This is a genomic window from Streptomyces sp. NPDC087215, from assembly GCF_044744885.1.
Taxonomy (GTDB): Bacteria; Actinomycetota; Actinomycetes; order Streptomycetales; family Streptomycetaceae; genus Streptomyces.
Map to the genome: position 1 here is coordinate 1 of NZ_JBIUZD010000002.1, position 57,671 is coordinate 57,671.

Annotated in this window: 42 protein-coding genes and 3 pseudogenes (1 of these 45 running past the window's edge); 28 read left to right on the plus strand and 17 right to left on the minus strand. The window is 70.2% G+C overall.

The genetic code is table 11. From position 1 onward, the window contains the following. Positions 1 to 187, plus strand: a 187-nt coding sequence (locus tag ACIO92_RS04730) for a potassium-transporting ATPase subunit C (protein WP_402282200.1), incomplete at its 5' end; no start/stop codon positions are given. A 22-nt stretch (positions 188 to 209) separates the two neighbouring features. On the opposite strand, the gene ACIO92_RS04735 is transcribed toward ACIO92_RS04730, so the two are convergent. After that, positions 210 to 1,358 (minus strand): winged helix DNA-binding domain-containing protein, encoded by a 1,149-nt coding sequence (locus ACIO92_RS04735; protein WP_402282202.1) that lies wholly within the window; start codon positions 1,356 to 1,358, stop codon positions 210 to 212. Positions 1,359 to 1,509: 151 nt separating this feature from the next. On the opposite strand from ACIO92_RS04735, the gene ACIO92_RS04740 reads away from it, so the two are divergent. From ACIO92_RS04740 to ACIO92_RS04765, 6 genes and pseudogenes are all read left to right on the plus strand, one after another. Continuing rightward, a complete protein-coding gene (locus ACIO92_RS04740) occupies positions 1,510 to 2,391 on the plus strand; it encodes a hypothetical protein (protein ID WP_366440658.1) in 882 nt (293 codons plus the stop codon). Between the two features lie 155 nt (positions 2,392 to 2,546). Continuing rightward, entirely contained in the window at positions 2,547 to 3,884 is a 1,338-nt protein-coding gene (locus tag ACIO92_RS04745; protein WP_402282204.1) for an esterase-like activity of phytase family protein, read from the plus strand. A gap of 230 nt (positions 3,885 to 4,114) precedes the next feature. Beyond that, positions 4,115 to 4,963 (plus strand): hypothetical protein, encoded by an 849-nt coding sequence (locus tag ACIO92_RS04750; protein ID WP_366440656.1) that lies wholly within the window; start codon positions 4,115 to 4,117, stop codon positions 4,961 to 4,963. 154 nt (positions 4,964 to 5,117) lie between these two features. Next, positions 5,118 to 5,909 (plus strand): annotated as a pseudogene (locus ACIO92_RS04755) (ABC transporter ATP-binding protein); the annotation flags it as partial. Between the two features lie 230 nt (positions 5,910 to 6,139). Further along, positions 6,140 to 8,671 carry an ABC transporter permease gene (locus ACIO92_RS04760; RefSeq protein WP_402282206.1) on the plus strand — a complete coding sequence of 844 codons (2,532 nt, stop codon included), beginning with the start codon at positions 6,140 to 6,142 and terminating at the stop codon, positions 8,669 to 8,671. A 704-nt stretch (positions 8,672 to 9,375) separates the two neighbouring features. Beyond that, positions 9,376 to 11,547, plus strand: a complete 2,172-nt coding sequence (locus tag ACIO92_RS04765; RefSeq protein ID WP_402282208.1) for an ATP-binding protein — start codon at positions 9,376 to 9,378, stop codon at positions 11,545 to 11,547. A gap of 108 nt (positions 11,548 to 11,655) precedes the next feature. On the opposite strand, the gene ACIO92_RS04770 is transcribed toward ACIO92_RS04765, so the two are convergent. Further along, positions 11,656 to 13,158, minus strand: a complete 1,503-nt coding sequence (locus tag ACIO92_RS04770; protein ID WP_402282210.1) for a hypothetical protein — start codon at positions 13,156 to 13,158, stop codon at positions 11,656 to 11,658. Between the two features lie 743 nt (positions 13,159 to 13,901). Between ACIO92_RS04770 and ACIO92_RS04775 the strand changes: the two genes are divergently transcribed. Next, a complete protein-coding gene (locus ACIO92_RS04775) occupies positions 13,902 to 14,594 on the plus strand; it encodes a DUF998 domain-containing protein (protein ID WP_402282212.1) in 693 nt (230 codons plus the stop codon). 51 nt (positions 14,595 to 14,645) lie between these two features. Beyond that, positions 14,646 to 14,858, plus strand: a complete 213-nt coding sequence (locus ACIO92_RS04780; RefSeq protein WP_366440651.1) for a DUF4287 domain-containing protein — start codon at positions 14,646 to 14,648, stop codon at positions 14,856 to 14,858. A 376-nt stretch (positions 14,859 to 15,234) separates the two neighbouring features. Here the strand turns inward: ACIO92_RS04780 and ACIO92_RS04785 are convergent, their stop codons facing one another. Beyond that, the gene (locus ACIO92_RS04785; protein WP_366440650.1) at positions 15,235 to 15,375 is read right to left on the minus strand and encodes a hypothetical protein; all 141 of its coding nucleotides are present in this window, start codon (positions 15,373 to 15,375) and stop codon (positions 15,235 to 15,237) included. Between the two features lie 10 nt (positions 15,376 to 15,385). Between ACIO92_RS04785 and ACIO92_RS04790 the strand changes: the two genes are divergently transcribed. The 14 genes and pseudogenes from ACIO92_RS04790 to ACIO92_RS04855 all read left to right on the plus strand — a co-directional run bounded on the left by ACIO92_RS04790 (position 15,386) and on the right by ACIO92_RS04855 (position 36,409). Next, on the plus strand, positions 15,386 to 16,300 hold the full coding sequence (locus ACIO92_RS04790) for an AIR synthase-related protein (RefSeq protein WP_402282215.1): 915 nt from the start codon (positions 15,386 to 15,388) through the stop codon (positions 16,298 to 16,300). 170 nt (positions 16,301 to 16,470) lie between these two features. Beyond that, on the plus strand, positions 16,471 to 17,370 hold the full coding sequence (locus ACIO92_RS04795) for a MazG nucleotide pyrophosphohydrolase domain-containing protein (protein WP_402282217.1): 900 nt from the start codon (positions 16,471 to 16,473) through the stop codon (positions 17,368 to 17,370). Continuing rightward, complete coding sequence (locus ACIO92_RS04800) at positions 17,364 to 18,023, plus strand: hypothetical protein (RefSeq protein WP_402282219.1); 660 nt, start codon at positions 17,364 to 17,366, stop codon at positions 18,021 to 18,023. The genes ACIO92_RS04795 and ACIO92_RS04800 overlap by 7 nt, the downstream gene beginning before the upstream one ends. Beyond that, the gene (locus ACIO92_RS04805) at positions 18,023 to 18,760 is read left to right on the plus strand and encodes a hypothetical protein (protein ID WP_366440646.1); all 738 of its coding nucleotides are present in this window, start codon (positions 18,023 to 18,025) and stop codon (positions 18,758 to 18,760) included. Before ACIO92_RS04800 ends, ACIO92_RS04805 begins: the two co-directional genes overlap by 1 nt. Positions 18,761 to 18,802: 42 nt before the next feature. Then, entirely contained in the window at positions 18,803 to 19,792 is a 990-nt protein-coding gene (locus ACIO92_RS04810; protein WP_402282221.1) for an aldo/keto reductase, read from the plus strand. A 256-nt stretch (positions 19,793 to 20,048) separates the two neighbouring features. Beyond that, positions 20,049 to 20,975, plus strand: a complete 927-nt coding sequence (locus ACIO92_RS04815) for a phosphotransferase (RefSeq protein ID WP_402282223.1) — start codon at positions 20,049 to 20,051, stop codon at positions 20,973 to 20,975. Between the two features lie 47 nt (positions 20,976 to 21,022). Beyond that, positions 21,023 to 21,661, plus strand: a complete 639-nt coding sequence (locus tag ACIO92_RS04820) for an HAD-IB family phosphatase (RefSeq protein WP_366440643.1) — start codon at positions 21,023 to 21,025, stop codon at positions 21,659 to 21,661. Between the two features lie 118 nt (positions 21,662 to 21,779). After that, on the plus strand, positions 21,780 to 22,961 hold the full coding sequence (locus tag ACIO92_RS04825) for a nucleotide pyrophosphatase/phosphodiesterase family protein (RefSeq protein WP_366440642.1): 1,182 nt from the start codon (positions 21,780 to 21,782) through the stop codon (positions 22,959 to 22,961). A gap of 421 nt (positions 22,962 to 23,382) precedes the next feature. Continuing rightward, positions 23,383 to 24,132 (plus strand): annotated as a pseudogene (locus ACIO92_RS04830) (DUF6928 family protein). 447 nt (positions 24,133 to 24,579) lie between these two features. Beyond that, on the plus strand, positions 24,580 to 25,119 hold the full coding sequence (locus ACIO92_RS04835; RefSeq protein WP_383780775.1) for a DUF4365 domain-containing protein: 540 nt from the start codon (positions 24,580 to 24,582) through the stop codon (positions 25,117 to 25,119). Next, positions 25,116 to 26,294, plus strand: a complete 1,179-nt coding sequence (locus ACIO92_RS04840; RefSeq protein ID WP_383780772.1) for a hypothetical protein — start codon at positions 25,116 to 25,118, stop codon at positions 26,292 to 26,294. The genes ACIO92_RS04835 and ACIO92_RS04840 overlap by 4 nt, the downstream gene beginning before the upstream one ends. Positions 26,295 to 26,386: 92 nt before the next feature. Then, positions 26,387 to 29,992 (plus strand): helicase-related protein, encoded by a 3,606-nt coding sequence (locus ACIO92_RS04845; RefSeq protein WP_402282226.1) that lies wholly within the window; start codon positions 26,387 to 26,389, stop codon positions 29,990 to 29,992. A gap of 150 nt (positions 29,993 to 30,142) precedes the next feature. Beyond that, on the plus strand, positions 30,143 to 32,920 hold the full coding sequence (locus ACIO92_RS04850; RefSeq protein WP_402282228.1) for a DUF1156 domain-containing protein: 2,778 nt from the start codon (positions 30,143 to 30,145) through the stop codon (positions 32,918 to 32,920). Positions 32,921 to 32,986: 66 nt separating this feature from the next. Next, the gene (locus ACIO92_RS04855; RefSeq protein ID WP_402282230.1) at positions 32,987 to 36,409 is read left to right on the plus strand and encodes a DUF499 domain-containing protein; all 3,423 of its coding nucleotides are present in this window, start codon (positions 32,987 to 32,989) and stop codon (positions 36,407 to 36,409) included. Between the two features lie 67 nt (positions 36,410 to 36,476). On the opposite strand, the gene ACIO92_RS04860 is transcribed toward ACIO92_RS04855, so the two are convergent. The 3 genes from ACIO92_RS04860 to ACIO92_RS04870 form a co-directional block, all read right to left on the minus strand. Next, on the minus strand, positions 36,477 to 37,022 hold the full coding sequence (locus ACIO92_RS04860) for a DUF1643 domain-containing protein (RefSeq protein WP_402282232.1): 546 nt from the start codon (positions 37,020 to 37,022) through the stop codon (positions 36,477 to 36,479). Positions 37,023 to 37,182: 160 nt separating this feature from the next. Beyond that, a complete protein-coding gene (locus ACIO92_RS04865; protein WP_402282234.1) occupies positions 37,183 to 38,133 on the minus strand; it encodes an NAD-dependent epimerase/dehydratase family protein in 951 nt (316 codons plus the stop codon). Between the two features lie 20 nt (positions 38,134 to 38,153). Beyond that, positions 38,154 to 39,449: a nucleotide sugar dehydrogenase gene (locus ACIO92_RS04870; protein ID WP_402282236.1), complete on the minus strand. Its 1,296-nt coding sequence runs from the start codon at positions 39,447 to 39,449 to the stop codon at positions 38,154 to 38,156. 349 nt (positions 39,450 to 39,798) lie between these two features. Here ACIO92_RS04870 and metG point away from each other — a divergent pair, with 349 nt between their 5' ends. Next, positions 39,799 to 41,523, plus strand: coding sequence for a methionine--tRNA ligase (gene metG, locus ACIO92_RS04875; RefSeq protein ID WP_402282238.1), 1,725 nt, complete (start codon positions 39,799 to 39,801; stop codon positions 41,521 to 41,523). A 32-nt stretch (positions 41,524 to 41,555) separates the two neighbouring features. Here the strand turns inward: metG and ACIO92_RS04880 are convergent, their stop codons facing one another. From ACIO92_RS04880 to ACIO92_RS04905, 6 genes are all read right to left on the minus strand, one after another. Continuing rightward, positions 41,556 to 42,194 (minus strand): histidine phosphatase family protein, encoded by a 639-nt coding sequence (locus tag ACIO92_RS04880; protein ID WP_402282239.1) that lies wholly within the window; start codon positions 42,192 to 42,194, stop codon positions 41,556 to 41,558. 23 nt (positions 42,195 to 42,217) lie between these two features. Then, entirely contained in the window at positions 42,218 to 42,772 is a 555-nt protein-coding gene (locus ACIO92_RS04885; protein WP_402282241.1) for an FkbM family methyltransferase, read from the minus strand. A gap of 5 nt (positions 42,773 to 42,777) precedes the next feature. Then, complete coding sequence (locus tag ACIO92_RS04890; protein ID WP_402282243.1) at positions 42,778 to 44,199, minus strand: hypothetical protein; 1,422 nt, start codon at positions 44,197 to 44,199, stop codon at positions 42,778 to 42,780. Between the two features lie 131 nt (positions 44,200 to 44,330). After that, positions 44,331 to 45,485 (minus strand): glycosyltransferase family protein, encoded by a 1,155-nt coding sequence (locus ACIO92_RS04895; protein ID WP_402282245.1) that lies wholly within the window; start codon positions 45,483 to 45,485, stop codon positions 44,331 to 44,333. A 19-nt stretch (positions 45,486 to 45,504) separates the two neighbouring features. Then, complete coding sequence (locus ACIO92_RS04900; protein WP_402282247.1) at positions 45,505 to 46,821, minus strand: N,N-dimethylformamidase beta subunit family domain-containing protein; 1,317 nt, start codon at positions 46,819 to 46,821, stop codon at positions 45,505 to 45,507. Further along, positions 46,818 to 47,495 carry a class I SAM-dependent methyltransferase gene (locus tag ACIO92_RS04905; RefSeq protein WP_402282249.1) on the minus strand — a complete coding sequence of 226 codons (678 nt, stop codon included), beginning with the start codon at positions 47,493 to 47,495 and terminating at the stop codon, positions 46,818 to 46,820. Before ACIO92_RS04905 ends, ACIO92_RS04900 begins: the two co-directional genes overlap by 4 nt. A gap of 270 nt (positions 47,496 to 47,765) precedes the next feature. Between ACIO92_RS04905 and ACIO92_RS04910 the strand changes: the two genes are divergently transcribed. From ACIO92_RS04910 to ACIO92_RS04925, 4 genes and pseudogenes are all read left to right on the plus strand, one after another. Next, positions 47,766 to 51,293, plus strand: a complete 3,528-nt coding sequence (locus tag ACIO92_RS04910) for an NB-ARC domain-containing protein (protein WP_402282251.1) — start codon at positions 47,766 to 47,768, stop codon at positions 51,291 to 51,293. Between the two features lie 25 nt (positions 51,294 to 51,318). Next, the gene (locus ACIO92_RS04915) at positions 51,319 to 52,524 is read left to right on the plus strand and encodes a damage-control phosphatase ARMT1 family protein (RefSeq protein ID WP_402282253.1); all 1,206 of its coding nucleotides are present in this window, start codon (positions 51,319 to 51,321) and stop codon (positions 52,522 to 52,524) included. Between the two features lie 3 nt (positions 52,525 to 52,527). Beyond that, positions 52,528 to 52,884 (plus strand): NUDIX domain-containing protein, encoded by a 357-nt coding sequence (locus ACIO92_RS04920; protein WP_402282493.1) that lies wholly within the window; start codon positions 52,528 to 52,530, stop codon positions 52,882 to 52,884. 14 nt (positions 52,885 to 52,898) lie between these two features. Further along, positions 52,899 to 53,865: pseudogene (locus ACIO92_RS04925) on the plus strand (FAD-dependent oxidoreductase). 206 nt (positions 53,866 to 54,071) lie between these two features. On the opposite strand, the gene ACIO92_RS04930 reads toward ACIO92_RS04925, so the two are convergent. The 5 genes from ACIO92_RS04930 to ACIO92_RS04950 form a co-directional block, all read right to left on the minus strand. Further along, positions 54,072 to 54,446: a hypothetical protein gene (locus tag ACIO92_RS04930; RefSeq protein ID WP_402282255.1), complete on the minus strand. Its 375-nt coding sequence runs from the start codon at positions 54,444 to 54,446 to the stop codon at positions 54,072 to 54,074. 110 nt (positions 54,447 to 54,556) lie between these two features. After that, positions 54,557 to 56,266 carry a relaxase/mobilization nuclease domain-containing protein gene (locus ACIO92_RS04935; RefSeq protein WP_402282257.1) on the minus strand — a complete coding sequence of 570 codons (1,710 nt, stop codon included), beginning with the start codon at positions 56,264 to 56,266 and terminating at the stop codon, positions 54,557 to 54,559. Continuing rightward, a complete protein-coding gene (locus ACIO92_RS04940; protein WP_402282260.1) occupies positions 56,263 to 56,388 on the minus strand; it encodes a hypothetical protein in 126 nt (41 codons plus the stop codon). Before ACIO92_RS04940 ends, ACIO92_RS04935 begins: the two co-directional genes overlap by 4 nt. A 24-nt stretch (positions 56,389 to 56,412) precedes the next feature. Continuing rightward, positions 56,413 to 56,916 carry a hypothetical protein gene (locus tag ACIO92_RS04945; RefSeq protein ID WP_402282262.1) on the minus strand — a complete coding sequence of 168 codons (504 nt, stop codon included), beginning with the start codon at positions 56,914 to 56,916 and terminating at the stop codon, positions 56,413 to 56,415. Positions 56,917 to 57,077: 161 nt separating this feature from the next. After that, positions 57,078 to 57,671, minus strand: the 3' portion of a protein-coding gene (locus ACIO92_RS04950; RefSeq protein ID WP_402282264.1) for a DUF2637 domain-containing protein. Its footprint extends 198 nt past the window's final position; the window shows 594 of its 792 coding nt (coding positions 199-792); its start codon lies off the right edge, out of view; its stop codon occupies positions 57,078 to 57,080.

Genomic DNA, 57,671 nt, shown 5'->3' on the forward strand with positions numbered 1-57,671 from the left:
CTCCCCCGCCTACGCCGCACTCCAGGTCCACCGCGTCGCCCAACGCAACCACCTGACCGTGGCCCAGGTCGAACAGCTCCTCGCCGACCACACCGGCGGCCGGATCCTCGGCTTCATCGGCGAACCCCGCGTCAACGTCCTCCAGCTCAACACCGCCCTGAAGAACCTCCTGGCGGCGAAGGGCTGAGAGTCGGCACCCCTCCCGCTCCTCAACGAGCCGGGAGCAGCCGGGTCTCGACGGCCGGGAGGCCCTTGACCCACCAGTGGTCGTAGCGGCCGTAGACCCGGGGGTCGCGGTCGGCCAGCAGGGCACCGAGCGCCTCGGCCTCGGCCGCGAGCCCGTCCCACACCCGGGCGGGCAGCGGTTCGAAGGCCGAGGCTTCGACGCCTCCGTCGACCGGGCGCCAGACCCCGGCCACGTACCCGTCGACGAGGAGGGTCGGCAGGGTGTCGCCGTTCACCCGGATCACGTGCTTGCGGTACGCGGGCGGGAGGACGCGGCTCCGGTCGACGTAGGCGAGCAGGACGCTGTCCCACATGGCCATCAGGCGGGGCGGCGCCGGGACGTCCTCGTCGGGCAGCGGCGCCCCCGGCACGTCGTACAGGACCGTCCCTCCGGGCCCTTCCCGCTGCTCCAGGGCGTCGCCGAGCAGCCGTACCGCCGTGAGCGCCTTGCCCCGGGAGGTCAGGGCGAACTGGGCCATGTCGGGGACGGACGCCGGGCCGAAGCCCTCCAGATAGCGGCGGACGAGGACGGCGAGCCCCGCCGCCGGGGCCTCCGGGTCGGCGATGTCCGGCCGGGTGCTCGCCGTCACGAACGACTGGGCCGTCCCGAACGACCACGGCGGGCCCGTCGGCGCGTGCCACAGCGGGGCGTACTGCCGGATCATCCGCCAGACCACGGCCTCCACGGGGCCGCCCCGGGCCTCCTCGATGCGGGAGCGCAGCTCGGCCCCGCTCCGGGCCGTGCCCGCGTACTCCAGGAGACCGGGCAGCAGGGCGTCGGCGTCCTCGGCGGTGAACCCGGCCGCCCGGTAGCGGGGATCGCGCAGCCGGGAGCCGCGCAAGGTCGGCTCCATGGCCTCCCGGAAGGCCCGGTAGTCCTCGGCGTGCACGATGTGCAGCGTGAGCCGCATGAGGGTCGTCCGGATCAACTCGTACTGTTCCAGGGCCTCGTCGAGCCGCTCCGGGGCGAAGCCCTCGACACGGTTCCACAGTGCCACGTACGGCGAACCCGGCTGCTGCGCCTGGAGCGCGACCACCCGCCGTACGGCCTCCGCGACCCCGATCTGTTCCCGTCCGAGCAGCAACTGCCGGGCGAGCGTGGACCGGTTGAGGGCGCGTGCGGTGATCGTCATGGCGTGATTGTCCCCGGTGGCGACCGGAAACCGCCACCGGTTCCCGGCCCGCCCCCGAGGTGCGGCGAACCCTCCAGCGGACGCCCGTGGTTCACACGGCCCACGGCCGGAAGTCACCTGGATCTCACCCTTCCTCATGAGCATCGTCCCCATGACCTCCACGCGCATGACCTCCACGCCCCGGGCCGCCCGCCCCGCCGCCGCCGTGTCCGCCGTCGCCCTCGCCTCGGCCGCCGCGCTCCTCGTCCCGTCGTCCCCCGCGTACGCCGCCGCCAACGCCGTCCCGTCCTACGAGGTGAAGATCAACCTCACCGCGTCGGCCCTGGACGCCTCCCACAACCCCGGCGCGGCGGTCAAGTCGGCCTTCGGCATCACCGGTTCGGCCAAGGCGCGCTCCTACGGCTACTACGACACCGACGGCCTGGCGCTCGACGCCCAGGGCTGGAGCGTCCGGCTCCGCCACAAGGACGGCTCGTCCTTCGAGGAGACGTACAAGAAGCGCTTCCCCGTCACGGACGGCGACATCGACGCCGCCCTGACCACCGCGAAGGCGGCCGGTTTCGACAGCGGTGACACCAACTACAAGGCCGAGGTCGACTGGGGCTACGCCAAGCAGACCCTCAGCTTCAGCACGGAGAAGAGCCGCAGCGCCAAGGGCTACTCCGGCACCGCCCTCCCGGCCGACGCGACCGGCCGCGACTGGCTCGTGAACGACGTCCCCGGCAAGCTCGCCGACTGGAACTCCACCGGCTGGGGCACCGGCACCCTCCGGACCTCCCGCGTCCACGGCGGAGTGACCGCGAAGGTGTACGGCGGTGCCTGGGGCGCCTCGGACGACGCGAGCATCGAGGTGCTGCCGGTCGTCGGCGCGAACGGCACGGGCACGGAGTACGTCGTCGAGCTGTCCTTCAAGACGGACTCGTACACCGATGCGGCGAAGCTCCGCGCCGACGCCCTGGCCGTCGCCGAGACCAACGGCTGGCTGTACCACGGCGACATCCTCAAGACGCGGCTCGTCCTCGACCGTTACTAGGACACCGCCCGGCCGGGCCGCCGGGCCCGCCGTCGCCGCCGGGCGTTCACCAGGAACTCCCTCTCCCTTCGCACCCGCGATACCCCTCGTTGTGGCCGGAATCGGACCATGAGGCGGGCCTCACGGGCCACCACCATGTGTTCAAGGGAGTTCAGATGAATCCGCGCCTCCTGCGCCGGCCCGCCCTCGTTGTCCTGCCGCTGTCCGCCGCGCTCGCGCTCACGGCGCTCACGGGGACGGCCGGGGCGGAGCCCGCGCGGCACGGTCACGCCGCCCAGGTCGTCTCCACCTCGACCCTGCCCGACATCCCGTTGGGCCGGTTCAGCAACGCCCTGCTCCCCGGCAGCGTCGGCGACGACCGGAACGTGGACCTCGGCGGCATCGGCAGCGACCTCTACCCGGCCGGACGGCCCGGCGAGTACTGGACCGTCACCGACCGGGGCCCCAACGGCCAGATAGCGGTCGGCAAGGACAAGCGGCGCACCTTCCCGGTCCCCGGCTTCGACCCGGCGATCGTCAAGGTCCGGACCGTCGGCGACCGCCTCCGGGTCGTCCGGGCCATCCCGCTCACCACCGCGTCCGGCGCCCCCGTCACCGGCCTGCCCAACCAGCCGGGCCGCGACGAGGCCCCGTACACCTACGACGCCTCGGCCCCGCTCCCGTACAACCCGAACGGCCTCGACACCGAGGGCGTCGTCCGCGACCGCGACGGCAGCTTCTGGCTCGTCGACGAGTACGGCCCCTCGCTCGTGCACGTCTCCGCCCGGGGCCGGGTCCTCGCCCGCCACGTCCCCAAGGGGCTGGGCCTGACCGGCGCCGACTACCCGGTGGTCGAGTCCCTGCCGTCCGTCTTCCTCAAGCGCAAGATCAACCGTGGCTTCGAGGGCCTCGCGCTGCTCCCCGACGGCGACCTCGTGATGGCGCTCCAGAGCCCGCTCCTCAACCCCGACAAGGCCACCGGCGAGGAGTCCCGCAACACGCGCCTGGTGCGCTTCTCGCCCCGGAAGAACCGTGTCACCGCCGAGTACGCCTACCGCTTCGACCCGGTCGGCGTCGTCGAGCCGGGTCAGACGAAGACCTCCGAGCTGAAGATCTCCTCCGTCGTCGCGCTCGGCGGCGACCGCCTCCTCGTCCAGGAGCGCACCGACAAGTCCGCCCGCGTGTACGAGGTGCGGCTCCGCCGGAGCTCCGACATCCTCGGCTCCGCCTGGGACACCACCGCCTCCCCGGCCCTGGAGCAGCTCGACGGCCCGGCGGCCGACCGGGGCCCCTTCCTCGCCAAGCGCCTGGTGCTCGACCTGAACACCGTCCCCGGCGTCCCCGGCAAGATCGAGGGCATCGCCGTCGAGGGCTCCTCGACGCTCGTCGTCGTCAACGACAACGACTTCGGCATGACGGACGGCCCGGAGGCCTTCGACACCAGGGGCCGGCTCGTGGACAGCGGTATCGAGACGAAGCTCGTCCGCGTACGGCTGGCGCACCCGATCCGCTGACCCGATCAGCTGACCGGTCCGCCGCCCCGGCCTCCCGGGGGCCGTGCGGGTGATCTCGGCGGCCGTACGGCGACCCGCGTCCCGTACGGCCGCCGTCCCGATCAGGTGGAAGATCGTTCCTGCTGCCGGGGGCACCGGTACGGCCCCGGGGTCGGTCGCCTTCCTCCAGGTGACCGTTGCGGGTCCGGCTCGTTGCCCGGTCGATATCGGTCACACGACGGAGGTGTGCAGTGAGCGGAGAAGTGAGCGGAGAACGGACGGGCACGGCGCGGAAGCCGGTCATGGGCGACGCCGAGGACGTACGCGGGGCGGCCGAGGCGCTGGGCCGGGGGTGCGCCGTCGCACACGGCTTCGGCAACCTCTACGCCCTCACCGCCCGCGCCGACCGCGAGGTCGTCGAACGGGTCAACCGGATGAAGGGCCGCCCGGCCACCCAGGTCGGCAGCGTCACCACCGTCCGCGACCGGGTCCGTTCCCTCTTCGACTGGCCCCGGCTGCCCGCCGAGATCCCCCGTCGGCAGATCCAGGACCTCGTCGACGAACTGTTCGCCCTCGGCCCCTTCGGCTTCCGGGGCCCCGCCGCCGCCCACGTACCGCCCCATCTGACCGCCGTCCAGGACGGCGTGCCGACGGTCCAGCTGATCGGCCCCGGCTACCGCTGCCCCTCCAACCGCTTCCTCGCCGAAGCCCTGGCGGGCACCGGCGCCGGATTCCTCTCCGTCACCTCGATGAACCTCTCCCGGCACCGGACCGGAGCGGACCACGAACCGGCGCACTGGCGCGCCGACGGGGTGGCGGCCGATTTCGGCCACGAGCCGGAGGTCCGCATCCTCGCCCACGAGGACGAGACCGCCGCCCGCCTCCGGCACCCGCACCACGCCACGACCTCGACCACGCTGCTGTCCTTCCACCACACGCCGGGCCACGGCCGCTCCGGGCTGCCCGCCCTCACCCTCGAACGGCACGGCTCCCTCTCCGCCGACCACACCCGCGCGGTCGCCGCCAACCACGGCTTCGCCCTCGTGGTCCCGCCCCGGGCCGCACCGCGCCTGACCGCCCGGAGCTACCCGTCGGGCTGAGACGGGCCCCGGACGCTCCCGTGCCCCGCCGTATCCATCCCCCGCACCTGCCGGGGGATACCCCCACCCGCAGGAGCCCGGCTGACTCCATTTCCGCTGGTCGACCCCCTGACTACGGTCGGAGACACAGTCGGTCGGCGAGGAAGGGAACATCATGGGGCGGCGTCGGGACAGCGGAGACACCGAACGGCACGGGGGCGCGACCCCCGCGATCGAGGTACGTTCCGTCACCCGCTCCCACGGGCGGGGAGCCGGGGCCGTACGCGCCCTCCACGGGGTGGACCTGACGCTGGAGCGGGGCAGCTTCACCGCCGTGATGGGCCCCTCGGGCTCCGGCAAGAGCACCCTCCTCCAGTGCGCGGCCGGTCTGGACCGGCCGACCTCCGGGCAGGTGCTGCTCGGCGGGGAGGACATCACCGGTCTCAGCGAGGACCGGCTGACGAAACTGCGGCGCACCCGCGTCGGGTTCGTCTTCCAGTCCTTCAACCTGCTGCCCTCCCTGACGGTCCTCCAGAACGTGCTGCTGCCCCAGCGGCTCGCGGGCGTACGGCAGGACCGGCGGCGGGCCCAGCAGCTCCTCACCGAGGTGGGGCTCGCGGACCACGGCGGCAGGCGCCCCGGTCAGCTGTCGGGCGGTCAGCAGCAGCGGGTGGCCATCGCCCGCGCGCTGATCACGGACCCGGAGGTGGTGTTCGCGGACGAGCCGACCGGCGCCCTGGACACCCGGTCCGCCCGGGAGGTCCTGGGGCTGCTGCGGCGCGCGGTCGACACGATGGGCGCCACGGTCGTCATGGTCACCCACGACCCGGTGGCCGCGTCCCACGCGGACCGGGTGCTCTTCCTGGCCGACGGGACCCTGGCGGGCACCCTGCGACAGCCGGACCCGCAGACGGTGGCCGATCGGATGAACAGGCTGACGGGCGGGGCGGGGGCGTCGGGAGAGGCGGGTGGGGTCGCTGGTGCGGCTGGTCTGGCTGGTCTGGCTGGTCTGGCTGGTCTGGGTGGTGTGGGTGGTGCGGGGGGCGCAGGTGGGGCGGCTGGCGCCTGGTCCACCACCGGTACCACAGACATCATGGGCACCACGGGCACCACAGGCACCACGGGCACCACGGGCACCACAAGTGTCACGGGCATCACCGGCACCGACGCTGCTCAGGGCCGTGCGGGGGCCGCCGCGTGACGAACGGTCTCGCACGGGCCTCCGTGCGCTTCAGACCGGCGTCCTTCGTGGGCAGCCTCGTCGCCCTGTTCCTCGCGGCGGTCGTCATCACCGCCTGCGGCACCCTGCTCCAGACCGGCGTCACCGCCCACGCGCCGACCGTGCGCTACACCGGGTCCCCCGTGGTCGTCTCCGGCGACCCCTACGTCCGGATCACCTTCCAGGAGGCCGGGGAACGGCAGTCGCAGCAGAGCCCGCTGCCCGAGCGCGCCCGGGTCGCCACGGCCCTCGCCGCCGAGATCGCCGCCCGGCCCGGCGTCGCCGGGGCCGTACCCGACCTGTCCTTCCCCCTCCTGACGGCGGGGGGACCGGACGCGCCGCCCGCCCTCACCGGACGGAACTTCTCGGCCACCGCCCTCATCGCGGGGAACCCGCCCCCGGGCCGCGCCCCCGGAGCCGGAGAGGTCGTCCTCGAAGAAGGTGCCGCACGGGCGGCGGGCCTCGCTCCCGGAGACAGGGTGTCGCTGAACGCCCCTGGAGGCGGCGGGAGTTACCTGGTGGCGGGGCTGCTTCCCGCACCGGCCGACGGCCCGAGCGCCTGGTTCGCGGACCCGGTGGCCGACAAGCTGTCCGGACACCCCGGGACGGCCGACGCCATCGCCGTGACCGCCCGGGACGGCGTGTCCACGGCCGCCCTCGCGGAGCGGGTGCGCCGGGCCGTGGACGGCCGCGCCGAGGTCGCCACCGGTGACGCGCGCGGCGCCGTGGAGGTCCCGGCGCTCGCCGGGGCCGAGGAGGTGCTGACCGGCCTCGGCGGCTCCTTCGGCGGCATCGCCGCCCTGACCGCCGTCTTCGTCGTCGTGGGCACGATCGCGCTGGCCACCGGACAGCGGGCCCGGGAGTTCGCCGTGCTGCGGGCGATCGGCGCGACGCCCCGGCAGATCCGCCGCACCATCGCCACCGAAGCGCTGTTCGTCGCCCCCGTCGCGGCGGCCCTGGGCGTCCTGCCCGGTGTGGCGCTGGCCCGCTGGTGGTTCGGCGAACTCGTCGACCGGGGTGCCGTACCGCCCCAGGTCTCCCTGGACACGGGCGTCCTGCCGATGGCGATCGCCGTGGGGATCTGCGCGCTCGCCGCGCTGACGGCCGGCTGGGTGGCCGCCCGCCGCCCCGCGCGGCTGCGCCCCGGGCAGGCGCTGGGGGAAGCGGCCGTGGAGCCCGCCCGGCCCGGCGCCGTCCGGATCGTCCTGGGGCTCGGGGCCCTCGCGGGCGGCACCGCGCTCGCCGTACTGGCCGCCCGGCTCGGCGGCGAGGACGCCGCCGACACCGCCCTCGGCGTCATCATGTGCTTCCTGCTCGGCGTCGCCCTGCTCGGCCCGCTCCTGGCCCGGCTGTGCGCGAGCGTCCTCGGACTGCCCCTGAAGGCGGGCGCCGCCGGGGCCCCCGGCTCCCTGGCCGCCGACAACACCCGGGCCCAGGCCCGCCGTCTGGCCTCGGCCATCACCCCGATCATCATGGTCACGGCCTTCTGCGGGACGCTGCTCCTCATCCAGAGCAGCGTCGGTCACGCCTCGGGGGAGAACGTCCGGCACGCGGTCGTCGCCGACCACGTGCTCGGCTCGACCGGCCCCGGTCTGCCCGCCGGAACCGCCGAACGGGCCGCCCGCACACCGGGCGTGGCCGCCGCGACCGGGGTGCTCCGCACCGGAGCGCTCCACCGGTCGGGCGACACGCTCGCCTCCGTGACGGTCCTGGGCGTCTCCGGCGACCCGCGCGCCCTGCCCGAGGTGCTCGACCTCGGGGTGCGGAGCGGTTCGCTGGGCGCCCTGCGGGCTGCCGACACCGTCGCCCTCGACGCCATGGTCGCCGAGGACCTGGGGGTACGGGCGGGGGACCGGGTCGCGCTCTGGCTGGGCGACGGCACCGAGGTCCGGCCCACCGTGGTCGCCACGTACGCGCGGGGACTCGGCGTGGGACAGGCCGTGATGCCCCGCGCCGCGCTCGCCGCGCATGTGACGACCGCCCTGGACAGCGAGGTGCTCGTCGCGGCGGCCCCCGGCACCGACCCGGAGGAGGCGGCCCGCCGACTCGGCGCGCTCGCCCGGGGGACGACCGTCACCGACGCGGCCGGATACGGGACCCAGGCCGACCGCGCGCGGGAACTCAACGCCTGGGCCAACACGGTCATGGCCGCCGTGCTCGGCGGGTTCGCCGCCGTGGCCGCCGCCAACACCCTGGTGATGACGGTCCTCGACCGCCGCCGCGAGATCGGCCTCCTGCGCCTCTCCGGCACCACCCGGCGCCAGGTGCGGGACATGATGCGCTGGGAGGCGCTCCTCGTCGCCGTGTCCGGCCTCCTCGTCGGCGCGGCCATCGCCTGGATCACCCTCGTCCCCATCACCCGGGGCATCACGGGAGCGGCCCCGTACGTCCCGCCGGGCACGGCGGCCCTCCTGGTCGGCGGCGCCCTCCTCCTCACCCTCACCGCCACGGGCCTGCCCACCCTGTCCCTGCTCCGCACCCGCCCGATCGAAGCGGGCAACGGCCGCTAGGACGCCCGCAGGGGCCGGGGGCCCGGCGGGGGAGCCCGTACGACCAGAGGCGGGGCCGGAGCCCGTACGACGGGAGAAGCCCGTACGGCGGGGGTGGCCGTACGGTCCGGTGGGTCGTACGGCGGGGCCGGTCAGCCGCCGCAGCAACCGGCCGGAGCCGCTGTCCCGGCCGCCACCCCCGCCCCACGACCCGCCCCACCCGCCGCGCCCTCGCATCCGTGCCGCGTCCTCGGGCCGATGACCCGTGCCGAAGGGCGGCGCGTCGCGGGGGCGGCCCTCTTCGTCAGCTTCCGCCACGTCGTCGGCTGGATCTCGCCCTGGCCGTCTGGCGGCTTGGCCGGATCGAGGAGAGACGGACCGCCGGACTCGCCCCCGGGGAGACCGCCGGACTCGCCCCGGACGAGGGGAAGACGTCGGCCCGGTGGAGTGCCGGGCGCTGAGCGGGAGCGTTCGTCATGCCGGGGGCGTACGGGGATGCGTGGGGGGTGTACGGGGAGGTGCCGGGGTGCCGGGGTGCCGGGGTTCGTGCGGGGCGAGGTGACGGAGTCGTCCCGCCCGGTTCACTCTTCCGGCTCCGGCGGGCCCGGGGGCCGCGTGTATCGCGCCGGACGGGGGAGTCGAAGAGGCGCGAACGCCCCCACGATCCGCTGACGCGGCGATACAGTCCGGCGGAACGGGTCCGGCGACCAGGGGGAGGGGCCGACGTGCTGGAGGTCGTGGCGCTCAGTGCGCTGACCACGTTCCTGCTGGGGGTGGGGAACGGAGCCGCGGGAGAGATCGGCAAGAACCTGACCCTGTCGGCGGGAGCCCTGGTCAGAAGGACCCTCGGGCGGGAGACCCCGCTCCCCGCCGACGCGGAGGAGCGCCGGGCGCTGGCCGGACGCGTGCACGCCCGCCTCGGGAACGATCCACGGCGGGCCGGTGAGTGGGCGCTGATGCTGGAGAGCGCCCCCGACGAGGCCCCGGAACCGTCCCGGGGCGCGATGCCCCCGGCGCCATGGGCGTTCACGGACCGCCAGAAGGTGCTCAAGCGGCTGATGAAGGAGGCCGACCGCCCCTGGGAGGGGCGGCCCCGGGTCGTACTCCTCTCGGGCCCCCCGGGCAGCGGCTCCACCTCGGTCGCGCTCCGGCTCGGGGCACAGGGCCGTGACCGGTTCCCCGACGGGCGGTACTACGTCGACCTGCGCGACACCGCCGGGGAGACCGGGCCGGAACCGTCGGCGGTCCTGCTGCGGCTGCTGCGCGAGATGGACGTGGCGGCCGACCGCGTCCCCGCCACCGAGGCGGGCCGCGAGCGGCTCTACCGGACGCTCACCGAGGGGCGCAGGGCCCTGGTGGTGATCGACCACACGACCTCGTCCGCGCAGGTCCGCGCCCTCGTACCGGCGACCCCCGGGGTCCTGCTCGTGGTCGTCGTGTCCGGGCCGCCCCCGCTCGTCGAGGCCGAGCGGATCGCCGTACCGCCGCTGAGCGACCGGTACGCGAAGCAGCTCGTACGGAAGGTGGCCGGGCCGGACCACGCCGCACGGGTCAAGGCCGGGCTGCCCGGAGTGCTCGACCGCTGCCGGGGCAACGCGTTCGCCCTTCACACGGAGGCCCGGCTCCTCACCCGGGACGAGCCGGGGCCGCTGCCCGCGCCCCCGGCGGGCCGGGCGCCCGGGGCCGCCCTCCCGGCCGTCACGGGGCCGGACCATCCGGTACGGACGGCGGCGCGTCTCGCCTCGCTCCGGCTCGGTCCCGAGGCGGTGCGCCTGTGCCGGCTGACCGCGCTCGGCGGCTGGCCGTCCGTCAGCGCCGTGATCGCCGCGTCCGCCGCCGGCACCGACGGGGCGACGGCCGCCCGGCTGCTCGACGAGGCGGTGGCCGTCGGCCTCCTGGAGCCCCTCCCGGACCTGCGGTACCGCTTCCGGCCCGAGACCAGGAGACAACTGGCCGAGACCGCCACCGCCGAGTACGGCCTCGGCGCCTGCGCGGACGCCGTGGACCGGATGCTCGAAGCGCTGCTCGGGCGCGTACTGCCCGCGTCCCGCGCCGCCCTGCCGGAGAGCTGGCGGACCGAACTCCCGCCCCGGTACCGGGGCGGGGCCGACGAGGTCCCGGACGGTATCGCCGTACTGGCGGCGGAGGTGGCCAACGTGGCCCGTGCGGTCGTCCTCGCCGAGGAGCACCGGCGGACCGGCACCGCCCTCTGGCTGGCCCGTGCCCTGTGGCCGCTCCAGCTGAAGGCCGGACACTGGGACGAGGTGCTCCCGGCGCTCCGGGACGCGGCGCGCCACGCCGAGGAGAGCCGGGCGGACGAACGGATGGCGGGCGCGCTCCACTTCCAACTGGCGCACTGCCTGGGGGAGATGGGCCGGACCGAGCAGGCGTGGCGGGCTGCTCGGGCGGCCGTGACGTACGAGCGGGCGGCCGGTCATCTGCGGGGCGAGGCCTCGGCCGTGGAACTGCTGGGCCTGTTGAGCCTGAACCGCTGGTCGTACGAGGAGGCCCACGAGAGGTTCACCGAGGCCGAGGCCGTCTACCGGAGGATCGGGGCGGGCGAGGAGGGCGCGGCCGACCTGCCGAGGGCCCTCGCGCTGGCCGAACGCCACCGGGGCCGGGCCCTGCGCGGGATGGGCAGGACGGAGGAGTCCCGCCGGTGCCTGGAGAACGCCGTGGACTTCTTCGCGGGCCGCACCGGGGCGCCCCCGGAGGCGTACAACCGGGCCCGTTCGCTCACGGACCTGGCGGAGACCCTGCACGAGAGCGGCGACGACACGGCGGCCCTGGCCAGGATCGCCGAGGCGGAGACGCTGCTGCCGTCCTCCGCGACCCCGCACCTCGCGTATCTCGCGGGCCTGCGACGGCGGTGCGTCGGCTCCGCGTCGGCGGGGTGAGCGGGCCGTCCCCCGGCGGGCCGGTGTGACGGCCCGGCGCGGCGCCGTCCGGTGCGGTGTCGTCCGGGCGGGGCGCCGCCGCGCTCGCACCCTGCGCCGCCCGCTGGCTCAGCCGGAGGCCTCCACGCGGAACGGATGCGCACCGCCGCCGGTGTGCGCCCGGAGCACGATCCCCCGCGCGGGGACCGTCCCGCCGTACGCCAGCCAGGCGTGCAGGGCCGAGGCGTACGCGGCCGGATCGGCGTCCGCTCCGGCGTCCGCTCCGGCGTCCGCCCCGGCCTCCGCTTCGGTGCCCGCCCCCGCTTCGGCGGCCAGCCGGTACGTGCCGTGTGCCCGGCTTCGTACGACACAGGTGCCGGGCCCCGTCACGTACACCGCCGTCGCGCAGTGCGGATGCAGCCGCAGCACCTCACCGGTCCACGTGCCGGGGCCGCCCAGACGCGGATCGTCGGCCCGCCCGTCGCGCGTGATCACGTCCGCCACGTCGAGGTCCTCCGCGCGCCGGGTCTCCTCGTGCACGGCGAGATGGGCGTCGCCGAAGGCGCCGGGGGGATGCCCGGCGGACCGCTCGACCACGATGTCCGTCCCCTCCGCCCGGGTCCGTACGTACAGCGGGGACGTCACCCTTCGCGGGGTGTACGGGGGGAGCGGGAGCGGTTCGAGGGACGCGGGGACGGTCGGCTCGGGCAGGTCCATCAGGGCGTAGAAGTGGCCGCGCAGCAGCCCGGCCGAGCGGCCCGGGGCCGAGGTGACGAACCCGGCGGGGGCGGGATCCGGCCGGTGCGCCTCGATCCCCCGTGCCACCTGGGGGAGCAGCGGGGCGTGCGGGTCGAGCCGGGGCGCGTGCCGGACGAAGTCCGCGAGGGGCGCCTCGGTGTCGAGCACGTCCGTTCCGTCGGCGGTCAGCAGGACGGGGGTGCCGAGGGCGGCGGCGTAGTACGACACCGCCCCGAAGTCCCCGAGGACGAGGTCGGCGGCGAGCAGGGCCTGCCGCCACGCGTGGACGGGGTCGATCAGGGCCAGTCCGTCGCGCCGCGCGCGGTCGAGCCAGGCCCGGATCTGGCCGGGACCGTGCCCGTACCAGATGTTCGGATGGAGGACGGCGGCCAAGTGGTAGTCGTCGAGCGGTAGTTCGGCGGCCAGCCGGGGGAGGAGGCCGGGCAGGACGTCCCGCCCGCCGCCGTTCCCGAAGAGCCCTTCGGGGTTCCACGTGGAGTTCAGGACGACGAGCCGTTGTCCCCGGCGGACTCCGAGCGCCCGCCGGAACCTGTCCCGGTACGGGCGCGCCGCGAGCATACGGTCGTAACAGGGGTCACCCGCGAGGACGGCCGAGGGGACCGCCTCCGCGCAGACGCGCGCGAGCCGCTCCAGCTGCTCGGGGTGGGAGAGGACGAGCCCGTCGACGAAGGGCCGTCCGTCGGGCAGCAGCCACTCCGGCGAAAGGCCGAAGGTGGGTTCCGGGCTCTCGGCTTCCGGGTCCGGGGCGTGTGTGGGTCCTGGGCTCCCGGCTCCCGGCTCCCGGCTCCCGGCTCCCGGCTCCCGGCTCCCGGCTCCCGGCTCCCGGCTCCCGGCTCCCGGCTCCCGGCTGGGCCAGTTTCTTAGTGTATCCAACACCGTGGGAGAGGACGGACAAGTTCCCCTGGATCAGGTCGAGTTCGCCGCCGAAGCTCGCCGAGATCGCCAGGTCCACGGGCGTGGACAGGGCCTGTTCCCAGGGCAGTTCGGGCAGTTGCAGTTCATGGAGGAGGTCGCGGACGCCGTCCTGGAAGGCGGACGACCCCGTGGAGGTGACCAGGAGCTGGACGCGGAAGTCGTCGTGGAACAGCGGCACCAGGTCCATCAGGCGGCCCGCCGAAGTGACGTTGTGGACCACGAGGAGCACCCGGCGCCGGGTGCTCCTGCTCGTCCACCGGTGGGATCCCTCCCCGACCGGTACGCGAATGGCCAGGGGTTCGGGCCCCACGGGTGACCTCCTGAACGAGCGTGACGTCGTCGCGCCACCCTATCCGCGACCGGTGCCGCGACCGGTGGTCCGGTGGCGTCGCCGGAGGCGGCTGACGCATCGCGCGGTTTTCCACCCATGAGGCGGTGCGGGTGGTGCGGCGCCGTGCCGGGGGTTCCGGCCGATGCCGGGGGGACTCCGTACGGGAGTGGGCGCCGCGCCCCGGACCCCTCGCCGCCCGGCAGGCGCGGGCCGTTCCGCCGGGCGCCGGAGAGGGCCATGGTCGAACGGTGGCCCCCGCCCGACCCCGTACGCCTCTGGCGGGTGACGCGGGTCACAGTCGTCCCGCCGATGACTTCACCGCTCGGCCTCGGTCATACGTACGACAGAAACCGAACGAGGAAGGCTCGACATGACGAGGACGCTCAGCGCCGGTTCCCGCGCGGTTCCCCGCTCCGGTGACGCGCGGTCGACGCTACGGGGGCCGGTGGCCGGTGCGGTCGTGGCGGGGCCGCTGTTCCTCGGGGCGGGTGTCGTCCAGGGGCTGACCCGTGACGGCTTCGACTTCGGCCGGAACGCGATCAGTCAGCTGGCCCTCGGTGAGGCGGGCTGGATCCAGACCGTCAACTTCCTGCTCGCCGGGGCCCTGTTGGTCACGGGCGCGGCCGGACTGCGCCGCACGCTGGGCGGGGGAGCGGGAGGGACATGGGGTCCCGCGCTGATCGGGATCTTCGGCGTGTCGTTCTGGGCGGCGGCGGTGTTCCCGGCGGACGCCGGGGCGGGGTTCCCGGCCGGAGCCCCGGACGCGACCACGATGAGCGGTCACGGAACCGCGCACATGGCCGCCGGGATGATCGGCTATCTCGCCCTGTGCGCCGCCTCGGTCGTCCTGGCCCGCCCGCTCGCCGCCCGGGGCCACCGTGGCTGGGCCGTCGCCTCCCGGCTCGTGCCCGTGGCGGTGCTCGCCGGATTCATGGCCTCGGCCGTCTCCGTCCCGGCCTTCACGGCGGGGGCGGGCCTGGGCCTGGTGTGGCTGGCCGCGGTGGCCGCCCGCCTGGCCGTCACCCGGCGGATCGCTGGACGGCCGCCGCTCCACCGCGCATGATCGAAAACATCGAGATCGACGAAAACCGATCGGACAGGAACGGGGCATCTCATGACTGACGCAGTAAAGGGTCCTGCCAGCTACTTCCCCTCCATCGAGAAGAAGCACGGCCGCCCGATCGCGGAGTGGAAGGACCTCATCCGCACCTCGCCGCTCACCAAGCACATGGAACTCGTGAACTGGCTCAAGTCCGAACACTCCCTGGGCCACGGCCACGCCAACGCCCTCGTGGCCCACACGCTCGCCGAGGACGCCGCCGAGTAGCCCCGCGAACGGCCGCCGCTCCCGCACGAACGTGTCCGAAGGCCAGGGGCGAGTGTCGGCGGCGGGCGAATTCCCGCCCGGGCAGGTACCAGGCCAACGATGACCCGGGCTTCCCTGCATGACCGCGCGTCAGTTCCGCAAGGGCGCCCCCTCGGCCGCTGTCATCACGGATTCGGCCGTTGTGCTGACGGTGCCTTGCCGCCGAGAACTGATCGTTTACCGTGTGTCCATCATTCGCTTCTCACAGTGACCATCGTGTGTCGCTCGGGCACCGTGAGACCCACGCTCGGCAGTGAACGGCGATGGAGCCGTGTCACATCCGCACGGCAGACAGGCGGTTGTCACTCATGTCGGAGTAGGAGAAGGCCGGCGTCGACTACTCGGTCCTCGACCGGGTCAAGCGGGCGGCCGTCGAGCGGGCGGCGGCCACGGCCGGGCTGTTGAGCTCCTCCGGGGGCCGGGAGTTCGCCGGGTCGCGGGGGGCGACGGCGTACGTCTTCGAAGTGGGCGGGCTCACGCTCGCGACGGTGACCGAAGGGCTGGGTACCAAGTCGGTCATCGCCGAGCGGTTCCTCGAGCTGTCCGGGGTGAGCCGGTTCGCGGATCTCGCTGTGGACGCCGTGGCCTCCATCGTCAACGACGTCGTCTCCGTCGGCGCGAAGCCGCTGGTCGTCACCGCGTACTTCGCCACGGGCGATGCCGCCTGGTACGAGGACGAGCGCAAATCCCTGGAACTGCTCTCCGGCTGGCAGCGGGCCTGCGAGGAGTCCGGCGCGGTCTGGGGCGGGGGCGAGTCGCCGGCCCTCCCCGGGCTGCTGACCGGTGCCGGCATCGAGCTGGGCGGCAACGCCCTGGCCCTTGTCCCGCCGGGGCGCCGCCCCGTCCTGGGCGAAGAGGTGCGTCCCGGTGACCGGATCGTCGTGCTGCCGGGTTCAGGCCTGCATACGAACGGGGCCTCGCTGGCCAGGCACGTCGCCGCCGGGTTGCCGAGCGGCCTGATGACCGTGCTGCCGAGCGGTCGCACCCTGGGCGCGGCGCTGCTGGACCCGTCGGTGCTCTACCCGGCGTTCGTCCGCGCGTTGCTGGATTCACCGGTCGTGCCGCACTTCCTGAATCCGATCACCGGCCACGGCCTGCTGAAGATGCTGCGACCCTCCGCCGACGTGCGATACGTCCTCGACGTGCTGCCGGACGTCCCAGAGGTCCTGGACTTCCTGGCGTCCAGCAGCGGCATGTCGCCCTCGGAGGCGTACGCCACGCTCAACATGGGCTTCGGCTACGTCGCCGTGGTGTCCGCCGACGACGCCGACCGGACGGTGGAGATCGCACGCGGCGCCGGGTACGAGGCGTTCGTGGCGGGCGAGGTCGTGGCGGGCGACAAGTCGGTGTCCGTTCCCTCGCTCGGGATCGTGTACGGCGGCGACGAACTACAGATCAGCTGACGACCGGCTCCAGCGGAATGCGGCGCCCAGGGGTGCCATCGGTGAGGCGAAGCGCCCACCACCCATCCGTCAGACGGCAGGAGGCAGAGATGAGCGCGGAGCGCGCACGCTTACCCGGAGAGTTACGAGGGGGGTTACCCGGACAGGGGGGCCCGGGGGACCCTCGGCCGGTGTCCGAGCCGAGGGCCTCGGGGCCACCCCGCGCCGCCACCACGGCGTACGCCCCCTTCTCGCCGTACGACGGCGACGTCCCCTGGGGCTCCACCGACCCCGGGGGTCCCGGCGGAGCACGCGACAGCCCCCTGGTCCTCGCCCTGTGTGCCGCGGAATACGCCGATGTCTGCCTCGTGGGCCGGCTGACCGAGGACGAAGGCGGTGACTCCTGCGCGCTGGAGGTCGCCGGTCCGGGGAACGGCGCCCTGCCGCCCGGGGCGCGCCCGGTGGTGGTGCGGGGCACGATGGCCTACGGGGCGGACACGCGGGAAGGCCCCGCCGGGTGGCTGCCGCTGAGCCGGATCGCCGTGCGGGGCGAGGACGGCTCGTCGCGTGATCTGGCCGGGCTCGGCGAGGTGTCACGCGTCGCCGTCCTCGAACGGGCCGGACTCGACGCCCTGACGCTGCTCGCGGGCGAGCGGGGCGAATCCACCGTGCTGGGCGCCGAGCAGCGGCGCCGCGTCCGGGCGGCCGAGGCGGAGGCGCTGGGCCCGCTGGCCAGGGCCTGTGGCGACCTCGCGCGGACGATGGTCGCTCTGCCCGACGACGACCTGCGCGTACTGCGGCGCGTTCAGGAGCGGTGCCGCGATCTCTACGGGCGTCTGGAGCCGGAACGCGCCCTGTCCTGGGCGCTGGAGGAGCTCGGCGAACTGTCGCAGGCGATGCGGCGTGGCGAATCCACCGTACGGTTGGAGGAGGAGCTCGGGCAGGTGCTCGTCTGGGCGCTGTGCCTGGCGAACATCACGCGCACCGATGCCTCCCATGCCTTCGCGAAGGGCTTCGCGGGCGAGCGCGAGCGCCAGCTGCGCAAGTACGGCACCGTCAAGCCCTACCGAAGGGCGGTCCTGCCGTGCTGAGGACAGGTCTGCCCAAGGGGCGCCTGCTGCCCCGGTCGGAGGCCGCCGTCGTCTCCTACGACGAGACGGCCCCGGACGTACCGGCCCATCACCGTTTTCTCCGTATGCCGGACATCCCCGACCTGGTCGCAGAAGGGCTCCTGGACGTGGGGATAGCCGGCGAGGAATGGCTCGTGGACAGCGGCGCGGACGTCGTGCGCGTGGCACCGCTGGGCTGGTACCACGTGCGCATCTGTGCCTTGCGCCTGCCGGGCGGGGCGCCGCCCGCCGGGCCGGTACGGGTCGTCTCCGAGTATCCGCACATCGCGCGCGACTTCGCCCGTGCGCGGTGGGGCGAGGACCATACGGTGCGGACGGTCCGGGGGTCGGTCGAGCACTACCTTCCCGATCTCGCGGACGTCGCCGTCGAGTGCGTCGAGACCGGCGAGTCCATGCGGCGCCGGGGCCTCGTGGCGACGGAGACGCTCTTCAGCGCCGACGTCTGGATGGTCTGCTCCCGGGAAACCGCTCACGACGACGAGGTCATGGACCGGCTGAGGCTCTGGGCCGAGGCCGTCGCCCTGCCCGCTCCGGGCCGCTCCGCCGCCGACGAGCATCTGGTGATTCCCCCCGGGACTCCTGTCCCCACCCCCGCAGGGAAGGTGTTGACCTGATGCCCGCGAGAGCGTTGCGTGATCTCCCGCCCCACCTGCGGCTGCTCGCCTGGCCGGCGCTCAACCGTCTGGGCGCCGTCGACGGCGTCACGGTGTCCGTCCCCCCGGAACTCGCCTCCTCCCCGCCGTCACTGGCCTGTTACAGCGGATCGGTCGGTCTGACGTACCGGGACGACGCCGGTACGGGTGCGGCATGGGACGACGCGCTGACCGCGCCCGAGTCGGCCGACGTGCTCGCGGAACCGCTGCGCCTGGTCAGCACGATGGCCCTGTGGGACGAGGTGATCCGGGAAGAAGGCGTCTACCGGGGCAACATCTATCTGGCCTCGGAGCGTTCCGTGGCCGTCCTTCTGGACACCGCCCACGGCACGGCCCACGGCACGGCCCAGGACACCGCTCCGCGGACCGCGGACCGACTGGCCGAACTCCTGGAACAGCTGCACGCGCTGGAACTGCTCTACCGCTTCCCCGTCGCCTACAAGTTCCGCGGGGCACACGGCCTCGAACGACAGTGCAGGATCAACGGCTGGGGCCGCCTGCTCTTCCGCCTGCTCGACGCCGCGCCCCACGACCCGTACGGCATCCGGACCGCCCGCGCACGGCTGTCGCGGCACGTGCGTACGCACCGGGAGGCCTACCGGCGGGGCGTCGCCGCGGCCTCCGCCGCCGAGGACGCCTCGGGCGCCCGTATCTGGGCGGACATCCACGCCGAACAACCGATACCCGTCCTGATCTGAGCCGTACCGCCCGTACACCGAACGGAGAGGAAGAGTGACGAAGTGATACGCCAGGAGAGGAATCCGGCCGGGCTCTCGGCCATCGGCTTCGGAGCGTGGGAGGCCGGCGGCGGGGGCACCTGGGGCCCCAACGAATCCTCCGACCACGTGATCCGCGCCATCCACACCGCCTTCGACGCGGGCGTGAACTGGATCGACACCGCGGAGGTCTACGGCGGAGGCGGCGGCTCGGAACGCATCATCGGCGAGGCGCTGGTCGGCCGCCCGGAGATCAAGGTGTGCACGAAGGTCGCCCCCGAGCAGGAGGACCACTACAGCGACAAGGGGATGCGCACCGCGCTGGAGGCGTCCCTCACCCGGCTGGGCCGGGACAGGATCGACGTCTACCTCCTCCACTGGCCGGCCGAGACGATTCCGGTGCACCAGCCCTGGCGGACCCTGACCGAACTCAAGGCCGAGGGGCTCGTGGGCGCGATCGGTCTGTCCAACTTCCCGGCCGTCGACGTCCGGGCCTGCGCCGACACCGGCGAGCTGGACTACCTGCAGATCCAGGCCTCGCTGCTGCACCGTGCGGAGCTCGCCGAGTTCGGCCCGCTGTGCGAGCGGTACGGCACCGGTCTGATGGCGTACGGTCCGCTGGCGTACGGCCTGCTCACCGGGGCACTGGGACCGGACACCGAGTTCACCGACTGGCGCGGCGGCGAGGTCGGATCGGACGACTTCTTCTGTGTGGAGAACCACGCCCGATTCTTCGCGCCGGAGGCACGAGCCCGGCACCTCCGCGCCGTGGACGCCCTGCGGTCCGTGGCCGAGGACGACGCCGGTACGCCGCCGGCGCGGATGGCGCTGGCGTGGCTGCTCGCCCGGCCGGAGGTGACCTGCGCCGTGGTCGGCACCCGTAACCCCGTACACGCCGCGGACAATGCCAGGGTGGCCCAGGAGGCCCTGCGCCCCGAGGTCCTCCGTCGCATCGACGAACTGATCGCCGCGGGCGGACCGTTCGATACGGGGGACGAGCCGGCGCGGTCCTGAACGGCCGTGCGACCGGCCACCGGGCCGATCCCGGTGGCCGACCCGTCGGGTCGCCCCCGCCATCCGGTTCGCCGGGCCACCCCGGCCCTCCCTCCACCCGTCCCGCCCGCCGGGCCACCCCGGCCCTCCCTCCACCCGTCCCGCCCGCCGGGCCACCCCGGCCCTCCCTCCACCCGTCCCGCCCGCCGGGCCACCCCGACCCTCCCGCCGAGCGGCCCACGAGAAAGCGACCGCGCCCTTGCGAGGACCTCTGCCGGTGTCCACGGCACGCCGCCTGACGTGGACACAGCTGCCCCCGGGTATCCGGGAGGCCGTCGAACACTGGCTCGGCGCCGCCGTCCTGGCGGCCGAGAGCCAGGACGGCGGCTTCACCGACGGCGTCGCGGCCAGGGCGGAGCTCGGCGACGGCACCAGGGTCTTCGTCAAGGCGCTCGCGGCGGAGCACGAACTGGCCCCCGACTACCGCGCCGAGGCACGGGTCGCGGGGGCCCTGCCCGCAGCCGTGCCCGCGTCCCGGCTCCGGTTCAGCCTGGAGACCGACGACTGGATCGCCCTGGTCTACGACGACGTCGAGGGCCGCCACCCCGACTTCGGCCGCTCCGAGGACCTGGCCGCGGCCCTCACCTGTGTCGAGCGCATGACCTCCGTGCTCACCCCCAACCCCCTGCCCTCGGCGGTCCCCCTCACCACCCCGCTCGGCCCCCTGCTGCGCGGCTGGCGCACGATGCGGGCGGAAGGAGTCCCGGCCGGCCTCGGCCCGTGGTCGGCCCGGAACCTCGACCGCCTCGCCGACCTGGAGAGCCGCTGGGTGGAGGCCACCGAGGGCGACACCCTGCTCCACGCCGACCTGCGCCACGACAACATGCTCCTCACCCCGGACGGGACCGTCCTCGCCGTGGACTGGGCATGGGCCTGTGTCGGCGCCGACTGGGTCGAACTGGTGTATCTGCTGCCCGCGATCGCGGCGGCCGGCCGGGACCCCGAGGAGATCGCGGCCGTCCACCCGCTGACGCGGCGGGCGGACCCGGCGGCCGTCGACGCGTTCCTCTGTGCCCTCGCGGGCTTCTACACCCTCAGTGGCTCCCTGCCTCCACCGTCATGGTCGCCACACATCCGTACCCACGAGGCGTGGTACGGCAGACTGTGCCGCACATGGCTGGCCCGCCGCACCGGCTGGTCCTGACCACGGTGGACCGCCCCTCCCTCACTACCCGTGCCAGGAGTGAACCCTTGATCAGCACGCGCCACCCGGTGATCGCCTTCGACCTCGACGGGACCCTGCTGCGAGGGACGACCACGTCCCTGGTCCTGGCCCAGGCCATGGGGCACCTGCCGGCCGTGGAAGAGCTCGAACGCCTCTACAGCGCCTACCAGATCGACAACTTCGAGTTCGCGAGCCGTGAGGCCGCCCTCTTCACCGGAGCCACTCCCGGGCAGATCCGTGACCATCTGCGCGGGGCTCCGTGGATCACGGGAGTGAAGGAGACGCTCACCGCGCTCTCCGAGGCCGGATGCACGCTTCTCCTGGCCACCCTCGCCTGGCGGTTCGCCGCCGAGGAGCTGGAGTACCGGCCCTGGTTCGCCGCCGTCTCCGGTGCCGGGATGGACGTGGAGGACGGCGCTCTCTCCGGCCGTGTCGCCCAGCACATCGACGAGGACGGCAAGCTCGCCTTCGTCGAGGAATGGTGCCGGTCCCACGACGTGGGACTCCACGAGATCGCGGTCGTCGGCGACTCGCGCTCCGACGTCCCCCTCTTCCGCGCGGCGGGCACCTCGATCGCGCTCAACGCCACCGAGGACGCCCGAGCGGTCGCCGACCACGTGATCGACACCGAGGACCTGCGCGACGTCCTTCCCCTCCTCGGCTGACGACACCCGACCCCGACACCCGACCCCGACACCCGACCCGCACCCGCACCCGCACCCCCACCCGCACCCCCACCCTCCTCGGTCGACCCCCACCCCGCCCTCGAACGAAACGCCGCCGATGCAACCCTCCGCCCTGCTCGACCCGCACGAGGCCCCCGTCCCTGACTACGGCACGAGGTCGCTCTGCGATCTGCTGCCGGCCATCGCCGCGGGTTTCGCCCTCCCCCCGAAGCGCGGCCCCGTCGTCCCGTCCACCGAGCTGAGCCTGGTTCCCGCGGACCGCGTCTGCGTCTTCCTCGTCGACGGGCTCGGCCTCGCCCAGTTGCGTACGCACGCCGCCTACGCACCGTTCCTCGCCTCCCTTCTCGACGGCGGGCAGGCCGACGGGCCGCGGGCGCTGACCGCGGGGTTCCCCTCGACCACGGCCACCTCGCTGGCCTCGTTCGGCACCGGGCTGCCCGCAGGCCGGCACGGCCTCGCCGGCTACACCGTCGCCGTCCCGGGCCGCAACGTCCTCATGAACCAGTTGCGCTGGGAACCATGGACGGAGCCCACCCGCTGGCAGCCGCATCCCACCGTCTTCGGGATGCTGCAAGCCCGCGGGATCCACACCGCGCAGGTCCTGCCGAGCCGCTTCGCGGCCACCGCCCTCACCCGCGTCGCGGTCTCCGGAGGCCGCTTCGTCGCGGTCGACGACGTGGACGGACGGATGGACCGTGCGGCCGCCGAAATGGCCGCGGCTGACCGCTCCCTCGTCTACACGTACCTCAGTGACCTGGACGCGGCGGGTCACCAGGACGGTGTCGACTCCGAGACCTGGCGCGACCAGCTGATCCGCGTCGACCGCCTCGCCCAGCGGCTGGCCAACCGCCTGCCACCCCGCTCCGCCCTCTACATCACGTCCGACCACGGCATGGTCGACATCGCCCCGCGAGACCGGATCGACTACGATCACGAGCGGGCTCTGCGCGACGGCGTCGCACTCCTCGGCGGGGAAGCCCGCGCCCGGCACGTGTACGCGCTTCCCGGGGCCGCCGCCGATGTCCACGCGGCCTGGAGCGAGGCACTGGGCGACCGCATGTGGGTGGCCACGCGCGACGAAGCCGTCGCGGCGGGCTGGTTCGGGCCCCAGGTCGAGGACCGGGTCCGGGGGCGCATCGGCGACGTGGTCGCCGTGGCCCACGGCGACGTCGCGGTGATCGCCACGGAGACCGAACCCGGCGCGAGCACCATGATCGGGCTCCATGGAGCACTGACCGACGCGGAACTCGCCGTACCGCTCCTGCCCGTCCGCCGGTAGCCGAACCAGGTCTCACGCCCCGGGGCCTTGTCCGCTGCCCGCTGCCCGCTGTGGTGAGGCAGGACAGCGGGCGGCGCCAGGACTTCGGGAAGCTCTCGGGAAGACCAGCCGCCAGAGGCCGCCGCCTCCGACCGGTTTCAGCCGGACAGAACCAGCCACCCCGCGCTCTCTCCTCGCGCACCCCCACCTACCGTCGAAAACCGCCCCCGACCAGCAAAAAGACCCTCCCGAAGGAGGGTCTTCCGTCGTGCGCCCCCGGCAGGACTCGAACCTGCGGCCAAGTGCTTAGAAGGCACTTGGTGGGTGGGGGAGTGGGGTGGCTCTGACCTGCGCGGACGTGCCCAGTCGCTGGCCGCTCCCGAAAACTTCGGGCGTTTTCGGGACGGTGGGGCTGTCAGTGGTGCGGGCTAGCGTGCGTCGCATGGGAGCGAAGACGGCGCTACTGGCGTACGCGGACGGTGACGTGGCCTCGGCACTGAAGGCGGCCGGCGAGCCGCAGGCAGAGGGAACGGCGGCGTTGGTCGCCCGGGTCTTCCCGGGCTGGGGGATGGAGTCGACGGAGGGCGACGTCCTGGGCGAATCGACGTACCCGCCGGAGGGCCTCACGTACGCGGCGAGCTTCCCTGGCGTGGACCTGGTCTGCGACCGGCGCCTGATGTTCGACCGCCCGTCGGCGCTCCCGGCACACCTTCTGGAGGCCGCCCCGGGCCGTCGCTTGATCCTGCACGCGATGCACAGCGTCTCGGATTGGCTTGCCTTCGCGGTCTGGGAGGAGGGTTGCCTCCGCCGCTCGTTGAGCCTCTCGCCAGGCGGCGGCATCGTGGAGAACATCGGTGACCCGTTCCCCTTCGAGATGCCCTATTAGGCAGGTAACCGGCCTGTGGAGTCTGACCCGGAGTGGGGCGAGGAGCCGTACGCATTGCCGTTCCACCCTCTGGAACTGGGCAACGAAGCCCTTCGAGCCCTCTTCGGCTTCCTCCTGGAAGGCCGACCCTTGCCCGAGGACGTTGACCCGGACGAGGTCCCGCTGCTCGGCTTCGGCCTCACGGACCCGGACGCCCCCCGCCGAGCCCAGGAGCGGGCCGAGCTCGAAGAGGCGTCAAGACGAATGGAGCGCACGGCGTACTTCCTCGGCCCAGACGGCACATGGCGTGAGGGCTCCCCTAGCTGACCGGCTTCCGGCCGAGCGGCAACGGCGCGCGATGACCTCAAGCACCGCCGCCGTTGTCCTCCAACGACTCTTCCATGCGGGAATCAGACGTTGATGCACCTGGATTTCGGGCCTTCGGGCAGTGCTGGTCAGCGCGGGTCTCGGCCTTTCCCAATACATCCGGGCTGGCACCCCGTAGCTCTCGCGTCACGAGGATGGCGTCCAGGACCCACACGATCGATCGCGCCATTGCGCTCTCCCGCCAGATGACGTCACCCTTGGCTGCCGCCAACGCCGTAATCGGCCCATCCGAGGAACTGTCACTGAGTGTGGCTTCCTGGACACGGCTTCGTTCACTACGATCACCGAAGGGTACGGCTGTGACGTTCCACAACAGCCGGATCTTGCGCGTGGCAAGCTCGGTGCACGCGGGTGAAGACGACCACGGCAGGGCGGGGCTGACTCTGGATGGCATTGAACCGCGAGGTCCATCAGGGCCGCTACGGTGAGGTGTTCTTCCAGGCAGTCGTTACTGCCGCGGGGATGACCGCCCAGAAGTTAAACGAAGACGACTACATGATGGACTTCCTCGTCGGGCATCCTGGACCACTTGGCCGGCTGAAGAACCCCATGATCGGCGTGCAAGTGAAGTGCACCCGGAAGGCGCGAGTAAGTCACTCGACGGTCACGCACAACATGAAGAGCAAGTACTACAACGAACTTGCGAAGCCCGCATCCGAGTGGGCGCTTCCCACGTTCTTGGTGGTCGTCCTGGTGCCCGATGATGCCGACGTCTGGATGGACGCATCGGACGAGCGACTGGCTCTGCACAGAGCGGCTTACTGGACGTGTCTCCACGACCAGCCGCAGCGTCGGGACCTCAAGGAGGACTCCCCGGTCACGGTGTCAGTGCCGCGTGAGAATCTGCTCAGCAAGGATGCTCTTCTGCAGATGTTTGCTGTGGCGGATCAACTGCGCGTGCAGGGGCGGGGGGTGCAGGTTCGATGACACAGAAACAACTACCAGAACAGGTTCTGCTCTCTCTGAGCCCTGAGCTGCTCCGTCGCTACCTGGACGCACAAGGCTGGTACCTGGCAGACGATCAGCAACGCGCTGAGATCTGGGCTACGCAACTGTCCGACGGAGTCATGGATGTCCTACTCCCCAAGGACCCACGCCTCACTGACTACGTACGGCAACTGCGCTATCTGTTCGACACCTTGGCCATCGTTGAGGACCGAGAGTCAGCCACTATCCTCCGAGACATCGGACAGAACCAAACCGATGTGCACTACGTGCGGCTCCTGCCCGAGGGTCTCGCCCCGGGCACGGTCTGGCTCTCTGAAGGGAGCCGTGCGGTGGCTAGCCTGCGAGATCTGTTCGTCAGTGCCACGTACCGAGCAACCACCTGGCTCGCAGACCAAAAACCGCGGCCAGTTGAGCCCGGCCGTAAGCCGAATCAGGTATACGAGTTCCTCAGCCGTCGAGTTCTCCTTGGGCTGGCCCAGCCAGGCAGCTACATCCTGACCGCCGAGGTTCCGTTGAACACCGGGGTTCCGGAGCAGCTACCTCTCGACGCACAGGGCCGCTACGGCGGAATCCCACTTGCCCGGCGAGTATCGACCGCCTTCTACGACGGGGCTGCTGCCGCACGCACTGCTGCCGAACACGCGGTGATCAACCCCGGTGACCTCTCGGCGTTCGCCGAGTACGCCGAACGCGGTCTGTCAGCGAACGTCTGTGAAGCGCTCGCTGAACTCTCATCCCACGGAAAGGTGCCTTTTGAACTGCGGGCCGCGTGGGCGAGCAGCCTGCCCATGGAGCAGTCTTCGGGGATCCTCAGGTTCCAACCCGAGCTCATCGAGCAGCTACAGCTTGGCGCGGAATACCTCCGCGACCGTTTCGGGCGGCAGGGGGTGTCCGTGCGAGGGTTCGTAACCAAGATGGAGCGTGTTCCAACCACCGGGCCGGGTTCGGTGATTCTGTTGGGTCGGCCAGAAGACCAGCCTGCCAGTCGCGCGATGAGGGTCCACGTCGAGCTGACCGCTCCGGATTACGACCGTGCCGGCCGAGCACACCTGGATGGGCAGGAGATACTCGTCCAGGGTGACCTGGAGCGCTCCGGTAATCGCTGGAACCTCGTTCGCGTCCAAAGCTGCACTGTCGAAGAAATCAGAGACTGAGAAGCCTCAACGTATGTTTCCTGCAGCCGCCCGCCTCCACCGTCCGGCAGAGATTAGGGTTGATCACGGCACGTCCATGGCAGGGAGGCGGCATGTCCATTAACGGAGGTGATGCCGGTAGCCCACAGCCTGTGGCCCCAGGCGTCTATCCGGTCGGGGTACGGCTGGAGGAACTGACTTCGGGGGCACGGATCAGTGGTCTGACCGCTTCGGGTCCCGTCACTGTCGTGCGAGCGGACTGGCGTGGCAGCAGCGCGATGGAGATCGTCTACCGAGACGATTCCGGCGGCTTCGGCAGCGTGTTTCTGTATCGGGAACACGAAGCTAACCTCACCCTGCATGCACCCACCACCCGCACCGGATTTGCTGGCGACCCTGCTGTCTTCCGCCTCGCGGCAGAAGCGTTGAGGCTCCGCATGGCAGGTCTCTTCGACCCAATGCTGGCCGTCACCACATCCGACCTCGAAGCATTGCCCCACCAGATCCGCGCCGTATACGGCGAACTGCTGCCGCGTACACCGCTGCGTTTCCTGCTCGCCGACGACCCTGGCGCTGGCAAGACCATTATGGCCGGGCTCTATGTGAAGGAACTGCTGCTCCGCGGTGACTTGGAGCGCTGCCTGATCGTTGCCCCCGGCTCGCTTGTCGAACAGTGGCAAGACGAATTGCTCGGCAAGTTCGGGCTGCGGTTCGAAGTGCTCACCCGTTCCCTCGTCGACTCGACTCCCGACAGCAGCGTCTTCGAGCACCATCCCCGGCTGATTGCACGCATGGATCAGCTGTCCCGGTCGGAAGAGCTCCTGGAACAGCTCCACGACACGGACTGGGACCTGGTAGTGGTGGACGAAGCCCACCGCATGTCTGCGCGCTGGTTCGGCAACGAGCTCAAGACCACCCGGCGCTACCAGCTCGGCCAGCTACTGGGCCGCATCGCCCGCCATCTCCTATTGATGACCGCGACCCCCCACGCTGGTAGGGAAGACGACTTCCAGCTCTTCCTCGCTCTGCTCGATTCAGACCGATTCGAAGGAAGGTACCGGGAGGGAGTCCACACGCTCGACACGGGCGGGCTGATGCGTCGCATGGTCAAGGAGGATCTCCTCACCTTTGAGGGCAAGCCGCTCTTCCCCGAGCGCCGTGCCTACACCGTCCCGTACGAACTGTCCCCTGCCGAGCACCAGCTGTACGAGGCTGTCACTCAATACGTCCGCAACGAGATGAACCGCGCAGACAGGCTGCGGGCGGCTGGTGATGGGCGCCGAGGCAATACCGTCGGCTTCGCTCTCACCGTTCTCCAGCGCCGTCTGGCCTCCAGCCCCGAGGCGATTCTGCGGTCTCTGGAGCGGCGCCGCGAACGCTTGGTCCATCGCCACCAGGAAATGTTGGCGGGTCCGGCCGGGCGTGCCCGTTCGGAAGATCCTGAGCTCACCCATCGCCTGAGTGTGATGAATGGCGACGACGACTGGCAGGAACGTCTCGACGACCTAGATGGCAACGAACTCGAGGAACTGGAAGAAGAGGTTCTGGACGCAGCCACCGCGGCCCGGACCGCCGCCGAGCTCACCGTGGAGATCAACCAGCTTGGTGAGCTGGTCCGGCTAGCCTCACAGGTCCGGCTCTCCGGAACCGACCGCAAGTGGAGCGAGCTACGCACCCTGCTACAGGACCGGGATGAGATCCGTGACCACGACGGCAATCCTCGCAAGATCATCATTTTCACTGAGCACCGGGATACCCTCAGCTATCTTGTTGAGCGCATCCGCAGCTTGCTCGGCCAGAACGAGGCGGTCCAGCTGATCCACGGTGGCGTACGACGCGAGGAGCGCCGCCGCGTCCAGGAGCTGTTCACCCAAGAGCGCGATGTGCGTGTCCTCGTGGCCACGGACGCCGCCGGCGAAGGTCTCAACCTGCAGCGCGCTCATCTGATGGTCAACTATGACCTGCCTTGGAATCCAAATCGGATTGAGCAGCGCTTCGGCCGCATCCACCGTATCGGCCAGACCGAGGTGTGCCACCTGTGGAATCTCGTCGCTGCTGGCACGCGTGAGGGTGCCGTCTTCCAGCGCCTCCTGGACAAGATCGAACACCAGCGCCGCGCCTACCGCGGACAGGTCTTTGACGTGCTCGGGGAAGCCTTCGAGGAGCAGCCACTGCATCGGCTACTCATGGAAGCCATCCGGTACGGCGATCAGCCCGGGGTTCGGGCCCGCCTGGACGAGGTCATCGACCACACCGTCGGTGAAGGGCTCGACAAGCTACTCGCCGAGCGGGCCCTTCACAGCGATCTACTGGGTGAAGCCGAGGTGGCCGAGACCCGGCTGCGGCTGGAAGAGGCTCGTGCCCGGCGGCTTCAGCCTCACTATGTCGAGGCATTCTTCCGGGCGGCATTTGCAGAATTCGGTGGTCGGCTGGCGAAGCGGGAATCCGGCCGGTTTGAGATCACGAATGTACCGGCCGTGCTGCTGAACCGTTCGCCGCACCGTGCGCTTGCGGCCCCAGTGCTGCGTCGGTACGACCGAGTCGTCTTCGATCGAGAACTGATCCGTAAGCGAGGCCGCGCGGAGGCGGCCCTGCTCGCCCCGGGGCACCCTCTAATGGACGCAGTCGTCGATGTCACGGTCGACCGGCACGCGGCTGTCCTCAAGGCCGGAAGCGTCCTCATCGACCGCGCCGACCCTGGCCAGACCCCGCGCCTACTCGTCGCGCTCACACAGGAGATCACCGACGGACACCATCAGGCGAGAGTCGTCAGTAAACGCTTCGACTTTGTCGAGCTCACCTCCGACGGTTCGGCGATCCCTGCGGGCCCGGCCCCCTACCTGGACTACGACCCCCCAACGGAAGACGAAGCAGACCCAGTGGCGGAGGAGGCCGCCCGGTTCGCCGGCCAGCCGTGGCTGGCCGACGGGCTGGAGGAATCGGCCATCGCCTGGGCCGCCGACCATGCGGTCCACGAACATCTCCGGTCTGTACGAGATCGGATCGTGCCCGATATCCACCGTATCCGTGAACAGGTACGACAGCGCCTTACCCAGGAGATCGACTTTTGGTATGCCCGCCACCTCGAGCTTCTCGACGCACAGAGCCAGGGGCGCAAGCTGAAGCTGCGCCCCGAGACAGCGCTGCGCCGCGCGGGCGACCTGGAAGAACGGCTGAAACGACGGCTGAAGGAGCTGGACCTCGACGAACGTCTCCTGCCGCGTCCGCCCCGCGTGGCGGGCGGGGCTCTGGTGCTACCCCAGGGACTCGTCGATCGCCTGCTCGGCCACTGCCCCGACTCAGCAGCGGTCGCTGCTGCCACGCGTGATACGGCTACCGTCGAGCGTCGAGCCGTCACGGCGGTGATCGACGCCGAGCGGAGGCTTGGCCGCCAGCCCGAAGAGATGCCGCCCAACAACAAGGGCTTCGACATCCGGTCCTGGACAGGAGACGGGAAGGGTCTCCTGCACCTGGAGGTAAAGGGACGGATCGTTGGAGCGCAGGACTTCACCGTCACTCGCAACGAGGTGCTGCACGCGAAGAACGTTGGCGATCAGTACCGGCTTGCCCTGGTGTCAGTCTCGCCGGACGGGCCAGAATACGATGAGGTGCGGTATCTGACCCAGCCCTTCCGTGAGACGAATACAGACGACTTCAACGTGACCAAGTTCGTCTTCCACTGGAAGCGCATGTGGGAGCAGGGCGTACGCCCCCATTGACCCGTGTCATACCAGGGGCGGTGCGGGATAAGCCGAGGGTGGGACGCTTGTCAGCGGCACAGGCCATACTGGATGACTGAGCTGATCGTTCTGCACAAGGACCCAGCCGCCCCGCATCACCCGCCTTGCCCGAAGAGAAGAGCGACCCGCATGACGACCACGCCCAAGCGCAAACTGATCGAGGTTGCGCTGCCGCTGGAAGCGATCAACCGCGAATCCGCGCGGGAGAAGTCCATCCGGCACGGGCACCCGTCGACCCTCCACCTGTGGTGGGCCCGTCGCCCACTCGCCGCGTGTCGCGCGGTGCTCTTCGCCCAGCTCGTGGACGACCCTTCCTCTCACCCGGACAAGTTTCCGACCGAAGAGGCGGTCGTTGCCGAGCGGCAGCGGCTGTTTCGCCTCATTGAGCGCCTTGTGGTGTGGGAGAACGTCAATGACGAAGCGCTGCTGCGCACGGCCCATGAGGAGATCCTCAGGTCCACCGACGGCAACCCCCCGCCGATCCTGGACCCCTTTGCGGGGGGAGGGTCCATCCCGCTTGAGGCCCAGCGACTGGGCCTCGAGGCCCGCGCTTCGGACCTCAACCCGGTACCGGTCCTGATCAACAAGGCCCTGATTGAGATCCCCCCGAAGTGGGCCGGCCAGCCGCCAGTGTTTCCCGGAGCTGCTGAGGAGAAGCTCAGCAAGGACGGCCGGGCCGAAGGAATGTGGCTGAAGGCCACGGGCTTGGCAGAAGACATCCGCCGCTATGGCGAGTGGATGCGCGACGAGGCTTTGAAGCGGATCGGCCACCTGTATCCGAAAGCCAAACTGGACGACGGCAGCGAAGCCAACGTCATCGCGTGGATCTGGGCGCGAACCGTCCAGTGCCCGAACCCTGCTTGCGGTATCCAGATGCCGCTAGTTAAGTCCTGGTGGCTCGGAAAGAAGAAGGGCAAGGAAGCGTACGTCGTCCCGCGAGTCGAAGACGGCCGCGTCATCTTCGCGATCAGCCACGACATTAAGCAGGCCCCGAGGAAGGACGCGGATGGCACGGTGCAACGCACGGGCGCCGTATGCATTGGGTGCGGGGACTCGGCACCGCTGGCATACATTCGCTCAGAGGGTAAAGCGGGTCGGATCGAGCACCAGATGATGGCGATCGCAGCCGAGGGTAAGCGGCGCAGGGTCTATCTTCCGCCGAACGCTGAACATGAGCAGTGCGCACAGGTGCCGCAACCGGAGGACATCCCTGATTCAGAACTGCCCAAGGCGGCGCTGGGTTTCCGGGTCCAGGGCTATGGCATGACTCGCCACGCAGATCTCTTCACCAATCGGCAACTCACCGCTCTCACCACAATCAGTGACCTAGTTCTGGAAGCGCGAGATCGCGTATTGCGTGATGCCCGGTCTTCAGTTAATTCCGCCTCGGAGGAGTATGCGGATGCCGTGGCCACCTACCTTGGAATGGCATTTAGTAGAATCACTGCATCCCTGACGAATCTTAATATCTGGAACCCGGCGCCGAGTAAAGAGGGAGTCGGCGGTCTTTTTAAGCTCCAAGCGATTCCAATGGGCTGGGATTTTGCAGAGTCAAACTGCTTCCAGCCAGGCCCGGCCGAGATTCTCACCAGCGCTAACTGGGTGTCTCGCGTTGTCGATTCACTCCCCAGCGGTAGTGGGAGAGTGGAGCAGGTCAATGCAGCTAATCGCAGCTACTCCGGCCTGCTTGTATCGACCGACCCGCCGTACTATGACAATGTCGGCTATGCGGACCTGGCTGACTTCTACTATGTGTGGCTTCGGCGGAGTCTGCGGCATATCCATCCAGATCACCTGAGCACCCTGCTCACCCCGAAGAGTGAGGAGCTGATCGCGGATCCCTTCCGTCATGGAAGCGATGCCCGCGCTGAAGAATTCTTCGAGAATGGTTTCGTTAACGTATTTACTAACCTCCGCAAGGACGCCGACCATCGGGCCCCAATTTCCGTCTACTACGCCTTCAGGCAGTCTGAAACGGACCATGAAGGGGAAGCCTCCACTGGCTGGGAGACCCTACTTGAGGGAATGATCCGATCGGGCTGGACTGTGACAGGTACATGGCCTATGCGGACTGAGCGCTCGGGGCGAACTCGCCACATTGCAAGTAATGCACTTGCATCATCAATTGTGCTCGCTTGTCGGCCTCGCCATGAAGATGCAGGAACAATCACGCGCCGGTCGTTCTTGGCGGCACTCAAGGACGAGATGCCGGAGAAGCTCGGCGAACTCCAGCAAGGTGCAATCGCTCCGGTCGACCTTGCGCAAGCGGCTATTGGTCCCGGGATGGCTGTCTTCTCCCGCTACGCCCAAGTGTTGGAGTCTGACGGCAAACCGATGAGCGTGCGTACTGCACTCATCCTCATCAATCAGACCCTCGACGAGGTCCTGTCGGAGCAGGAAGGCGACTTCGACTCCGACACTCGATTCTGCGTGCAATGGTTCAAGAACTTTGGCTGGGCCGAGGGCTCCTTCGGCGACGCCGATAATCTAGCCCGTGGCCGCAACACCTCTGTCGAGGGAGTCCAGCGCGGTGGTGTCTTCCGAGCTGTTGCCGGCAAGGCGAAACTGCTGCCTTTCTCTGAGCTGCCCTCCGATTGGCACCCCGAGACCGACGAGCGCATCAGCCTCTGGGAAGTCGTCCTGCACCTTGCGAAGGCTCTGGACGAGGAAGGCGGCGACTCCGCAGCCCGACTCATGGCCGCCGCCCGCCCCCGCGTTGACATGGACGTTGCCCAAGAGCTGGCGTATCTACTTTTCGCCATCTGCGAGAAACGCGGCCTATCCCAGGATGCGATCCTCTTCAACGGCCTCGGACAGTCCTGGTCCGATCTGACGGCTATTGCGCGCAAGCAAGCGGCCTCGGCTCCGAAGCTGATTCAGGACGGGTTCACGTTCGACGAGGACTAGCAGCCGCGGGACGTAGCACGATAGAGATCAACACCAGAAGTATGAGGACGGGGACGAGGGCAGGCGATGGCAATCAACAATCGGGATCGCGTCGGTCGCGGGTTCGAGTTGTTGGCGCAGGGACTAGAGCCCTTCGTCGACGAGATCATGACGGCCGCCGCGCCTGACGGGGGCGACTGGATCAAGACCCTCGAGGCTCGCGATGCACAGTTGTCCGGAACGAAACCGGTTTACGCGAAGTCTGACCCGGCTGTGCTCCTCAAGGTGATCATCGAGGAGTGGCAGGCCGGGTTCGAGGACAAGCTCTCTCGTGGTGAGCAGTCCATCGCTTCTCTCCTCCGCGACCACCCCAACGAGCGATACAGCCCCGAGGATGCCGCACACGTCCTGGACCTGATCGAGCGGCTACTGACCTCCGTCGGCGACACCCAAGGAGCAGCAGCCGCACGCAAGGAGAAGCGAAACCTCCTGCGGACCATGTACGAGACCGAGACGCGTGAGGCAGTCAAGGAGTCGGCTCGTGCAGCGGTAGGTGTTCCCGGCTTGGTGAGAGGCCAGAGCATTAAGCCCTGGCGCGAGATCATCCGTCCGCACCGTGATGTGGCATCCGGGAACTACGCATCCGCTGAGTTCGCTGCCGACCTAGATGGAGTGAAGCGCAACGAGGGTGCTGAGGAGTACACCCACCCTGTCCGCTTCTTCGAGCGCACCTATCTCACCGAGGGCCTACGCGACCTGCTTACACGGGCAGCGCGCCGGCTCGCCGGTGATTCCAACGCCAGCCCTGTCATCAACCTCCAGACCAACTTCGGTGGCGGCAAGACCCACTCGATGCTGGCGCTGTACCACCTGGCATCCGGAACCCCGCTCGCCGAGTTCCCGCAGGAACTGCACGATCTGATTGCGGACTCGGGCGTTGCCTGGGACTCCGTGGCCGAGGTGAAGCGCGTCACGCTCGTCGGTAATCGGATGCGGCCGGCCAAGGGGGAGACCAAGGACGACGGCACTCACGTCAACACACTCTGGGGTGAGTTGGCCTGGCAGCTCGGGGGCAGGGAGGCATACAACCGGATCGCTGAAGACGACGAAGCGGGCACCAATCCCGGCCGGGCGCTGCAGGAGCTGATCGCCGACTACGGTCCCTGTCTCATCCTCATCGACGAATGGGTCGCTTACGCCCGTGAGCTGTACGGCAAGGATGACCTGCCTGCTGGCACGTTCGACAGCCAGTTCACATTCGCTCAGACTCTGACTGAGTCGGTTAAAGCCGTCCCTGGCGCGCTGCTCGTCGTCTCCATTCCGGCGTCTCACAAGGCTGACGGCAGCGACGGCGACTCCACTGGCGCCAGTGATCTGGAAGTCGGTGGTCTCCATGGCCAGGCGGCCCTCAAGCGGCTTCAGAATGTCGTGCGCCGCGTGGCCGACCCCTGGCAGCCTGCCACCGCTCAAGAGTCCTTCGAGATCGTCCGACGTCGACTTTTCGAAGCGTCTGACGCCGACGGCAAGGCTGAAATCGCTGCTGTGGCAAGGCAGTTCATCGAGTTCTACCGATCAAAGCATGGTGAGTTCCCCCGCGAATGCTCCGAGCCGGCGTATGAGGATCGGATCAAGGCTGCCTACCCGATACACCCCGAGCTCTTCGATCGCCTCTACAAGGACTGGTCGACGCTGGAGCGCTTCCAGCGAACCCGCGGCGTGCTGCGCATGATGAGCACAGTCGTCCACGCACTATGGGAAGCGAACGACCCAGGGCCGCTCATCATGCCCGGCTCTATCCCGCTCCAGGACGCGAAGGTCGTCAGCGAGCTCAACCAGTACCTCGACGACGAGTGGAAGGTCATCATCTCCACCGACGTCGACGGAGAGGGTTCCATCCCTGTCCGGATCGATGAGGAGCGCACAACCTTCGGTCAGCGACGGCTCACCCGCCGCCTCGCCCGAACGGTGTACTTCGGCTCCGCGCCTACACTGCGCAGTGATCACAAGGGCATCGACCGGCAGTATGTGTGGCTGGGTACGGCTGTGCCTGGCGATACGATCGGGAACTTTGGCTCCGCGCTTGACTTGCTCAGCCAGCGCACCACGTTCTTCTACCCTGAAAGCGGGCGCTACTACTACAGCACCCAGGCGTCCATCACTCGCCATGTTCAGGATGCTGCAGAGGCGCTGCGGGACCGACCCGAGGAAGTCTGGGCCGAGATCGCCGACCGACTCAACCGGAACCAGAGGCAGCCCTCGGGAGACTTTGCCCGCGTCCACACTGCCCCGGATGGCACCGCCGAGGTGCCAGATCTGGAAGAGGCCCGGCTGGTTCTGCTACACCCCAAGTTCTTCCACAGCAAGGGGGAGAAGGACACCAAGGCACTGGAGTTCGTCAAGAAGTGCCTCAAGCTGCGTGGCACCGCCACGCGTGTGAACGTTAACCAGCTGGCGTTTCTCGCTCCTGATGATCGGCGCCTCGAGGAACTCGAGGACGCCGCACGCGACTACCTGGCGTGGAAGGACGCGTACGCGCAACGAGGCGAAGCTGGGTTGAACCTCACGGCCCAGCAGGCCGGACTCGCCGAGAGCCGCTGTGCCCAGGCGAACGAAACAGTCAATCTGCGGATCGCGGGTACGTATACCTGGCTGATAGTGCCGAAGCAGCCGCAAGGCGACAAGGAGTACGTGCTCAGCACGATCCGCTGCGAGGGCAGCGAAGACAGGCTCGCCGTACGTGCTTCTAAGGTGCTGGTGAGCGGAGGGCAGTTCACCACGGTGTTCGGCGCCCTCAACATCCGGCTGGATCTGAACTCCCACCTGCGGGCAGTCTGGGAGTCCGGGCACGTCTCGCTTGGTGCACTGTGGAACTACTACCGCAAGCACCCTTACTTGATGCGCCTCCGGGACCGGTCTGTACTTGAGCAGGCTGTGCTGTCCGTACTGTCGGAGGGAATCACCTGGGAAGCCGAGGGCTTCGCGCTCGCTGAGGGATACGACGAAGAGAGCGGCACCTACGTCGGTCTCTCTCTGCCCATGCAGGACTCCTTCGGTCTGCCAACCGACGCCACGCTGCTCGTCAAGCCCGAGCGGGCGATTGAGCAGAGGGAACGGGACCTGGCCGAAGTAGCTCGTAGGGCGGCTGCGCGGGATGTCGCTGCGCAGCCAGCAAGTGGGGCAGCAGCCGAAGCCCCCAACACCGTCGGTGGGGATATCCCCACCGAAATCCATCCGGCCCAAGCGGCTCCGGCTGCCCCAGAGCCCCAGCCGACCCGCAATGTACGGTTCTTCGGCTCGTATCCTGTGGACGCGGAGCGGAGCGGTCGTGACTTCGCGAAGTTCGTGGAGGAGATCCTTCCGCATCTGCGGTCCGCCCCAGGGGCCGAGGTACGCATCCGGCTGGAGATCGAAGCTCACAGTATGGACGGATATCCGGATGACAAGGTCCGTGTCGTAACTGAGAACGCCCGCACGTTGAAGTTCGAACAGTACGGTTTCGAGGACGAGTAGGCCGACCGATGTGGTCGGTGGCCGCCGGTCTGGGACCGGCGGCCACCGAGAGCACGCTCTTGTCAGGTCACCGAGGACCAGCGAGGTGCGGCCCTTGCGGGAGCGAATTCGCTTCATGGCTGGTTAGCACCTTGGCCAGCCGCTCTTCGAAGCAGCTCCCCTCGACGCGTCGCTTCTCGGGGCCAACGAACTGCCGCCACCGCGACGGATGCCTCGGCGTGTCGGCGACCATCCAGACCCGCCGTAAGCCACGGGCGTCCACGTGCGCGTGCACCCACGCGACCTGGTCCTTGAGGGCTCTTCCCACGGTGCCGGTAATACTCCCGGTACCCCAGGCGAACAGGATCTCATCGGCCCCTTCAATCGCCGCTGAGAGCTGCTCACGGGACCTGGCCAGGTCCCGTTCGGTCACTATGATGCCAGCCAGCTGTCTCTGGTCCTTCGATGGGATGTCGATCAGATTGGCCAGTCTCAACTCGCCGCAACCAGTGAGCGGTAGCGCGGCGAGGAGATTGCGGTGCGAGATTGTATCCGCTGCGGGACGCAGGGGTGGGTTGAGTAAGATTGCGCACAATTTCCGCTGATCGAATCCGGAAGTGACCAGGGCGGTCATGGCACCTCTATTGGGGCAGTCCTTGGCCGGGCGAACTGCCGACGCCTGATATTACGATGCCCGGAGGCCGCTTACCTGGCTCGCTGGCTACGGCCCTCGGTTGCATGTGCCTTCGACGGCTGGGCGACTGATGAGAGGTCGCCCCATTCCCGGCAAGAGCTCAGCTCGAAGCCGTGGTGATGGTTGCGTCACGGAACCAGTCCACTGTCGTCGCGATTCCCTGCTGGATCGGCAGTGGTGTCACCGTGGGGAACAGCGCTCGCAGGCGCGCACTGTCCGCCTGTGAGTGAGGGACATCGCCGGCGCGCGGAGCCTTGTATTCCCGGTCGACGGGCTGCCCAGTCGCGGATTCGATCTCCTCGATCAGGTCCAGCAGCGAGGTACGGCTTCCGAAGGCGAGGTTTACCGGGTGGGGGTCCACGACCCTGCGGAGGAGGGCGTCGGTGAGGACGTCGCAGACCGTGTCCACGTAGGTGAAGTCGCGGGTCTGGGTGCCGTCGCCGTGGATGGTCACCGGCCGGCCGGCGAGGGCGGCGCTGATCCACTTCGGGATAACGGCGGCATAGGCGTGGTCGGCGCGCTGGCCGGGGCCGTAGACGTTGAAGAATCGGAAGGGGAGGACCGGCAGGTCGAAGCTGTGGTGGTAGGCGCTCAGGTACGCCTCCGTCGTGAGCTTGGTGACCGCGTACGGGCTCATGGGGGCGGAGGCGAGGTCCTCGTGCTTCGGCAGGTGGGGGTTGGCGCCGTAGACGGAGGACGAGGAGGCGGCGATCACGTGCGGGCCGCCGGCGCGGCGGGCGGCTTCGAGGACCTGGAGGGTGCCGGTCGCGTTGGCATGGTGACTGGCCAGGGGGTCCCGCAGGGAGCGAGGTACGGAGGGGAGTGCGGCCAGGTGGACGACGGCGTCGGCGCCGCGGAACGCCCGGTCGAGGAGAGTGGCGTCCTGGACGTCTCCCTGGAAGAAGTCCACGTCGAGGCCGGCGAGGTTTGCCTTGTCCCCGGTGGAGAGGTTGTCGACGACTCGGAGTCGGGAGACACGGGGCTGCTCGGTCAGGGCGCGGACGAGGTTGCTGCCGATGAATCCGGCGCCGCCGGTGATCACGATCTTCACGGTGGTTCCCTTCAGGGAGATCAGAGAGAGTCGACATGGGCGCCGGTGAGCCGGCGGCGGCAGTCGAGGATGTACGGGGAGTGCGCGCTGATCAGGGGGTAGTCGAAGGCGTCGTGGTCCGCGAGGAGGACGACGGCGTCGGCCATCGCGAGCCGGTCGGTGGTCACGTCCACGCGCTGGAGGCCATCCAGTCGGGCGGCGCGGGGGTGGGCGTCGTCCAGGACGTGAGGGTCGGCGGCCTGGACCTCGGCGCCCATGCGGGTGAGGAGTTCGGCGATTCGGGCCGTCGGCGTCTCACGGGCGTCCCCGGTGTTGGCCTTGTACGCGAGACCGAGCAGCAGGATCCGGGAGCCCTTGAGCGGCTTCCCCCGCTCGTTGAGGCCCGCGACGAGACGCCGCACCACGTAGTCGGGCATGTGGTTGTTGACGTCGTTCGCCAGCTCGACGAAGCGGAAGTTCTGCCCCAGGGTCCGCTCGACCCGCCACGACAGGTACGAGGGGTCGACAGGCAGGCAGTGGCCTCCGACCCCGGGGCCTGGGGTGAAGCGCATGAACCCGAAGGGTTTGGTGGAAGCCGCGTCGATGGCCGCCCAGACGTCGATGCCCAGGTCGTGGGCGAAGATCGCCAGCTCGTTGGCGAGGGCGATGTTGACGTGCCGGAAGGTGTTCTCGAGGAGCTTGGTGAGCTCTGCCTCCTTGCAGCTGGCAACGGGGACGACCGTGTCGACGAGAGACGCGTAGAAGTCGCGGACCGACTCCATGGAGGACGGGGTGATGCCCGAGACGACCTTGGGTGTGTTCTCGAGCCTCCAGGTGGGGTTCCCGGGATCGATGCGCTCCGGGCTGTAGCCGAGGTGGAAGTCACGGCCGGCGGTTAGCCCGGAACCGCGTTCGAGGAGCGGACGGAACACCTCCTCGGTCGTCCCGGGGTACGTGGTCGACTCCAGGACGACGGTCGCTCCGCGCGTGAGGTGGCGGCCGAGCGTCCGTGCCGCGTCCTCGACGTGCGACAGGTCCGGCGTGCCGTCGCGCAGCGGCGTCGGGACGGTGACGACCGCCACGTCGAACCCGACGCAGTCGGCCGGGTCGACGGTCGGCGCATAGACGCCGGCAGCGAGGAGCGGTGCCAGCCGCCTGTCCGAGATGTCCTCGACGTAGGACTCGCCGAGCACGAGACGCTTGATCCGCCCGGCGTCCACGTCGAGGCCGACGACGTGGTGCCCGACCTCGGCGGCTCGAACCGCCAGCGGCAGCCCGACGTATCCCTGCCCCACGACGACCACGTGGAGTCGACGGGGCTCGTGATTCCTGATCATGCGGTCCACCTTGCTGGAGTCGGGGCTGGGGGAGCGGGGACGTACGCGCGGCGCGGGATCCGCGATGGCCGGTGGCCGTAAGATGGGGACCGCCTCGGCCGTACGAGACTCGCTTGGCCGCCTGTCTCGGACGGCCGAGTGCTTTTCGGGCGCGGCAAGGAGAGGCGGGAAAACCCGTAGGCTGGCCCGACCCCCGGTTCGATACGATGACGGCGGCTTGCAGTCCCGTTCCGTCACCGTGAGTGACGTCGACGTGCGATCGGAGTGATCGCGTCGGCTGTGGCCTCCCGACCTGGGCCCGCCGTGGCAGCGCCACCGGCGCCGTACGTACGAAATGGAGCATCCAAGGATGGCTCGACACCTGGTAACCAGCGCGCTTCCCTACATCAACGGGATCAAGCACCTGGGCAACATGGTCGGGTCGATGCTTCCGGCGGACGTGTACTCCCGGTACCTCCGCCAGCGTGGCCACGACGTCCTCTACATCTGCGCCACCGACGAGCACGGCACGCCGGCCGAACTGGCGGCCAAGGAGGCCGGCCTGTCCGTCGCCGAGTTCTGCGCGCAGGCCCATGACGCGCAGAAGGCCGTGTACGACGGTTTCGACCTCGCCTTCGACTACTTCGGGCGCAGCTCCTCGCAGCAGAACGTCGAGATCACCCAGCACTTCGCGCGCAAGCTGAACGAGAACGGCTTCATCGAGGAGCGTGCGATCCGTCAGGTGTACTCGCCGGTCGACGGTCGTTTCCTTCCGGACCGGTACGTCGAGGGCACGTGCCCGCACTGCGGGTACGACAAGGCCCGCGGTGACCAGTGCGAGAACTGCACGCGCGTCCTCGACCCGACCGACCTGATCGACCCGCGCTCGGCGATCAGCGGCTCCACGGACCTGGAGGTCCGCGAGACCAAGCACCTCTTCCTGCTGCAGTCCAAGCTCCAGCCCGAGGTCGAGGAGTGGATCGCCACCGTCAGCGCGGAGTGGCCGCACCTGTCCACGTCCATCGCCCGCAAGTGGCTGACCGAGGGCCTGAACGACCGCGCCATCACCCGCGACCTCGACTGGGGTGTGCCTGTCCCGGCCGACACCTGGCCGGAGCTCGCGGCCGAGGGCAAGGTCTTCTACGTCTGGTTCGACGCCCCGATCGAGTACATCGGCGCGACGAAGGAGTGGGCGGACGCCGCCTTCGACGGTGAGACCCGCGACTGGAAGTCGTGGTGGTACGAGGCCGACGACACCGTCCGGTACACGCAGTTCATGGCGAAGGACAACGTCCCCTTCCACACGGTGATGTTCCCGGCCACCGAGCTCGGCGTGCGCGAGCCTTGGAAGAAGGTCGACGTCGTCAAGGGCTTCAACTGGCTGACGTTCTACGGCGGCAAGTTCTCCACATCCCAGAAGCGCGGAGTCTTCACCGACGCGGCCCTGGAGATCCTGCCCGGCGACTACTGGCGCTATTTCCTGATCGCCAACGCCCCCGAGTCGGACGACTCCTCTTTCACGTGGGAGCACTTCACCGCCACAGTGAACAAGGACCTGGCGGACACCCTCGGCAACTTCGTCAACCGCGTACTGTCGTTCTCCCGCAAGCGGTTCGGCGACGAAGTCCCGGCCGGGCACGCCGCCAGCGAGGCGGAGGCGAAGCTGGGCGAGGAGATCGCACGGCTGCTCGGCGAGTACGAGGAGCAGATGGAGGCCCTCCAGTTCCGCAAGGCCGCCGCCGCCCTGCGTGCGCTGTGGTCCGCGGGTAACTCCTACCTGGAGGAGAAGGCTCCCTGGCTGGAGATCAAGACCGACGCCGACGGCGCCGCGCTGACCCTCCGTACCGCGATGAACCTGATCCACCTGTACGCGGTCGTCTCCGAGCCCTTCATCCCGACCTCGACCGCCGCCATGCGCGGGGCCTTCGCCCTGGAGAACGACACCGCGACCTGGGTCACCGCCGACCAGGCCAGGTCCCTGGACACCGTCCCGACCGGCACCGCTTTCACGGTGCCGCCGGTGCTCTTCGCGAAGATCGCGGAGGAGGACCTGGAGTCCTACCGTGAGCGCTTCGGCGGTGCCCCGGAGGCCTGACAGGCATCCCCGCACCCGTACCGTCCCGACTCTCATCGGGCGGTACGGGCGTTGAGGAGGACCGGCAGGTCCGCGGGCGTGGCGTTCATCAGCCGGATGCGCGGAGTCGGACCGCCGATCTCCACGCACGTGACACCGGCGGACCCGGGCACGTGCTGGAGGTACCGGTCGAAGCCGTTCCCGGTGAGCCACAGCAGCAGGCAGGCGATGCCCCCACCGTGCCCGACGAGGACGGTCGTTCGCCGTCCCTCGGAGCAGACCTTGTCCCAGAGGTCCACGTAGCGGGCCTGCACGTCCTCCGACGACTCGCCGCCCGGCGTGCGGAGCCGGTGTATCGGTACACCGTGGTGAGCGGCCTCGGCGGCGGCGAGCTCCCTGGGCCCTCCCCCGAGGTGACCGCTGTCCTTGGCGGCCAGACGCTCGTCGACGCGGACGTCTGCGGGGGCGAGCGCGGCCGTGAGGAGCTCGGCCGACTCCCGGCAACGGGACATCGGGCTGACGAGCATCCGGTCCACGGCGATCCCGGCCGTCGCGAGGCAGGCGCCGGCCCACTGTATGTCGGCGCGCCCGCGCTTGCTGAGCCGACCGCCGACCGCCCGGCCCTGATGGATGCCCTGGAGGTTCTCCTCCGTCTCGCCGTGCTTGATCAGATAGATGCGCTGGGTGCTCATGGCGTCGTGTTCCCTCATTCCGGTCAGTCCCAGTGGCGGACATCGACGCGCGCGGATACGGCGGCGGCGACCTGGTCGTGCTCGGCCTGGTTCATGGCGGGGAAGCGGTCGTGGTGCCACTCGACGTAGAGGACGGAGACGAGGTCGATCGTGCCGTCGGCGAGCAGCTTCCTGAGCACGGGGTACTCGGCACCCTCGATGTCCATCTTCACGACGACGTGGTCCTCCGGTGTGGCGGTCCGGCGGAGCCACGCGCTGAAGTCCACTGCCGGCACGGCGACGGGCGAGCCGTAGTCGATCTGCTGGTCGTACATGGGCGGGACCCGCTTGCCGGGCATCACGGTGGAGCTCTCGTGGTGACCGAGGAAGAGGTCGATCGTCCCGTCCTCGGTCCACACCGCGATGGGGGAAACCTCAACCAGGCCGGTGTGCCGCGCCTGCTCGACGTTCGCGTGGATGGAGGGAAGCAGGCTCGGGTTGGGCTCGAAGGCGTAGAAGTCGTGGTCCGGGAGCTCGTGCATGAAGCTCTTCAGCACGATTCCGAGGTTGGCGCCGCAGTCGACGAAGATCTTGCGCATGTGAGTCAGTCCTCCAGGTCGGTCTTCGGAACGCTGAGGTCGATCTCCCGTACGACGCGATCGGCGAGCAGGACGAAGTCGCCGGTCTCGGGGAGGTAGCAGCGCTCCTCGTAGCGGATGGTGATGCGGCGGACGGGTTCCTCGCCGCGGTAGGCGGGCAGATCGCCCCACCGGTAGAGCTGGCCCCCAGGGGCTTTGATGCGACGTAGCCACCGGGGCAGGGGGCTCTTTCGGGTACCGGCGTTGAGCCGGGTGAACATGGCGGTCAGGAAGGCGACGTGCTCAGCCGACCGTTCCTCGTCCTTGTGCGTTCGGCCGTAGGTCTGCTTGAGCGCGTGCAGCTGGTCCGGGTCCCCGTCGGCCTGGACGAGGAGATCCCGAAGCTGCCGGTCCCAGACGATTCCGAGGTGTCCGTGGAGGACGGGCTCGTCCGCCAGGAAGTAGCCCTCGACGCGGCCGAACTCACGCTCGTACGGGCACATGTAGTCGTTGTAGAGACCTCGCGTCGCGCCGGAGACGGTCTCCACCTGCCAGTGGATGCGGGCGGTGAAAGGCGAGTCCCACCACCCCAGATGCCAGGGCTGCCACAGCAGGTCGGCGGTGCTGAGCAGGATCACGGTGAGCGCGACCAGCGCGGCGGGCCACCCGAAGGCCGCTTCGTACCCCGCGTCGGGAAGCAGCCCGACGGCCGTCGCGAGCCCGATGTTGGCGGCGATGTTCTCCCAGAAGAAGATGCCGGAGGCGAGGGCGACGGTGAGGTTGAAGAGTGCCGTCGCCACCAGGACCGCGATCAGTAGTCGGCGGTCGAGGAAGGCGACCAGCCCGGCGGCCTCCACGACCATCGTGAGTATGTTGAGGGGGCGGTCCACGATCCTCGCCCGGCGCAGAAGCCGAGACACCTTTCCGGACGGGAGGAAGCGCGCCCAGCCCCAGGAGTACGCCGAGGCCATGAGGTAGTGCGTGCGGTTGTGCCAGGCCCACGACCAGGAGCGCGGCCCCAGACGGGCCTTGCTCCAGACCGGCTTGACGTAGTGCGACAGCGAGACACAGCCGAGTACCAGCACCAGACCCGTCGTGGAGTCGGACGGGGGCGGGGTGAGGACCGCGGTCACGAGGAACCAGGCAAGGTACCCCTTCAGCAGCCTCACCGGCATCATCCCGTGGTGCTGCCAGCCACGCAGCCTGCCGCAGAACACGGCGATCCACGCCAGCAGGGCGGGAGCCCAGAGGCAGGACGCGACGGCGAGGAGCAGGAGGATCAGCTTGTCCCGACGCTGGGGACCGATGGGCAGCGTGACGTCGTAGTCGCTCGTGGCGCCTCGCCAGGTGAGGAGGGCGATCACGAAGACGACGAACCAGCGCAGCTGCTCGGGGAGAGGCGACGGACGGAGGGCCAAGGGGGCGATGACCGCGACGGCCGTACCCATGGCCAGTGGCGTGGGGCGCCGAGCGAGAGCCCGTACCGTGGGGGAGACCCCGAATCGGTAGCAGGCCACTGCGGCGGCCACGATCGCCGCAGTCACCACGTAGGAAGGAACCGGGGGAGTCGGCATGTCGACTACCCCGCGATCGGCGCGGGCATCGGCCGGTCGACGGCCGGCAGGCTCTCCAGGTACGAGGCGATCCGTTCCCGGGGATCGGCTGCGAGGTACAGGTCGCGGTGGCGTACGACGTTGTCGCGGAGCACCGGCCCCCTCGCGAGGAAGTCGAGGACGGCTCGCCGCTCGACGCGCGGGGCCGCAGTTCCCAGCCCGGCCTCGTCGACGACCTTGGCGCACCAGTGCTGGTCATAGGTCGGCAACGGGATGAGGTGGACCGGTTTGCCGAGGACGAGAGCCTCGCTGATCAGGTTGAAGCCCGCATTGGAGAAGATGGCCTCGGAACGGGCCATGTCCGAGATGAACGCCTCGCGGTCGAAGGCGCGTATCTTGATCCGGGTGTCGGCGTACCCACGCAGGGCCCTCAGCTCCGTCGGCTGTGCGTAGATCCGCAGCGTGCGGTCCGGTACGGACTGGCGGAAGACCGAGGCCAGTTCGCGGACGGACTCCTCCGGGCCGTGGTCGAAGTAGCGGGAGAAGTAGGCCGTGGCGAGGGGCTCGGTGGTGGTCGGCGCCGACCTGACGAGGTCGGGGACGACCGGGGAGATGAACTCCACCCTCTGGTCCTCGGCACCCAGCGGGACGTAGGAGCAGACGAAGGACCGGTCCATGCGGGGCGCGAAGTACCGCAGCCGCTGCTCGTCGGCCGTGCGGGCGTACCGGCCGACGGTGGGGAGGTCGAGGTGCCGGTACTTGCTCTGCTGGTCGATGGAGACGAGCGGTCGACCGAAGTGGTAGGCGAGCCGCGGGGTGTTGGGCTCGTAGTCGGTGACGAACACGTCCGGGACGCCGTTGTTCTGGACAGCCCTGCGCAGCCGGAGGTGGCGGAGGAGACCTCCGGGCGCCTGCCGGATGTTCGCGCGTACGGCGTCGCGGGCGTGGATCCGGTCGTCGCGCGCGAGCAGCGTGGGCATCCAGGCGTCCCAGGCGGGGAAGCCGAGGTCCTGGAAGTACTCGACCCTGCCCTGGCCGTTGGTGACGATCCGGACCCGATGCCCGCGGTCGCGGAGGTACTGGGCGATCACACTCTGCCGGACGGTGTGTCCCATACCGATGCCGTTGACACCGATGACGACGTCGAGCGGTTGTACGTTGCCGGTTCCGTTTCCGGGCACGACGATCCCATCCCTTCGGTCAGGAGAGCCGGGTGATGACGTTGCGGGTGACCGTGGCGACCTGGGGATCGGTCGCCAGGAGGCGCGCCCAGTCGGTGGTGGCGGCCGTGAAGACCGTGCCGCCGGCGGTGAAGACACCGAGCGTGGCGGCCCGGGGGCCGGGCATCGGCTCCCGGGCGGCGCAGTTCCACTCCGGGGGGAGCTCGGCTATGCCGAGGATCTCGAAGTCCTTCGGCGTTCCGTCCTGGCCGGTGGGGCGCGGGCGGCCGGCGGCGTCGTACTCGAACGCCGCGCCGTCGCACTCGTAGCCGATCAGCGCTCCGCCGTGTCCCAGGCTGTCTCCGGTCCTGAGCTCTGTGCCGGCGAAGGCCCAGTGGCCGGCGTCGGTGACGACGAAGCCTAGCGAAGCGCGGGTGCCTTCCCAGTGGCCACCGCCGTTGCGGTAGCTCACACCCAGGATGGTGTTCTCCGGCTCCGACTCCCACCAGTGGTCCGGGCACCCGTACGAGCTGTCCGGGTCGGTGTCGGCGGGCGCTCCGGGCGGGAACTTGTCGCAGGACAGCCCCGTTCCGCTCGGGGCGACATCGACACGCCACCAGCAGGTGTTGGCCCCGAAGTTGGCGATGTGGCCACCGGCGTCCCGGAAGGCGGTCACGTGGCGTCGGAGGTCGGTGCTCCAGTACTCGTCGTGACCGGCGGCGACCAGGAGGCGGTATCCGTCGCGCAGGAACAGCCCCTCGTGGAGGTCCAGGTCGGTGCAGTAGTCGGCCTCGATCCGGTTCCGCTCCATCCAGGCGATGAAGGGGGCGTCCCAGTGGGCGAACGTCTGCCGGGGCGATGACGGGTCGTACGCGTCCGGCAGGCCCTTCACGGGCCCGCCGACACCGCCCCCAGGACGGCGCGTCGTGACGTGGGCGGCGCTGTAGAGGCTGCCGCCGCCCGCCGTGTTGTACGCCTGGTAAGTGAACGTCGGGATCTTGTACAGGATCCTGCGGCCGGAGGGCGCGGAGGGGGTGACGACCAGGAGGATGCGCGCCTCCCGGGCATCCAACGGCGGTATGCCGGAGCCGCGCTCCGTGCCCAGCACCGCGATGTAGACACCGGACCGCCACTCCGGGGGTACGAGGAACTCGTACGCGGGCCACTGCCAGTCCGCGTTGAAGTTTCCGGGAGACGCGGCACGGCCGGGCCATTCGACGTGCCCCGCGTGCTGCGGTTCGGCTCCCCAGCGGTAGAAGTCGACGTGGAAGCGGGGCGCGGTGGTGGCGATGTGCAGGCGCACCACCTCGCCGGCTCGGATGCTGGGCCGGGCCGCGTAGCCGTTGACGGTGGTCACGAGCCCTCCTTGGCACGGGCCACGCCGACGAGGTGGAACGGGTCGATCGCCTCGACGCGGGCGTCCCAACCCAGACCGCTCAGCTGGGAGGTGAGCTCGGTGGAGTCTCGGAGCACCTTCACGGCCATGTGGCGGGAGCCGTCAGAGAGGGTGCGATGGACGGTCGGCACGGACGCCGCTCCTGCCCGGTCCTCGATCTCAGCCTTCGCCGGCGAGTCGTCGAGGAACACCACGCGACCGCCGGGCACCAGAGCCCACCTGAGCAGGTTCCAGAACGCTTCCATCTCCACCGGCGGCACGTGGCTGAGCCAGAACGCGAAGAACACCGTGTCGTACTGGCGGTCCGGCTCCCAGCCGAAGACGTCGGCTTCGATGAAGCGGGTCTCGGTTCCTCGCATACGGTCGCGGGCCCGGCGGAGCATCTCCGGCGCCGCGTCCAGCGCGGTCAGGCTGTGGGCCCGGTGAGAGAGCAGCCGGGTCCACTGGCCCGTGCCACAGGCGATCTCCAGGACGTCACCGCCGACCGGCAGCGAGTCCAGGGCCTTCGCGAGCCGCGGCATGTCCATGCGGGTGCCGTAGGTGGCGTCGTACTCGTCGGCTCGCGCCCGGTAGTAGGCGATCTGCCCTCCGGACCAGTCGCCCGGATCGCCCTGTCGTTCTTCCGTTCCGGTCACGCTGTGACCACCCCTCTCGACTGCCCACGGAGCCGTGGTGCTCCGTGCCGAGAAGACTGCCGAGCGGCGCTGGTCAGCGGGCTGTCGTGGTGTCGCACCCGCGGTGCAGCGCCGCCGCTGTCCGGGGCGACGGGTGTGCCTCGCTCGGATCTGGCCGGAATGGTCCGGGTGCTGCATCCGTGCTGAACTCCCGTCGCAGCGAAGGCCCTACGCCGCTGGTCAGGCCGCCCTACCCTGTTACCGTCGTCGGTGTCGGTCGAAGGAGCTCAGGTGGCCACGGTGCAGCGCTGGACCGGACGGGAGGCGCGTGCTCTGCGGCTCGCGACGCGACGGAGCGTGCGTGGCTTCGCGTCCTACCTCGGCGTCAGCGACCGGACGGTGTCCAACTGGGAGGCCCGGGGCGAGGAGATCGTCGTCGCACCGGACTCCCAGGCGTTACTCGACACGGCGTTGGAACGGAGCGACGCGGAGGTGCGGCAGCGCTTCTGGGACTCCGTCGGTGTTCCGACGCCCGAGGCCGCGCCGACACCGGACGACTACCTCCCGATACCCGTTCCGGAGCCCGGCTTGGTGCACAGGTCCGAAGATCTCGAAGGGCTCGTCTCCGTACTCCGGGAGGCGACGCAGGACGACACCGTCGCCACGGTCGCCCTGTGCGGCCCCGGCGGGTTCGGGAAGACGACGCTGGCCACGCAGGTGTGCCACGACCCCCGCGTACGGGACTCCTTCTCGGAGATCCTCTGGGTGGAGACCGGCGAGGGATGTACGGCCGCCAGGGTCGTCGAGCTGATCTCAGACCTGTGCGTCCACCTCGACGGCAACCGTCCGTCCCTCGCGGACCCGGAACAGGCCGGCTTCCACCTCGCCCGTCTGCTCCGGGGACGACGTGCGCTCCTCGTCGTCGACAACGTCTGGTCCGCCACCGACCTCGGCCCCTTCCTGCTTGGCGGCGAGGACTGCGTACGGCTCGTGACCACGAGGAACGTGCGCGTGTGCCCCAGCTCCGCCCGAGTCGTACGCCTGGGGCCCATGGCGCCGGGGGAGATCCGCGAACTGCTCGTCCGTAACGTCGGGGCCCTGGACGACGCCGAGGCCGCACGCCTCGCAGGCGTGTGTGGAGGATGGCCGCTGCTCGCTTCGATCGTCGGCGCGAACGTCTCGCAGGAGGTCGGCTTCGGCGCCCCGGCCGGCCGCGCCGTCACGGAGACGAGCGCGACGATCCGCGCGCACGGTCCCCAGGCGTTCGACGTCTGGGACTCCGACCAGCGTAAGAACGCCATCGGGCAGGCGCTCGAGTCCAGCCTCCGCAGCCTCGCGGAGAGCGTCTCGATCGCCGGTCGCACGGACCTGCGGGACCGGTACCTCTCCCTGGCCGTGTTCCCTCCGTCGGTGCCGATCCCCATGTCGGTGCTCACCCACTGGTGGGGCACCGCGAACGGATGGGCCCCCCACGTGGTCCGCCAGTTCTGCCGGGTGCTGTCCGACCGATCCCTGATCGGCGCCTACCTGGCCGACCGGAACGCCATCGTGCTGCACGACGTGTTCCGGTCCTACCTGCGCCATCTGGTCGGCGAGCAGTGGGCGGCCCTTCACCGGTCCCTGATCGAGGCGTACCGGCAGAGCGCGGAGGGCGCCTGGGAGACCCTCGACGAGGGCGAGGGATACCTGTGGCGTCACCTTCCCTACCACCTGCGTGAGGCCGGCCTCGACGCCGAACTCGTCAGCCTGCTGGCCTCGCCGACGTACGTCATGCGCAAGGTCGCACTCGTCGGGCACCAGTCTCTGACCGCGGACGCCGCCGCACTCGACGCCCTGCCCGGGCGGCACGATGCCGGTCACCCGCAGCACCCGGAGTGGGCGACCGCCCGAGCCCTGACCGGCGCCGGGTATCTGCTGAGCGGGCTGGAGAGCCCGGCAGACATCGCCTCGACTCTCTCGGTCGTGCTGCGGCGTGCGTTCTCTCCCGAGGCCACCCGAACCCTGGAAGGTGCGGCGGGGGAGGGGACGGTGCTCGCCCCGAGGTGGCTGTTGCCCCCGGAGGAAAGCCCCGAGACGACGACGGAGCGCGGTCACATCGGTGCGGTCGTCAGCGTGTCCGCCGTCCGAGACCTCGTGGCGTCGGGTGGCGAGGACGGGGTGGTCAGGCTCTGGAACCTGAACACGGGCCGACTCCTCCGAGCCCACGAGGCCCATACGGGGTGGGTGTTCGCCACCGCCCTCTCCGCGGACGGGACGGTCCTCGCCTCGGCGGGGGACGACGGTGCGATCAGGCTGTGGCGCACGGACACCGGCGAACCCGTCGGGGTGCTGCCCGGGCACAACCGCCGTATCCGCAGCCTCGCCTTCTCCTCGGCCGACGCCGTCCTGGTCTCCGGCGCCGAAGACGGAGCCGTATGCGCATGGGATCTGGAGCGGCTCGTGCTCCTGCGTACGATGCGGGCGGCCGGCACCCCCGTCTGGTCCGTGGCGGTCGGCGGGGACTCCGACTCACTCGTGGCCGTGGCCGGCGAGGATGAGTTCGTCCGACTCTTCGACCTGCGCACCGGCCGCCTCCTGGACGAACGCGCGGCACACCGGGACTGGGTCCGCTCCGTGGCTTTCACCCCGGGTTCGTCCCTCCTGGCCTCCGGGTCCGGTGACCGTTCCGTAGCCGTATGGGACGTGGCCGACGGGAAACTCGCGCTCGTCCGCCAGCTGACCGGTCTCAAGGCGCGCGTGCGCGCCGTCGCCCCGTCCCCGCACGACGACGTCCTCGTCGCCGCCACCGAGGAGCCGAGGATCCAGGCGTTCTCGGCGGAGAACCCGGTAGGCGAGACGCAGCTCCCGCCGGGCGTGGACTGGGTGCGTTCACTTGCCAGAACGGGCGACGGCACCGTGATCGCCGGATGCGAGGACGGCGCCGTCCGCGTCTGGACCGTGGGGAAGAGCAGGCTCAGGACCCTGGCCGGCGGCTCGAACACCGTGTGGTCCACGCAGTTCGCGGCTGGTGGACGTACCGCCGTGGTCGGCGACGGGGCCGGCGGCGTCGACGTCGTCGACACCGCGACCGCGACAGTCGGCCGGAGGCTGCCCGCAGCCCATGGACGCGTCTGGTCCCTGGCCTGCGGCGATGAGCACGTTGCCGCGGCCTGCGGCGACGGGGCGGTCAGGGTCTGGTCTCTGCCGGACACGGCCTGGTCACTCACCCTGAACCAGGACACCCCGCGTACCTGGGCCGTGGCGATGGCCCGTTCGACGCCTCGTATCGCCGCGAGCACGGGCGACGGACACATCCGGTGCTGGGATCTCCCCACCGGGACGCTGTCGTGGAGCCAGGACGTCCACGCCGGTCGGCTGCGGTCGCTCTCCTTCGACGACAGCGGAGACGTCCTGGCCGCCTGCGGTGGCGACGGCTCGGTACGCGTCTGGCACGCCCCCACCGGGGAGTTCAGAAGCCGGTTCAGCAGCCCCAGCGGATGGGCTCGCGCCGTCACCGTGGACGGTCCGGGCAACCGCCTGGCGGTCGGGGCGGGAACTGGGGACATCGCGGTACGGCACCTGGGGACGGACCGGTTCACCTCCCACCTCTCCGGCCACACGGGCCGCATCCTCATGTTGGGCTTCATGAGCGACGAGGACCGCCTCGTGTCGGCTGCGGCGGACGGGACGGTGCGCGTGTGGTCACTCGGCGAACAGCGACAGATCGCCAAGGTCCGGGTGGACGCCTCACTGCACTGCGCGGCCTTCGAGCCGGCGACGGGTGAGGTGCTGGTGGGGAGTGCGGCCGGCGTCGTGGCCCTGGGGATCATGGACAGGTGAGCGAAATGCGAAGGGCTTGGACACCATGACAGAGAAGACCTCCCGTGTCTCGGGCGATGCGACCGGTGCGCCGGTCATCCTGAGCAACGAGCCCGGCTCGTTCGCCTGGGGTGTGCTTGCCAAGCGCCATCCTGCCCTCATCCAGCAGGTGCGAGACGCCTTCCCGTACGGCCGCCGACAGCACGAGGCCCTCGACGCCCTGCTGGACGAGACCACCAACGGCGTCATCGAACCTCTCGCCCCCGCGGATCACGATCGTGAGCGCTGGGCGGACTGGGGGAAGGAGTGCTTCGGACACTCCTGGTACGACGCCCCGTTCCTGTGGGCGGAGGGCTACTTCTACCGCAGGCTCCTCGGCGCGGTCGGGTACTTCGGCGCCAGCCCATGGCAGGGAGTCGACCCGTTCGCGCCGTTCAAGCGGGCCGAACTGCGCGGCGAGGCCGTGGAGGAGGAACTGCGGGCCCTGGACGCGCTCGCGGGCGTTCCGGCGGATGAGCGGGCTACGGCCCTGCTCCACGCGTCGCTCTGGGGCAACCGCGCGGACCTCGGCTTCCGCGTCTCGGCGGAGGCGGGGGAGCCGGTGGCCGGTGACGCCGCTGCCTCCGCGCTGGTGGCCGACGACAGCGCATTGTTGTGGCAGCTGCTGCCCGTCGGGGGCTCCTCGACCGTCGCCGTGGTGGCGGACAATGCAGGGCGCGAGCTGATTCCGGACCTGATCCTCATCGACCACCTCCTCCAACAGCGGCATGCCGGACAGGTCGTGCTTCACCTCAAGCCGTACCCCTACTACGTCTCCGACGCGATGACGGCCGACGTCGTCGACTGCCTCCGCCGCCTCACCGAGGCACCCGGCGAAGCCAGTGCAATCGGAGACCGGCTGTGGAAGGCCATGGCGGCAGGAAGCCTGGAGGTCCGCACCCACCCGTTCTTCTGCGCTCCGCTGCCGTACGAGGACATGCCCGAGGACCTCCGCGATGAGTTCGAGAGCGCCACGCTCACCATCTTGAAGGGCGACCTCAACTACCGGCGCCTGGTGGGCGACCGGCTGTGGGACGCCAAGGCGTCTTTCGCCGATCTCACCGCGTACTTTCCGGGGGCCGTCGCGGCGCTCCGGACCCTGAAGTCCGACGTCATCGTCGGTTTGGAGCAGGAAGTGCTGGACGGGCTCGAACGGTCGGGGGCTGCCTGGCGTACGAGTGGAACGCACGCGCTGATCCAGGTACGACGGTAGGGGATCTTCGTGTCGGTCGAGGCCCAGAGCGCGGTCGCCGCTGCCGTCGTCGTGCGGGGCGAGCGAGTCCTGCTTGTGCGGCGACGTGTGGCGGAAGGGGCGGCCGCAGTACGTGAGACCGAGGAAGAGACCGGGCTCCTGGTGGTGCCCGAGAGGGTGCTGGGACAACGGGTGCACCCCATGACAGGCCGGGAGATCCACTACATCGCATGCCGCCCCGTCGGCGGCCAGGCGGTCGTGGCGAGTGCTGATGAGGTGGCCGGCCTGGCCTGGGCCACGCACGGCGAGATCCCGCAGTACGTGCCGCATGGGCTGTTCGGGCCGGTGCAGAACTACCTCGATGGGGCTCTACTCTCGTGAGCTCCGTCGCGTTCTTGAAGCGTGAGGTGCGGTTTGTCGTTGTCGGGGCTGGAGTGGCAGGGCTCACCACCGCTGTCGTCCTGGCCGAGGCCGGAGCCTCGGTGCATGTGATCGCCGAGCAGGTGCCGGGCGTCACCTCGCTGGCGGCCGGGGCGATGTGGGGGCGGTACCTGACCGAGCCGAAGGAAAAGGTCGACCAGTGGGGGCAGCAGTCCCTGGAGATCTTCCGCAAGCTGGCGGAGGACCCGTCCACGGGCGTCCGGCTCACCAGCGGCATCGAGGCGTCCCGCAGGGCCGAGGTGCCACCGGAGTGGGCCACCACCCTGCCCGGTTTCCGGCCGTGTGAGCCGGCCGAACTGCCGGCCGGGTTTTCGGTGGGCTACCGGTTCACGGTGCCGCTGATCGACATGCCCACCTACCTCGCCTACCTCCTGCGCCGGCTCGACGCCGCTGGAGGAACGGTCGAGCGGCGGCGCCTGGCCTCGCTTGCGGACATTGGCCCCGCTGCCTTGATCGTCAACTGCACGGGCCTGGGTGCCCAGGAACTGGTCCCGGACCATGACCTGCGGCCCATCCGCAGCCAGCACGTCGTCGTCACCAACCCGGGGCTGACCGAGTTCTTCTCCGAGGACACCGGCCTTTCACAAGACCTGTTGTGCTTCTACCCCCACGGCGACATCGTCGTCCTGGGCGGCACCGCTCTCGACGGCGAAGGCAGCCTTGCCCCCGACGAGAAGGCGGCAGCCGGAATCCTCGCTCGCTGTGTCGAGGCGAACCCCGTCTCGCCAAGGCCCGTGTCCTGGAGCACCGGCTCGGCGCCCGGCCGACCCGGGCCATGGTGCGCGTGGAGGCGGAGCGGGCGGCGGACGCACCGTGGTGGTGCACAACTACGGGCACGGAGGCGCCGGCGTCACGCTCTCGTGGGGCTGCGCCGAAGAGGCTGCGAGCCTCCTGGCCGCCGACAGGGCAGACAGGCCCTGAAGGACCTGCCGGAGATGCCTTCCCGCACGTCCGCCTCACTGGCATTACGGGCGACACCCACCAGCTGATCGGTGCCCTGGGCGGGTGCCTCCGACACGAACGGCAGCCGCGGATGATCCCGGCTGCCGTTCGTGTTGTGCGAGGTTCCCAGGCCAGCCTGCTGTCGGGTCGACCGGTGCTACGGGCTCAGGTGCCTGGGGCTGGTGTTACTGCTCGTCGGGGACGAACCCGTTCATCACGTAGGCGAGGCGCTCGATGTCGGAGGGGCCATCCTGTGGCCGGTGGGTGATCACGTCTCCGAGCGTGAAGTCCTCGTTGGGCTGGTCGTCGTACGGGGCCAGGACGATGTTCAGCCCGGCGGTTCCCACCTTCTTCTGGATCTCGGTGTCGATGAGGAGGCGAACCTCGAGGGTTGCTTCGAGCTCGTCCCGGTTGGCCAGGAGGACGGTGGCCTGTTCCTCGTCGGTGAAGGGGCGGCCGTCGTAGTGGGAGAAGGTGCTGGTGTCGGGACGGAGCCGGAAGTCGGTGTCGACGAGCAGGGTGAAGACGTCGGCGCGGAGGTAGGAATCGGTTTCGGGCAAGGGTGTACTCCTCACATGGTGGGGTGGGTGCTGATAGGTCCATGGTGCGGAGAATCCCCGGTTAGGCTAACCGGGGATTCTCAGCTATGTTGCGCCGCTCGACCTGCGGCTTAGCGTCGTCGGACGGGGCCGTTTGTGGTGCTGGCTCCCAGCGCATCGGCTGTCCCTGGCACGGCAGAATCACGTTGGAGGCCGGCAGCGGTCACGTACTCGGGATACGAGTCGGCGGGCAGATCGGCCATCCTCCGTACGCGCCACACCAGTACGTCGCTGACCGACTCTGCGGTGCCCAGCTCACGGCGTCCTGCCACGCGGGCAAGAAGGTCGGTGGAGATGTGGCCGACGGCCTCGGCGTCAGCGAGTGTGGCGGCGAGGGACGGCCAGCCGGGCTCAGCCAGTACCTGCTCAGCCAGCTCCGGCATCGCCGCCCGCACGGCGTCGGCCTGTCTTTCCAACAGTGGGCGGGCGAGGCTCCGACCGCGCTGGTGGAGGACGGCGAGCGGCTGCTCGGCGGCGACCCGGTAGGCACCACGTAGGTGCTCGGCGGCCCGGTGGGCTGCTTCGGCCTGTTGGGCGTGGCCCTTCCTGGCATGCCAGTGCGCGACGGCGATGATCAGGAAAAACAGCATGTCGATCGCCATGGCCGTGGCGGCGCCGTCCTCGCCGCGGCCGAGGGCCGGCCCGCCGCGGACGAGTTCGCGGGCGGCCTGCCGCAATGCCTGGTCGTGTCCGCGTGCGGCGCGGATATGGGAGCGGGACGCACGCTCGAATGCCTCGGCAGCCTCTCGTAGTTGGTGGCGGGTGTGGGCGGCGGAGGTCTTGGCGAGCGCGTCGAGGACTTCTCCGGCGGCGGTGATGTGCGCGGCGGCGACGGCGTCCTCGCCGTGGTGGACGACGAGGACCGCATCTGAGAGCGCAGCTGCTGCACGCCGACGTGCGGCGGACGGTGCCATCGGCCCGGGAGGCGGTGGAGACTCGGGCTGGTCCATGGACCAGCGTTCGCGGATCCGGGGCAGGGAGAGGTCGGGGGCGAGGCGGGCGCCGGGGTAGTAGACGGGCTCGCCGTCCTTGTTGCGGTCGTCGGGCAAGGCGATCTTGTAGCCGAGCAGGTCGCCGGAGGGAGCGACGCGCTTCTTGACCAGGAGGCCGGCGGCGGCCAGGCGGTCGAAGAACTCCTCGTCGCCGGTCGCGCCGGCCACGGCCCGTCGTACGGTCTCGCGGAGTTCCTCGCGGGCGGTGCGCTCGCGTCCCTGCCGTTCGGCCTTGTGCCGTTCGGCGCTGGTGGGCCGCTGGGCAGCGGTGCCGTCGCCGGGCACGACCTGGTGCAGGCCGAGTTCCTTCTCGATGAGCCGAGCCTCGGCCTGGGCACGTTTGCCGGAGCGGAAGTCGTCGGGCCGGGTGCCGTCCTCGCACACGAGGGTGGCGACGATGTGGATGTGGTCGTTCGCGTGCCGTACAGCGGCCCAGCGGCAGCCGGGCTGCCCCTCGCCGGGGTCGATGCCGGTGGCGGCGACGATCCGGCGGGCCACCTCGGCCCACTCCTCGTCGGACAGCATCCGGTCGCCGGGCGCGGTGCGGACGGAGGTGTGCCAGACATGCTTGGCGGGACGGGCGTGCTCCGGCAGAGCTTGGACTGGCTGGTCGAGGAGCTGCTGGAGAGCCTTCAGCGTGGCGTTCGGGTCGCGGCCGGGGTCGGGGGCCATGCCGTCGAACGAGGCGACGAGGTGCGGCTCGACGTGCTCCTCGCGTCTGCCAGGGCCGTAGAGGTAGGCGAGCAGGCCGATGGTCCGGTCGCCGGGTGGGTTGATGCTGGGGATCACGCCGCCTGCTGTCGTTCGAGGATGCTGGTCGCGGCGGCGTGCACGGCGTCGGCGGCTCGCCGGACCGCTGCGGTGGCGGCCTCCAGCTGAGGTGTGTCCGCGTCTGAGTTGAGGGCCTTCACAACCTGGTTGAGGTTGCTGCCGGCTCAGCCGAGCTTGCGCCGGCTGTCGAACAGCGCGGTGAGTATGTCGCGGTCGGTGGCGATCTCGGCGCTGGTGCGGTCGAGGTCGCGGGCGGCGGCGAGGGCTGCACGGGCGAGGAAGCCGGCGACGGTCAGATGGCACTGGGCGGCGGCGGTGGCGACGAGCGCGTACTCGTCGTCGTTGAAACGGGTCGAGTGCTGGTGATGACGCTTCTTCGCGGGCGGCTGACGCGGACGCTGACGGGCACGGCGCTCGCGACGGCGGGACTTCGGCTCCTCCTCCTTCCCCGGCTTCGATCCGCCCCCGGTCGAAGCCTCCAGGACTTGCGCCCCCTGGCGCAGGTCCTCTCCCGCCCCTTCGGGGGCGGGTACGGCGGAAGCACTGCTTCCGCCCCAACTTGCTCCGTCTGGGGCAGCGCGGGTGGGTTTCTGCGGCAGTGCGGGCCGGTTGTTCGGCTGGGCCGGGATCGTCGAGGCAGGGGTGGGGCGTTGGAGGGCGGGTGTCATGTGGGGATCCTTCGGTGGGGCGGCGGGAGTGGAAGGCCGTGCTTCGTGGACGTCTTGACGGGGCTGGAGGCTGTCCGGAAACGCGGAGGGGACGGGCCGGTCGGTCCGGGTTGGGGTGACCCGGACCGACCGGAATCGGGTTGACCTCCGGTTATTTCCGGTCAGTGGTCCTCGGGGGTTTCGGACGGCCCCTTGGGGGCCGTCCCGCCAAGGAGCTTCTGGAGTTCCGTGAGCCGCTCGTTGCTGATGGTGTGGCCGACGGCCCGGAGGGTTGCCCGGATGGTGTCCCGGTTCCGCTCGCCTTCCATCTGCTCGACGATCCGGACGAACTCGTCAAGGTCTCCAGTCGTGGGACGGCCGACCTTGCGCGGACGTACCGGGGGCTCGCTGTCGGACGTCTCCTTGGCGACGGATGGGGTGGGGGCGGGGTGCGGGCGGGGTCGGTCCCCTTCCTGCGGGTGCGCGGCCACCGCAGGCCCGGCTGTCTGGAGTTGGGTCGGGCTGGCCTCGGGGTTCGGGTGTGCGAGGTGCTGGTGGATCTGGCGCATGAGGACGCCGAAGGCGAGGAGGGCAGCGGTCGGGGGTACGGCGGCGACGACGTAGTCAAGGACGGGGACGTCGGCGGGATCACGGGTGCCGGTGACGCCTGCGACGTTGAGGGCGATGGAGCTGAGGGAACCGGTGGCGGTGAGGGCGAAGGCCCACCAGTCGGGCTTGCGTTGCAGGCCGGCCCGAAGCATGAGGAGTTCCCCGGC

Excerpts from the sequence above, each read along its gene's own strand:
- ACIO92_RS04735 (WP_402282202.1), bottom strand. The coding sequence starts at position 1,358 with ATGACGATCACCGCACGCGCCCTCAACCGGTCCACGCTCGCCCGGCAG.
- ACIO92_RS04740 (WP_366440658.1), top strand. The coding sequence starts at position 1,510 with ATGACCTCCACGCGCATGACCTCCACGCCCCGGGCCGCCCGCCCCGCC.
- ACIO92_RS04745 (WP_402282204.1), top strand. The coding sequence starts at position 2,547 with ATGAATCCGCGCCTCCTGCGCCGGCCCGCCCTCGTTGTCCTGCCGCTG.
- ACIO92_RS04775 (WP_402282212.1), top strand. The coding sequence starts at position 13,902 with ATGACGAGGACGCTCAGCGCCGGTTCCCGCGCGGTTCCCCGCTCCGGT.
- ACIO92_RS04780 (WP_366440651.1), top strand. The coding sequence starts at position 14,646 with ATGACTGACGCAGTAAAGGGTCCTGCCAGCTACTTCCCCTCCATCGAG.
- ACIO92_RS04805 (WP_366440646.1), top strand. The coding sequence starts at position 18,023 with ATGCCCGCGAGAGCGTTGCGTGATCTCCCGCCCCACCTGCGGCTGCTC.
- ACIO92_RS04825 (WP_366440642.1), top strand. The coding sequence starts at position 21,780 with ATGCAACCCTCCGCCCTGCTCGACCCGCACGAGGCCCCCGTCCCTGAC.
- ACIO92_RS04835 (WP_383780775.1), top strand. The coding sequence starts at position 24,580 with ATGGCATTGAACCGCGAGGTCCATCAGGGCCGCTACGGTGAGGTGTTC.
- ACIO92_RS04840 (WP_383780772.1), top strand. The coding sequence starts at position 25,116 with ATGACACAGAAACAACTACCAGAACAGGTTCTGCTCTCTCTGAGCCCT.
- ACIO92_RS04845 (WP_402282226.1), top strand. The coding sequence starts at position 26,387 with ATGTCCATTAACGGAGGTGATGCCGGTAGCCCACAGCCTGTGGCCCCA.
- ACIO92_RS04850 (WP_402282228.1), top strand. The coding sequence starts at position 30,143 with ATGACGACCACGCCCAAGCGCAAACTGATCGAGGTTGCGCTGCCGCTG.
- ACIO92_RS04855 (WP_402282230.1), top strand. The coding sequence starts at position 32,987 with ATGGCAATCAACAATCGGGATCGCGTCGGTCGCGGGTTCGAGTTGTTG.
- ACIO92_RS04860 (WP_402282232.1), bottom strand. The coding sequence starts at position 37,022 with ATGACCGCCCTGGTCACTTCCGGATTCGATCAGCGGAAATTGTGCGCA.
- ACIO92_RS04870 (WP_402282236.1), bottom strand. The coding sequence starts at position 39,449 with ATGATCAGGAATCACGAGCCCCGTCGACTCCACGTGGTCGTCGTGGGG.
- metG (WP_402282238.1), top strand. The coding sequence starts at position 39,799 with ATGGCTCGACACCTGGTAACCAGCGCGCTTCCCTACATCAACGGGATC.
- ACIO92_RS04880 (WP_402282239.1), bottom strand. The coding sequence starts at position 42,194 with ATGAGCACCCAGCGCATCTATCTGATCAAGCACGGCGAGACGGAGGAG.
- ACIO92_RS04885 (WP_402282241.1), bottom strand. The coding sequence starts at position 42,772 with ATGCGCAAGATCTTCGTCGACTGCGGCGCCAACCTCGGAATCGTGCTG.
- ACIO92_RS04890 (WP_402282243.1), bottom strand. The coding sequence starts at position 44,199 with ATGGGTACGGCCGTCGCGGTCATCGCCCCCTTGGCCCTCCGTCCGTCG.
- ACIO92_RS04915 (WP_402282253.1), top strand. The coding sequence starts at position 51,319 with ATGACAGAGAAGACCTCCCGTGTCTCGGGCGATGCGACCGGTGCGCCG.
- ACIO92_RS04945 (WP_402282262.1), bottom strand. The coding sequence starts at position 56,916 with ATGACACCCGCCCTCCAACGCCCCACCCCTGCCTCGACGATCCCGGCC.